Origin of the sequence: Neorhizobium sp. DAR64860/K0K1, from assembly GCF_050500205.1 — a bacterium.
GTDB classification, from domain to species: domain Bacteria; phylum Pseudomonadota; class Alphaproteobacteria; order Rhizobiales; family Rhizobiaceae; genus Neorhizobium; species Neorhizobium soli.
On record NZ_CP191458.1, the window covers coordinates 665001 to 721341 of the forward strand.

The following is a 56341-nucleotide window of genomic DNA, read 5'->3' on the forward strand; positions in this document are numbered from 1 at the left end:
TATAGATCCCAGGCCCAGAACAAGTCAACAGGCCTAGTCGCAAAAACTTCAAGAAAAATGCAAGCCGTTGGATTAACATGATAATTCGCAGTTTTACGCGCAAGGAGGCTGTCATGACCCCTTCACGCTCATGATTCACGCGCGGCGGTGAATCGATTGACCGGCATAGAGAGACCAAGGTTCTCGCGCAGCGTCTTTCCTTCGTACTCGTCACGGAAGAGACCGCGGCGGCGCAGTTCCGGGAGCACCAGTTTGACGAAATCATCGAGGCTGGACGGCAGGGTCGGGAACATCAGGATAAAGCCGTCGGCTGCCCGGGTCTCGAACCATTCCTCCATGAAGTCGGCAATCTGGGTGGGCGTCCCGGTGATACCATTGCCGGTGTGCTTTTCCGCATAGTGACGGATCAGCTCGCCGACCGTCCGGCCGCTTTTGACGAAATCCACAAGCTCGTCGAACAGCGCCCGCGAACCGCGTGGCGCCTCGGGCAGACGGTCCATGGGGAACGGCTGGTCGAGAGGAACGCCTGCGAGATCCGCCTCAAGAAATTCCGACAGCATCAGCCGACCGACATCGGGATGCAGCTTGTCGATCATGAAATCGACCTTGGCCTGCGCTTCGGCTTCGGTCTCTCCGACGTTGATGACAATGCCCGGCATGATCTTGAGATCGTCAGGATCCCGACCGTAGGCGGGCATGCGATCCTTGACGTTCGTATAGAAGGCCCGGTTGCGATCGATGTTGGAGGCGAGACTGAAGACGATCTCCGAGGTGCGCGCGGCAAGATCCATGCCGGGCTCCGACCCACCGGCCTGAGCAATCACCGGGCGGCCCTGGGGCGACCGGGCGATATTGAGGGGACCCCGGACCTGAAAATGCTTGCCCACATGGTTGAGCGTATGCAGCTTATCCTTGTCGTAATAGATCCCGGTCTCGCGATCGAGCTTGAGCGCGTCCGCCTCGAAACTGTCCCACAGACCGAAAACGACATCGACGAATTCCGCACCCCGCTCGTAGCGCAGGGCGTGGGGATCGAGTCCGTCGCGGTTGAAGTTATAGCCCGTCTCGTTGTGATCTGATGTCACGACATTCCAGCAGGCGCGGCCGCCGCTCAAATGATCGATCGAGGCAAAGATGCGCGCGACGTTGTAGGGTTCGTAATAACTGGTCGAAACGGTCGCGACCAGACCGAGCTTTTCGGTGGAAACCGCGAGCGCCGAGAGAAGCGAAAGCGGCTCGAAACGGTTCATCTTGGTCGGCTGTCGCGCCAGCGCTGCCGGATCGCCGACAGCGGCCGCGGGAGAGTCCGCCATGAACATGAAATCGAACTTGGCCGCCTCGGACTGTTTCGCGACGTTCAGGAGATGAGCGAAATCATTGGCGCCGTTCACATCGCTATCAGGATGCAGCCATGAAGCGGGATGAAAGCCGAAGGTATAGACGAATGTGCCAAGCTTGAGTTTGTCGCGACGCGCCATGCTGTTATTTCGAACTCCCGATTGATGCCGATCGGTGCGCGGTATCGATCCGCTCTACGCACACTTGCCCGAAGCTTAGCAGCAGCCTCCCGGTCGGCAAGAACCGACCGGTTGTTTTCGCGCAAATACCGCACGCAATCTGAGGGCAAGGGGATCAGCCCGCTCGATATCCCGGCCGACAACGGTAAAACATCGGCAAGGGTCCTGCCCGTCAGGACGGTGCGAAGGGTTGAACCGCCTGACCGCCGAACAAAGTTTCCCGTGGGATTTGGAAGATGAAATACGGATTGAGGAGCGGCAGCATCGTTGCCTGTTCCAGCCGTTGCAAATGATCATCACTCAGTGTGATTGCGAGCGACGCGACGTTCTCCGCGAGTTGGGCGACGCGGCTCGCACCGATCAGAACCGAGGACACGCCAGGTCGGTTCACCACCCATGCAAGGGCAACTTGCGCCGGGGAACGGCCGATCTCGTCTGCGACCGTCTTCACGACATCGACCACGTCGAAGTTGCGCTCGGTGAACAGCATGCCCCCAAACGGATTGTCCCCGTTCAGCCGGCCGTCGCTGTCTCCCTCGCTCGTCGGTGCACCGCTATCGGGCATCGCTGTGGCGCGGCCTGCATCGGCAATCTTGTCGCGACCATACTTGCCGGACAGCAAGCCGGCAGCGAGCGGGCTCCAGGGAACGAGCCCCAAGCCGAACTCTGCTCCTGCCGGGATAAGATCGAGCTCGACGCCTCTGTCGATGAGCGAATAACTGTACTGCAGGCCGATCGGCTTCGGAAGGCCGTGCGCTTCCGCAAGTGTTGCAATCTTGGCGACGTACCAGGCCGGCGTGTTGGAAAAGCCGTAATGCAGGATCTTTCCGGCGTGCACCGCGTCCGCCAGGGTCTGCAGCACCTCCCCGGCGGGTGTCGTGCGATCCCAGACATGGATCCAGTACATGTCGATATAATCGGTTTTCATCCGCCGCAGCGAACCCTCCATCCCGAGCCGGATGTTTTTCGCGCCATTTCCACCCCAGAGCGGCGTGCCCCGCGCGCGGGAAAAACCGGACTTGGTGGCGATCACCAGACGATCCCGGTTGCCTTTGTCCTTCATGAAAGTGCCGAGCATGGTTTCGCTTTCGCCGCCCGAATAGATGTCGGCGGTATCGACGAAGTTGCCGCCGGCGTCGGTATAGGTATCGAACAAATCACGCGACGTCTTTTCACCGGCGCCCCACCGACCGGCGCCGAACGTCATCGTTCCGAGCGCGAGCGGGCTGACGATCAGTCCGGATTTGCCGAGTGTGCGGTAATGCGTGAGATCCATGCGTCTTCTCCATGCTGGTGATGACGAAGAACCTAGCAACACCTGCTCCTGCCGATTAGAGGTTGCGGGCGGCATGAACTTGTGAGCAGCTTGCAGCAATGGAGCGCAACCACCTCAATGATCTCGTGGCGTTCGCGACGGTCGCACGAGAGTGCAGCTTTACCCGTGCGGCCGCGATCCTCGCCATGTCGCCATCGGCACTCAGCCATGCGATGCGCGGGTTGGAAGAGAGGCTGGGCGTTCGGCTTCTGGCGCGCACGACACGCAGCGTGTCTCCGACGGAAGCGGGCGAGCGGCTGCTTCGATCACTGAACCCGGCGCTGGCGGAGATAGAAGACGGCCTGCAGGCAATGGCTGAATGGCGCGACAACCCGTCTGGCACAGTGCGGATCACCACCTTTGCCTATGCGGCCAGGATCGTGCTTCTCCCGAAACTGCCGGGTTTCCTGCTTGCAAACCCGGATGTGCGCGTGGAGGTCAACATTGACGACGGTTTGACCGACATCGTCGCGGCTGGTTTCGATGCGGGCATCCGGCTGGGAGAAACGGTCGACAAGGACATGATCGCAGTCAAGATCGGCCCGGACCTGAGGACGGTGGTCGTCGGCACGCCCTCCTATTTCGAGAGATACCCGCCTCCCCTGACACCCTATGATCTCGACCGTCATGCCTGCATCGGTTATCGGCTGAAGACATCGGGCGGACTTCTTCCCTGGGAATTCCAGAGGGGTGACAAGGACATCAAGATCCGCACCCGCGGGCCTCTGGTCGCCAACGACGGCGATCTTCCGGCTGCAGCCGTACGAGCGGGCGCCGGACTCGGTTACATTATGGAGCATGACGTGGCGGAGGATATTGCGTCGGGCAAGCTCGTCCAGGTCCTCGCCGACTGGTGCCCAAGATTCCCAGGTTTTCATCTTTATCACCCGAGCCGGCGACAATCCCCGCCGGCGTTGCGGGCGCTGATCGCTGCCTTGAAAACCAGTTGAGCAAGGGCTCCGCAATTTGCTACTGGCGCGGTCAGCAACGTGTTTTTGTGCGTACGCTTGATGACATCTCCTTTCGATCTATCTGGACCTCATGAAAATTGTCGAAAAAAGAAGCGACCGGATCAAGTTCAGGGACTGCGTGCGGTTGCTTGAGCGGCCTACGGGTCGGAACGCCATCGCCATGCAGGCAGCATTTGCGGTCGTCGATCTGGCGATCTTGGCATTCTTCCTGCTCGGCCCGTATCTTCGGTCCAGCCCGTCCTATCTGATCGTCGATTACATCATCGCAGCCTGGATCGGCTTGGAGCTCATGGTCCGCGCCGTCGCAGCGCCGTCACTGCGACATTGGCTCGCAAGGCCGTTGACCTGGATCGATCTCGTTCTCCTGGTGACGCTGCTTTTCCCCGACGCGCTGTTCAACTTTGCTTTTCTTCGCGTCATGCGGCTTTGGGCCATCGGACAAAGCCCGTTGCTGAAGGAGGTTCTGCGGCGTGCGGGCTGCGTTTCCTATCTGGACGTCGTGCGCGCCGTGCTGAACTTCCTCGTGTTCCTGTTTCTGATGACCGGGTTCGTTTACACCACGTTCTTCTACAATCGTGACGGAAGCGAAGGTTTCATCGACGCGCTCTACTTCACGGTGGCAACGGTCACCACGACCGGTTTCGGCGATATCACGCTTCCGGGAACGGTCGGCAAGCTGACATCCGTCTTCACCATGATCATCGGCATCTCGCTGTTCGTCCGGCTGGCGCAGGCGATCGTCAGGCCGCACAAGGTCACGTTTCCCTGCCCGCGCTGCGCTCTGCAACGCCATGACGCAGACGCGGTGCATTGCAAGGCCTGTGGAGAGGTGTTGAACATTCCGGATGAGGGCAGCTGAACGAATGACCGGCGAGGTCTCTAACCGCCGTCGACCCTGAGGGGCAGGCGTAGCACCCAACAGTCCACGTCCCACCCTCCTCCTCCGTTACATAACCTTCTCAAAACTGTCGCAACACCGTCATGTCGCGGCTGCATAGCCCCTTCGAAAAGGAGCTCAGAATGCAGCCTCAATCGCTTAACATTGCCAGCATCGGGAAAGGCTTCGGGGCCGACGACGTCCTGAAGGGCATCGACCTATCCATCCGTCCTGGCGAGTTTCTATCGCTCGTGGGCATGTCCGGCTGCGGCAAATCCACGTTGCTCCGGATCATCGCAGGCCTTGAGACCGCGGATCGCGGAACGGTGTCGATCGGCAGCCGCGATGTCACCGATGTGGATCCGTCCGACCGCAATCTGGCAATGGTGTTCCAGTCCTACGCGCTCTATCCTCATATGACCGTGCGCGACAATATCGCGACGCCGCTGCGCATGCGCCGCCTTTCGGTCTGGTCGAGGTTGCCGCTGATCGGGCGCATGATCGCGAATGCCGAAACGCTCCGCGAGATCGACGCTTCGGTGAAAGAAGCAGCCGACGTGCTGCAGATCGGCCACCTGCTCGATCGCAGGCCGGCGCAGCTTTCCGGTGGTCAGCGTCAGCGCGTGGCGCTTGCCCGCGCCCTGGTCCGTTCGCCCTCTGCCTTCCTGATGGATGAGCCGCTGTCCAACCTCGACGCAAAATTGCGGGCTCATATGCGGGGCGAACTCACCAACCTGCACAGCCGCCTTGGCGCCACCTTCATCTATGTCACCCATGACCAGATCGAAGCGATGACCATGTCGGACCGCATCGCCCTGATGTCGGAAGGTCGCATCGAGCAGCTCGGCACGCCGGATGAACTTTACCGGCGCCCATCGACCTTGACCGTGGCGCGTTTCATCGGATCGCCATCGATCAATCTCCTGCCCGTCGAGCTGGACGCATCCGGAGAGATCGTTCTGTTTGGACAAAAGCTTGGCATCACCGCACGAAATGCATGGCCGGGACCTGCGACACTCGGCATCCGCGCCGAAGACGTTTTTCCCGCAGCTGATGGCATCGAGGCAAGCCTCGTGCGGACTGAAACGCAGGGTGCCGACCGTTTCGTCACCTTCAATCTCATCTGCGACCCATCCATTTCTATCGTCATGCGGCAGCGGGTCGGTGACGATCTTGGCGCGGATGCGGATGGAAATGTTCGGTTGGCGTTTTCAAAGGAAGGCGTCCATCTTTTCGGGTCCGACGAGAAGCGCCGCGAGATCACCGTTCACGAACAGGTGCCGGCGTGAGTATGGCGGCTTCAACGGTAGAGGCAATTTCAGAGGCCCGGCCACGCAAATCGTCGACTGCACGCCGCATGGCGCGGCGGGGGCTTTTCTTCGTTGCTCCGGCTGTGCTGCTGATGCTCGCCATCTACATCATTCCGATGCTTGTTCTCGCCGTCTTCTCGGTCACGGACTATCAGCTCGGCGCCATGTCCACCAGCTTCGTTGGCCTCGACAACTTTCGCAAGGCGTTCAGCGATCCGGTATTCTTGCGGGCATTGTGGAACACGGTGCTTTACGCGGTCATCGTCATTCCGGCGGGTGTCATCCTGGCGCTCGGGGTGGCACTTCTCGTCTATAACCGCAAGCGCAGCCGCGGCTTCTGGGAGATCGCCTATTTCCTGCCGGTGACGGCGACGCTCGTTGCGATGGCAACCGTGTTCCAGTTCCTGCTGCACCCCTCGCTCGGCCCGGTCAATGCCGCGATCAAGTGGTTCGGCTTCGAGCCGGTCGGCTTTCTGTCCAACCCGTCGCTGCTGATCCCGACCATGGCGATCATTGGCATCTGGCAGGTGCTGGGCTTCAACATGGTGCTCTTCCTGGCCGGTCTGACCGCGATCCCGAAGGATCTGCACGAAGCTGTCCGGCTCGACGGCGCGAAGAACCCGATCGACCGCTTCCTGACGGTCACATTGCCGATGCTCGGACCGACGATGATGTTCGTCATCGTCACCACGTCGATATCCGCATTCAAGGTTTTCGAAACCGTCGCGGTTCTGACCAAGGGTCGCTCGGGCTCGGAAGTGCTTCTGTTCGCGCTCTACCTTGAAGGCTTCGAATATTCCAACACCGGCTATGCGGCCGCCCTCACCCTGATTTTCCTTGCCATCGTCCTGGTGCTCTCGATCGGCCAGACGGTGCATATGGACCGGAAGGTACATTACTGATGGCCGCGCTCCGCAGATATTTGCCGCATGTCGTTCTGGCCGCCGGGGCCTTCGTGATGCTGCTGCCGTTCTACTGGATGTTTCTGACCTCCATCCGTTCGCCCGCCGAGATCTTCAGCGTCTCGCTTTGGCCGATCCCGGAGAAATTTGCAGCCGTCGACAACTATTCACGCGCGGCCAGTCAGGTACCGATGCTCCGCTTCATGCTGAACGGTGTGATCGTCTGCTTCGGCATCCTGTTCGTGCAGGTGCTGACAGCCGTGCCTGCAGCCTACGCGCTCGCAAAGCTTCGCTTTCCGGGCCGCAAACTGCTGCTGACGCTGGTCATTGCCGCACTCACCGTGCCGATCCAGGCGCTGGCATTGCCCCTCTTCGTGGGGCTCGCAAAAGCGCAGCTGCTGAACACCTATTTCGCGATGATGATGCCGTTTCTTCTCTCGGTCTTTGCGATTTTCCTCTTCAATCAGTCGTTCCGCAGCTATCCCGACGAGATCATCGAAGCCGCACGCATGGACGGTTTTTCGGAACTGGAAATCTGCTTCCGGCTGGTGCTGCGCGGCTCGCTGCCTTCGCTTGCGGCCTTCTCGGTGTTCTCGCTGGTTGCCCACTGGAACGACCTCTACTGGCCGATGATCGTTGTCACCGACACCAATCTGGCGCCGCCGCCGCTCGGCATGCTGTTCTTCGCGGACGTCGAATCCGGAGCGAACTACGGCGCACTCATGGCGGGCGCGACGATCATCACCGCCCCCATGGTTGTCTGCTTTCTTCTTGCCAGAAAACATTTCATCGCCGGCATCACCATGACCGGCGTGAAGTAACTGCTCTAGCCTTAGCCTTCCTCCCTCAACCGAACCCTTCGGAGACGACAATGAACATCAAACGACGGACCGCTCTCGGCGGCCTGGCCCTTGGCCTTGCTCTGACGGGATTCTCCGCGCAGAGCTTTGCAGCGGATGTCACCCTCAACATTCTCTACAACCTGCCGGGCTTCACCAAATTTCATCAGCCGCTGGCCGATGAGTTCATGAAGAACAATCCGGACATCAAGATCAACTTCCTGGCGCCGGCGCCTGGCTATAACGATGGCCAGCAGCAGGTGCTTCGCGCAGCCGTCACCGGCAACCTGCCGGACGTCTATTTCTCCGGCTACAATCTGACGGCGGAACTGGTCCACACACTGGCACCGCGCAAGCAGATCACCGATCTCGCGCCGTTCATCGAAAAGGACGGCGGCCAGGCCTTCCTCGACAAGAACTATTCGCCGAAGATGTCAGCGCTCGGCATGGTTGACGGCAAGCAGTACGGCCTGCCCGTCAACGCCTCTTCGCCGATCATCTATGTCAACGCCGAACTGGTGCGCAAAGCCGGCGGCGACCCGGACAACATGCCGAAGACATTCGACGGCCTGATCCAGCTTGCGAACAAGATCCATGCGCAGGACGCCAAGGTGTCCGGCATGGGCTACGATATCAACCTGTGGCCGGATGACTGGTTGTGGCAGGCGCTCATCACCAATCAGGGCGGCAAACTGGTTGATGAGACCACCAAGACCGTCGGCTTCGACAACGAGATCGGCCTCAACGCTCTAAAGCTCGCCCGACGTTTCGTCACCGAAGGCGGCCAGAACCTGCTTGACTGGGACCAGTCTCGTCAGCAGTTCGGTGCAGGCCTGACCGGCTTCATCTTCTCGACGCCTGCCCATGTGCAGACGATCGAAGCCTTGGTCGGTGACCGCTTCAAGCTGGTGACCTCGACCTTCCCGCTGGATAACCCTGAAAAGGGCGGCGTGCCGACCGGCGGAAACTCGGCCGTGATGCTGACCCAGGACAAGGAAAAGCAGGACGCAGCCTGGAAGTATATGAAGTGGGTGACAGGCCCGGAAGCGCAGAACGTCATCGTTCGCATCACCGGTTACCTGCCGACCAACAAGCTCGCCACCGGTCCGGAATTCCTGGCGCCCTACTATGCCGAGCATCCGAACGTCAAAACCGCTTCGCTCCAGGCTGAGCGCTCGCTGCCATGGGCCGGTTATCCGGGTGGTGATTCCGTACGCATCTGGCGCACCCAGCGCGACATCATCGGCACCGTCATGCGCGGCGAAGTCACACCCGAGGCCGGTCTGAAACAGATCGTCGAGCAGACCAACGCCCTGATGAAGTAATCGCGGACACCATGCCCAAGGTCGCGGGGAGCCTCTCCGCGACCAACTCCTATTTTAAGAGACCGACGATGAAAATTCTGCAGATCACCGATACGCACCTGATGCTGTCAGGCCAGTCCGTGAACGGTGTCGACCCGGAGAAACAGCTGCGCGCTGCCGTGGCTGATGTCCTCGAGAAGCATGCCGATGCGGACCTGTTGGTGATGACCGGCGACCTTTGCAATCACGGTGATCCCGAAGCCTACGACATCCTCAAGGATATCCTGGCGCCCGTGCCGTTCGAAGTGCGCCTGATGCTCGGCAATCATGACGACCGGCCCAATTTCAGGGCGGCCTTCCCTGCCCATCCGGTCGATGCAAACGGATACGTACAGTCCTTCCTCGACACCGAGTTCGGGCGGCTTGTCTTTCTCGACAGCCATGAGGCGAGCGTCATCGGCGGTATCTACGGCGAAGACCGCATGGCGTTTCTGGACGAGGCGCTCGATAGCGCCGGCCAGCACCCGGTAACAGTCTTTATCCACCACCCGCCATTCGACTGCGGCATTGCCCATTTCGATCACATCGGCATGCATGATGACGGGCGTATCATGCGCCGGCTTTCCAGCCACAAAGCAGGCATCCGTCATATCGTGTTCGGCCATATCCACGTTCCAATGTCGGGAACGAGCGCCGAGGGCATCTCCTACAGCTCCGGTCAGGCCTGCGCCCATCGATTCGTGACAGACCTTGCCAATCCGATGCCGTTCTGGACGGGCGGCAATCCCTGCTACCGGATCATCAACCTCGATGGACATGGCCTGCGCGCCTACGCCGTGGAAGTGGGTGAGACGATCACCGGCCAGGCGCCGATCTGCGAAGGGCCTTGATTTCGGACGGTCGAGGCGAAGTCGTGCGCCTCGACCAAAGCCTGCGTCTTGCAGAGCCTGAAAGCAGGCGATGCGTCTTTTCCACCACAGACATCAGCCGTCGATCAGACTGCAACCGAAATACCCCCGGCGAGGCTCTTCTATCGGCCTTGGATGAACTTGACGTCTATCAGGTTTTCGCGGATGGAGGTCGTCCACATGCGCGGATGAGGACGACGCGCTCTACGGGAGGAAAACACGTGTTTCATGCGTTGAACAGACGGACGTTCGCTGGCGCCTTTGCGGCTGCCACCCTTGCAGCGACCTGGGCAACCGGTGCCTTTGCACAGGCCACCGAGGTCAAGATCGCCTACGCGCTGGCGCGCGATTCCCATTACGGCGCCGCCGCCGATGGCTGGGACAAATACGTTACCGAAACCAGCCAGGGCAAATTCAAGTTCACGCATTTCCCGTCCTCCGCACAGGGTGGCGAGCGCGAAGTCATCGAAGGCCTGCAGCTTGGAACCGGCGTCCAGGCCGTCGTCGTCTCCTCCGGGGCACTTTCCAACTTCGTACCCGAGATTGGCGTCACTGATATTCCGTTCCTGTTTCGCGACCTGACGCATGCGCGCGCCGTGCTGGACGGACCGATCGGTGAAGGCATCCTTGAAAAGTTCCGCGATCGCGAGCTGATCGCCCTTGCCTGGGGCGAGCAGGGCTTTCGCCACATCACCAACAACCGCCAGCCGATCGAAAAGCCGGAGGATCTGGCCGGGCTGAAGATCCGCACCATGGAAAATCCGGTCCATATCGCGGCCTTCAAGACGGCTGGTGCCGCACCGACGCCAATGTCCTGGCCGGAAGTCATTCCAGCCCTGCAGCAGGGCGCGATCGACGGACAGGAAAACCCGCTTTCGGTCATCGTCTCCGCCAAGCTCTGGGAAGTTCAGAAGTATCTGACGGTGTCCGGACACGTCTATTCGCCGGCAATGCTGATCGTGGCGCCATCGTTCTGGGAAAGCCTTTCCGAGGACGAACAGAAGATCTTTGCCGACGGCGCTTTGAAGGGCAAGGAAGCCATGCGCGCCTTTGTCGACGCCTCCGAGAAGAACGGCGTGGAAAAGGCGAAGGCTTCAGGCATGCAGGTCAACGTGCTCAGCGACGAGCAGAAGGCCGCGTTCCAGAAGTCGATCCAGTCCGCCTATGACGGTTACTACAAGACCTATACCAAGGAACTTGTCGACCAGATCATCGCCACGAAATAAGCGCGTCAACACTTCGACGGGCGCCCTCTTCAGGTGGACGCCCGTCAGCGGATCGATCCGAGGGGCGGTGCTTCGAGCGCCGGGGATGCAATGCAGAAATTCGAACGTATTTTCGTCGATCTCAATCGCTGGCTGCTGATCGCTATACTGTCTGCGATGGCGATCCTGGTGTTTCTCAACGTCTGCCTTCGGTTTCTCACCAATCAGTCGATCACCTGGTCGGACGAAGTTGCCCGCCACCTGATGATCTGGCTGACATTCATCGGAGCCGGCATTACGCTCAGGCACGGTTCGTTGACGGCGATCGACAACGTCCAGATCGCGGTCGGAGATCGCAAAGCCCGCATCCTTCGCATCATCTCGGCGATCATCATGTTCGCGTTCTTCGCGGTGATGATCTGGGCCGGCAAAACCTACGTTGGCCGCACGATGCTGCAGACGACGCCGTCCACGCAGATCCCCTTCGGCTATATCTATCTCGCGATCCCGATCGGCTTCACCCTTTTGACCATCCATCTTCTCCTGGTTCTGCGCACCTACGTCATCGGCGGCATGAGCGCGCTGCAGGGCGAAGACGACCTCCCGCCGGTTGCTGCCTGACCATGATGATTTCCATTCTCTTCGTTTCGTTTTTCATCCTGATGGCCGTCGGCGTGCCGATAGCCTTCACGCTGGCGATTTCGACCTGGCTCGCCGTCATTCTCGGCAGCCGCTATCCGCAGATCGTCGTGATCAAGGAAATGTTCTCAGGGGTGGACAGCTTCCCTCTGCTCGCCGTCCCGTTCTTTATCCTGGCGGCCGAACTGATGACGGGCGGTGCGCTTACCCATCACCTTCTGCGCCTTGCGGCGCAATTCGTCGGCCGTGCCCGCGGCGGGCTCGGTTATGCCAGCATCATCTCGACAACGCTGTTTGCCGGCATTTCCGGCTCGGCACTTGCAGCAGCGGCCGGACCGGGCGCGATGACGATCCGGATGATGGAGAAAAGCGGTTACGAGAAGCGCTACGCATCCGCTTTGGCTGCGGCTGTGGCGATCGTCGATCCGATCATCCCGCCGTCGATCACCATGATCATCTATGCCCTGCAGGACAATCGCGTTTCGGTCGGCGGCCTGTTCGTTGCGGGCGTCATTCCTGGTCTCCTGATCTCCGCCGCGATGTGCCTGGTGAACTTCTACATTTCCCGCAAGCGCAACTACCGCTCGATGGATCTGCGGCCGACGCTTGCCGAGATGGTAAGGACGACGGTCTACGCGATGCCGGCGGTTGCCCTGATCGTCATCGTCGTCGGCGGCATTCGCGCCGGGTACTTCACCCCGACCGAGGCATCCGTCATCGCGGTGTTCTATTCGCTGTTTTGCGGCATGTTCATCTACCGCTCCCTGCACATGCGGGATCTGCCTGATATCATCTTCCGTTCGGCGATGATCACCGTCGGCATTCTGCTCATCCTTGCTGCCGCACGCGCATTCGCCTGGGTGCTGATCATTGAAGGCGTGCCGCAATATATGGCGGACCTGATCATATCGTGGAACCTCAGCCCGATCATGTTCCTTCTCGCCGTCAACGTGCTGTTGCTGCTTTTCGGCACATTCATGGATCCCCTTCCCGGCGTCATGATCCTGGTGCCGATCCTGGCGCCCATCGCCTTCAGCCTGGGGATCGATCCGATCCACTTTGCGATGATCGTTATTCTCAACCTGACGATCGGGCTGATTACTCCGCCCGTCGGCCAGCTTCTCTATGTCGTGTCGGCCGCGGTCAGGATCAGGGTCAGCGAGATCTCGCGGGAAATGACACCGTTCCTCATCGCCTATGTCGTGATCCTGCTTGTGATCACCTTCATTCCGGCGCTGTCGACCTGGCTGCCCCGTCTCACCGGTTTTTGATTTGAAGCGCCCGGACATGACTGCGGCGACACTCGGTAACCAAGGCCGGATATCGCCACTAAAAGCACAGTTGTTTTCTGAAAAACACGGATAAATGTGGAACGCAGGTTCCCCGCTTGCTGTCATCGCATGTTGCCGCCATATAGACACCCATGACAGTCGATTCGAAGATATTTGTGGGCCTGAAGTCCATCCGCAAAAAGCCTGCGCCGCAGAGCGACACATCCGGGCCGAGATGCCAGTGGGATGGCTGCGAGAAGAAGGGTTCTCACCGCGCGCCGGTCGGCCAGGGCGGCGAAGGCCTGTATCTTCTATTCTGTCTCGAGCACATCAAGGACTACAACAAGGGCTACAACTTTTCCCCGGCCCAGTCGGATCCTGTGGTCGCCCGCTACCAGAAGGAAGCGGTCGCTGGCCAGCGCTCGACATTGGGCACCGGCGTCAAGCAGCCGACCGAGATCCCGATGCCGCTGACGACCCGCTCCGGGTCGGCAAAGGCGCTCAACGCGCGAAAGAGCGCGGAGCAGCGCAAGGCGCAAAAGGCGGAACAGCAGGCAAGAAAGCTCAAGGTTCTCGAAGCAAAGGCGTTCGAGACACTCGGACTTCCGCAAGACGCAACGCCCGCGCAGATCAGGCTCCGCTATAAAGAACGCCTCAAGATGCACCATCCCGATGCAAACCAGGGCAGCCGGACATCGGAAGACGAGCTTCGCGCATCGATCGAGGCGCACAAGATCCTCAAGCTGAACGGCTTCTGCTGAGGCTCGTTCATCGCTTCAGCTGCGCGTATGGAAGTTCGCCGCGATAGCTTTGTTCTATCGCGTAACCGATCTGTACTATTGACCAAAAATTTTCAGATGAGACACTTTCCTGCAGCGTGAAGCTGGGTCCGCCCATCTTGCACGTGTTTTGACCCCGTTGGCTGTCGTGGAGGGCGGCTTGCGGGATCAGCGGGGAGGCCGCTCATATGAACATGCATATTTCCGCCGGTGAATTCACCGCGCGGTCGCTGAGCATTATCGCAAGCCTGAAGCATTTCGAAGGGCCGATGCTGCCCATCCTGCATGCCATTCAGGCGGAGTTCGGTTACGTGCCGGATGAGGTCAAGCAGGTGATCGCGACCGAACTCAACCTGTCTCGCGCCGAGGTGCACGGCGTCGTCACCTTCTATCACGAATTCCGCGATCATCCGGCGGGCCGTCATGTGCTGAAGCTCTGTCGGGCCGAGGCCTGCCAGTCGATGGGCGGCGACCATATCGCGGATCGCGCCCGGCAGGTTCTCGGGATCGACTTTCACCAGACGACGCTCGATGGCGCGGTGACGCTGGAACCGGTCTACTGTCTCGGCCTCTGCGCCTGCGCACCGGCCGCAATGATGGACGGCGAACTCTATGGTCGGGTCGACGAGCAGTGTCTCGGCGACATGGTACGGGAGGCAAGGCGATGACGGTTACGATCTTCGTTCCGCGCGATGCCGCAGCTCTGGCGCTTGGCGCAGACAGGGTGGCAAAGGCCATCGCGCAGGAAATCGAAAGCCGCGGGTTGGATGCAAGACTGGTGCGCAACGGCTCGCGCGGCATGGTCTGGCTGGAGCCGCTGGTCGAGGTCGAGACGGACAGAGGGCGCGTTGCCTACGGTCCGGTCAAGACCGGCGACGTGGCGGGTCTGTTCGATGCCGGGTTGATGGATGGCGGAGGCCACGACCTCTGTCTCGGGCTGACGGAGGAAATTCCTTTCCTTCGTCAGCAGACCCGGCTGACCTTTGCCCGCTGCGGCATCACCGATCCCCTGTCGCTCGAGGATTACCAGCGGCACAACGGACTTGTGGGTCTTCGGAACGCCATCGCGATGTCGCAGGCCGAGATCGTCGCTCAGGTGACCGACAGCGGACTTCGCGGCCGCGGCGGTGCCGGTTTTCCGACCGGCATCAAGTGGAAGACGGTGATGGACGCGCCGGGCGCCCAGAAATACATCGTCTGCAATGCCGACGAGGGCGACAGTGGCACGTTTGCCGACCGGATGATCATGGAGGGCGACCCCTTCGTGCTGATAGAGGGCATGGCGATATCAGGCATCGCAACCGGTGCCACGAAGGGTTACGTCTACACCCGCTCGGAATATCCACACGCCATCGCCACGATGAGCGAAGCCGTCGAGATCGCCCGCGCGGCTGGCATCCTCGGGCCTTCGGTGATGGGCTCGGCCTACGCCTTCGACATCGAGATCCGCTCCGGCGCCGGCGCCTATGTCTGCGGCGAAGAAACGTCGCTCTTGAACTCTCTGGAAGGAAAGCGCGGCGTCGTCCGGGCAAAACCGCCGCTGCCGGCTTTGCAGGGCTTTCTCGGCCGGCCGACGGTGGTCAACAACGTCATCTCGCTTGCCTCCGTGCCTGTGATAATGGAGCGCGGCGCCGAATTTTACAGGGACTTCGGCATGGGCCGCTCACGCGGCACGATCCCGATCCAGATCGCCGGCAACGTCAAGCATGGCGGCCTGTTCGAGACGGCTTTCGGGCTGACCCTCGGCCAGATCATCGATGATATCGGTGGCGGCACGGCGACCGGGCGGCCGGTCAAGGCGGTGCAGGTGGGCGGCCCGCTCGGCGCTTACTTCCCACGCGAGCTGTTCGATACGCCCTTCGACTACGAGGCATTTGCCGAAAGAGGCGGGCTGATCGGCCATGCCGGCATCAGCGTTTTCGATGACAGTGCCGACATGCTGAAACAGGCCCGTTTCGCGATGGAGTTCTGCGCCATCGAAAGCTGCGGCAAGTGCACCCCCTGCCGGATCGGCTCCACCCGCGGCGTCGAGACGGTCGACAAGATCCGCGCCGGCATCGAGCCTGACAAGAACAAGGTGCTGCTGGAGGATCTCTGCAACACGATGAAGTTCGGCTCGCTCTGCGCGCTCGGCGGCTTCACGCCCTATCCTGTGATGAGCGCGATGAACCATTTTCCGGAGGATTTTGCGCCGGCACCGATGGTGGAGGCCGCGGAATGATGAGGAGTGCTCTGCATAGCAGACGAAAAGCCAACGATTTGGCTTTTCGAATGACGAATGCCCGCAGCTATAGCGAAGGGCGGGCAGCAAGACCCCTCCCGCTCGCTGTGCTCGCCGCCCTCCCCACAGGTGGGAGGGCTCAGATCGCTGCACTCGCTCGTTTCCGATTGGGTGAAGTCGGTGCGGCATCTGTTCGCCCCCCTTTTGGGGGAGATGGCCGGCAGGCCAGAGCGGGTCTTTCTCCCCGCCGCCCAATCCGCACCAACATGTTCAAACAGGAGACGCATCATGTCCCTCGTTCATGAAATCGACTACGGCACACCCGTTTCGAAATCCACCGAGACGGTGACGCTGACCATCGATGGTCGCCAGATCACCGTTCCCGCAGGCACCTCGATCATGCGGGCCTCGATGGAGGCCGGGATCCAGGTGCCCAAGCTCTGCGCCACCGACATGGTGGATGCGTTCGGGTCCTGCCGGCTCTGTCTCATCGAGGTCGAGGGCCGCAACGGAACTCCGGCCTCCTGCACCACGCCGGTCGCGCCCGGGATCGTCGTCCACACGCAGACGGAGCGGCTGAAACAGATCCGCAAGGGCGTGATGGAGCTCTATATCTCCGACCACCCGCTCGATTGCCTCACCTGCGCCGCTAACGGAGACTGCGAGCTGCAGGACATGGCGGGTGCCGTCGGGCTTCGCGACGTTCGCTATGGCTACGAGGGCGACAACCATGTGAGGGCCCGGACCGACGGCGCCATCAATGCCAAGTGGATGCCGAAGGACGAGTCGAACCCTTACTTCACCTACGACCCTTCCAAATGCATCGTCTGTTCGCGCTGCGTGCGCGCCTGCGAGGAAGTGCAGGGAACGTTTGCGCTGACGATCGAGGGCCGCGGTTTCGAAAGCCGTGTCTCGCCCGGTGCGCACGAACATTTCCTCGATTCCGAATGCGTCTCCTGCGGTGCCTGCGTGCAGGCCTGTCCGACGGCGACGCTAACCGAGAAATCGGTAATCGCCATCGGCCAGCCCGAGCATTCGACGGTCACGACCTGCGCCTATTGCGGTGTCGGCTGTTCGTTCAAGGCTGAAATGCGCGGCGAAGAACTGGTACGGATGGTACCGTGGAAGGACGGCCAGGCCAATCGCGGCCATTCCTGCGTCAAGGGACGGTTTGCCTATGGCTATGCGAGCCACAAGGACCGCATCCTCAATCCGATGATCCGCGAGAAAATTTCCGATCCGTGGCGGGAAGTCAGCTGGGAAGAAGCGTTCAGCCATGTCGCCTCGGAGTTCCGGCGCATCCAGTATCAGTATGGCCGCGAATCGATCGGCGGCATCACCTCGTCGCGTTGCACCAACGAAGAGACATTCCTCGTCCAGAAGCTGATCCGGGCCGGTTTCGGCAACAACAATGTCGATACCTGTGCCCGCGTCTGCCATTCGCCGACCGGTTATGGGCTCGGCCAGGCTTTCGGAACCTCGGCCGGAACGCAGAATTTCGACAGCGTCGAGCACACCGACGTGGTCATGATCATCGGCGCCAATCCGACCGACGGGCATCCGGTGTTCGGTTCGCGGCTGAAGAAGCGGTTGCGGCAGGGTGCAAAACTCATCGTCATCGATCCGCGCCGCACCGATATCGTCCGCTCGGCCCATGTCGAGGCGGCGTTCCACCTCCCCCTGAAGCCAGGCACCAATGTGGCTGTCATGACGGCGCTGGCGCATGTCATCGTCACCGAGGGGCTGTTTGCCGAAGCGTTCATCCGCGAGCGCTGCGACTGGTCGGAATTCGAGGATTGGGCAGCGTTTGTTTCGGAAGACGCGCACAGCCCGGAAGCGACGGAGGCCTATACCGGCGTGCCGGCAGATCTGCTGCGCGGTGCGGCCCGGCTGTTTGCGACCGGCGGCAATGGTTCGATCTATTACGGTCTCGGCGTCACCGAGCACAGCCAGGGCTCGACGACGGTGATGGCGATCGCGAACCTTGCCATGGTTACCGGCAATCTCGGCCGGCCCGGCGTCGGCGTCAATCCGCTGCGGGGACAGAACAACGTCCAGGGCGCCTGCGACATGGGCTCCTTCCCGCACGAACTGCCGGGCTATCGCCACATCTCCGACGATGCCACCCGCGAGACGTTCGAGAAACTGTGGGGTGTAACGCTCAACAACGAGCCGGGCCTGCGCATCCCTAACATGCTGGATGCCGCGGTCGAGGGCACGTTCAGGGGCATCTACATCCAGGGCGAGGATATCCTGCAGTCCGACCCCGACACGAAACACGTGTCAGCCGGGCTCGAGGCGATGGAATGCGTCGTCGTGCACGACCTGTTCCTCAACGAAACCGCCAATTACGCGCATGTCTTTCTGCCCGGCTCGACCTTCCTCGAAAAGGACGGCACGTTCACCAACGCGGAGCGCCGTATCAACCGGGTTCGCAAGGTGATGAGCCCGAAGAATGGCCTTGCCGACTGGGAAGTGACGCAGAAACTGGCGCAGGCGATGGGGCTGCCGTGGAACTACACCCATCCGTCGCAGGTGATGGACGAGATCGCCGCTACGACCCCGAGCTTTGCCAAGGTCTCCTACGACTATCTGGAAGAGATGGGCTCGGTGCAGTGGCCCTGCAACGAAGCGCATCCGCTGGGTTCTCCGATCATGCATGTCGACGGCTTCGTGCGCGGCAAGGGCAAGTTCATCCGCACGGAATATGTCGCGACCGACGAACGCACCGGGCCGCGTTTCCCGCTTCTGCTCACCACCGGCCGTATTCTGTCGCAGTACAACGTCGGGGCGCAGACGCGGCGGACCGACAACGTCGTCTGGCATGCGGAAGACCGTCTGGAAATCCATCCGCACGACGCCGAGCAGCGTGGCATCAAGGACGGCGACTGGATCAAGCTTGCCAGCCGGGCCGGCGATACGACACTGCGGACTCTCATCACCGACCGCGTGGCGCCGGGTGTCGTCTACACCACCTTCCACCATCCCGATACGCAGGCGAATGTGATCACCACCGACTATTCCGACTGGGCTACCAACTGTCCGGAATACAAGGTTACGGCAGTGCAGGTGTCTCCTTCCAATGGCCCGACGGAGTGGCAGCAGGACTACGGCGACCTGTCGCGCAGATCGCGACGCATCGCAGGTAAAATGGAGGCTGCCGAGTAATCGGAATTACCAATTGAAAATAGGCAATCGGTGAGGCCGCAGGGCTCTTGCAAACAGGTCAAGAACCAGATTAAGGGGGAGTGCCAATTTGTCGCAGAGTCCTATGACGCCACTGTTCGTCGCAAGTGCAGTTCTTGAAACTAGCCGTCGTAACGGAAACAGTGCAACTCGCTCAACCTCGGTACCAGCCAATCATACGATAGGTTTCAGCTATCACTGCAGCCGCGCTTCAACTGCGCGGATCTCCGGACCGTATCCGGCTGCTGCAATGACGGGTCGCCTGATCGCCATCGGAGCTTTTTCCGATGGTGCATGATCAGTTGGACGACACAGTGCCACATGAAACCCACGGCCACGAAAAGCTGGTCCGGATGGCAAACCAGATCGCCACGTTTTTCTTATCCCAGCCGGAGAGCGTGCGAACCAATGGCGTTGCGACGCATATCAACAAATTCTGGGAGCCGCGCATGCGCCGGCACCTATTCGAGCATCTCGATGCCGGCGGCGCAGGATTGCTGCCGCTTGTCGTCGAGGCTTCGACACTGATCCGCCGACCGGCAGAACCGAGCGGGACGGGTATGGGAACCAAAGAGGGAACGACCGGGGGTGTTTCCGGACGTTAGGGAACGGGGCCAGATGAAACCGCTTTCCGGGAGATCACACCGGAAAGCAAAGCGTAAGCTCGCCTTCAGCTGGAGGGCGGTGGTGAGCTCACGTTGAAAGCCATTACTCAGAGAGGGATCTTCTTTTATGGCAATTGCAGGAACAGCAGGAGGCCGCGCCGAAAGCGCCGGTCTCCTGGAGAAGGAACGTATTATCGCAAAACCGGGCTTCAACCGTTGGCTTGTGCCGCCGGCAGCCCTCGCTATCCACCTTTGCATCGGCATGGCCTACGGCTTCAGCGTCTTCTGGCTGCCGCTTTCGCGCGCCATTCCAGGTGCAGCCGACCCGTCATGCACCGGAATGAGCCTGCTGACGGCCCTGGTTACAACAAGCTGCAACTGGCGCGTTGCCGATCTCGGCTGGATCTACACGCTGTTCTTCGTGTTGCTGGGCTGCTCGGCTGCCATTTGGGGCGGCTGGCTTGAAAAGGTCGGTCCACGCAAGGCTGGTTTCGTCTCCGCCTGCTGCTGGTGCGGTGGCATTCTCGTCGCAGCCATGGGCGTCATGACCCATCAGCTGTGGATGATGTGGGTCGGCGCCGGCGTTATCGGCGGCATCGGTCTCGGTCTCGGCTATATCTCGCCGGTGTCAACGCTGATCAAGTGGTTCCCGGACCGTCGCGGCATGGCGACAGGCATGGCGATCATGGGCTTCGGCGGCGGCGCAATGATTGGCGCTCCGCTCGCAAACCTTCTGATGAACTTCTTCAAGACCGACGTGTCTGTCGGTGTGTGGCAGACTTTCATCGCCATGGCTGCGATCTATTTCTGCTTCATGATGGGCGGCGCCTTCGGCTACCGCATCCCGCCTGCAGGATGGCGTCCTGAAGGCTGGACACCGCCGGCTTCCAAGTCGACGATGATCACCACGAAACACGTTCACCTGCGTGACGCCCACAAGACAAAGCAGTTCTGGCTGATCTGGGCCGTGCTTTGCCTGAACGTCTCAGCTGGTATCGGCGTTATCGGCATGGCATCGCCGATGCTGCAGGAAATCTTCGCCGGTTCGCTGATCGGTCTGCCGGACGTCGCGTTCGCGCAGCTCGACGCTGGACAGAAGGCACAGATCGCAGCAATCGCTGCAGGCTTCACCGGCCTTCTGTCGCTCTTCAACATTGGCGGACGCTTTGTCTGGGCCTCGCTCTCCGACAAGCTCGGCCGCAAGAACACCTACTATACGTTCTTCATCCTCGGCATCATCCTCTATGCCACCGCACCGACACTTGCCAACCTCGGCAACAAGGGTCTGTTCGTTCTGGCATTCGGCATCATCCTTTCCATGTATGGCGGCGGCTTCGCAACCATCCCGGCCTATCTTGCCGATATCTTCGGAACCCAGTTCGTCGGCGCGATCCATGGTCGTCTTCTGACTGCCTGGGCGACTGCCGGCATCGTCGGTCCGGTCGTGGTGAACTACATCCGTGAAGCGCAGATTGCTGCCGGCGTTGCGCCGGGACCGGCTCTCTACACCGGAACGATGTATATCCTTGCAGGCATGCTCGTTCTTGGCCTTATCGCCAACTCGCTCGTGCGGCCGCTTGCCGACAAGTGGTTCATGTCGGACGACGAGGTTGCCTCGCTGCAGGCAAAGACTGCGGCTGCAAATGCCGGCCCGACCGGCTCGTTCGGCATCGGCAAGGGCGGCTTCTCCGCTCAGGCCGCTCTCGCCTGGGCCGTCGTCGGCATCCCCATGATCTGGGGCATCTGGGTCACGCTGAAAAGCAGCCTGGTTCTGTTCGGCTAAGCCAAAAACGCATGAGGGGCCGGCCCACCCGGCCGGCCCCTCATCACCAAAGCCTCCCGCGACGCCTAAAGCCGTGGCACACCTTCCGGCCTGATCTGCTTCTTCAGGGCCGCGATACGGAAGATCGCGTTTGCTGCGCCATAACCACGATAATCGCGCCGCTCAACGATCTCGAAGAAGAAGCCCTCACCGAACGTGCCGCTATAGAGCTGGAAATACTCGCCGTTCTCGTCGCGGTCGTAGAGAATGTTCTCCGCCTTCAGCCTCTCCGTCAGGTCGGGATCGAGACCAAAGCGGGTTTCCACATCGCCATAATAGTTCGGCGAGATCGGCAAGGGCCGGAAGCCGTTCGCCTTCAAGGCTGCGGCCGTCGCAAAGATATCCGCAGTTTCGAATGCCAGATGCTGGATGCCGGACCCGAATGTCTCCGCAATAAAATGCCCAGCAAGCGTTCGCCGGTTTTCCGCACCATTGAGGGTAATGCGAAGGTAGCCTTGCGGCGCTTCGACAACCTGGCTGCGCACCACGCCCGATGGGTCGATGATATCGACCATCGGCGTCTTCTGCATCTCGAAGATCGAGGTGTAGAAAAGCACCCAGGTGAGCATCTCCTCATACGCTACCGTCTGGGCGATATGATCGACGCTCAGGAGGTGGGCATCCTGCTTCTTATGCTCATCATCGACTGGGGCGAAATCGATATCCCAAATTCTGGAAAGATCTGTCTTGTCGTCGAGCAGGTAGATCAGCCCGCCGCCGACACCACGGATAGAGGGGATTGTTACCTCGCCGGTTTCGACCGGTTGATTGAACACTTCGGCGCCCAATGCCACCGCACGATCCATCGCATCGTGTGCGTCGTCCACCTTCAACGCCATTGCGTAGGCCGACGTCCCGTGGACGGCGTAGGATGCGCTGGCAAACCCCATCTCGTCCGTATTCAGCAGCAGTTTGATATTGCCCTGCGAGAACACGCTGACTTTTTTGCTGCGGTGTTGTGCGGACTTCGAAAAACCGAGCGTGCGCAGGATGCCGGCCAGTTCTCCCGCGTCCGCCTCGCTTGCCGAAAACTCAACGAAACCGACCCCTTGCACGGCGCTGCGGTCCGGCATGACCGGGAGGGTCAGGCCCGAAGCATTCGGATTGCGTCGCACCCGATCTCCAAGCGTGATCAGTGATCGGTGACCATCTGCGGCAATCGCTTTTGCCGAGCCGCCGCGGAACTGGTCGTTGAAGATCTCCAGCGAGAAATAGCCGTCATAGCCGGTTTCAGCGACGGCGCTGGTAAACGCTTCGACCTGCAGATCCCCCTCGCCCGGCATGTTGCGGAAGTGCCGGCTCCAGTAAAGCAGATCCATATCGATCAACGGCGCATCGGCCAGCTGCACGATGAAGATCTTTTCCTTCGGGATGGAGCGGATCGAATTGATGTCGATCTGCCGCGACAGAGTGTGGAAGCTGTCGAGGATGATGCCGATATTCGGGTGGTTGGTGCGCCGCACGACCTCCCAGGCATCGCGATGATCGGAAATGTGTTTGCCCCAGGCGAGCGCCTCGTAACCGACTTTGAGACCACGCTTGGCAGCACGTTCGCCCAGTTCGTGAAAATCCGCCACCGCCCGGTCGATACCGCCGAGCGCGAGCGGCGACACGTTCGAGCAGACGAGAACCAGATCGGTGCCCAGTTCCTGCATGATGTCGAACTTGCGTTCCGCCCGGTCGAACAGGCGCGAGCGGTGCGGTTCCGGCATGCCCTCGAAATCACGGAACGGCTGGAACAGGGTAATCTCAAGGCCGTGATCGCGCACCATGCGGCCGACATCGGCAGGCGTACCGTCGAAGGCCAGGAAGTCGTTTTCGAAGATCTCGACACCACTGAACCCCGCCTGCGCGATCGCTGCAAGTTTTTCCGGGAGTTCGCCGCTGATCGATACGGTCGCTATGGACGTCTTCATGACTTGCCCTCGTTTGCTTCAGCCTCGTTTACGGTGTGCCTCGCGGGCGCCCACTTTACTCTTCACGATTAATGATGCGACAGGATCTCGCCCAGGAATGCCCGGGTACGGGGATGAGCCGGAGCGCTGAAGAAACTTTCGGGATCATTTTCCTCGACGATCTCGCCGTCGGCCATGAAGATGACGCGGTCGGCGACCTGGCGGGCGAAACCCATTTCATGCGTCACGCAGATCATCGTCATGCCGTCGCGGGCGAGCGACACCATCGTATCGAGCACTTCCTTGACCATTTCAGGGTCAAGAGCCGAGGTTGGTTCGTCAAACAGCATTGCCTTGGGTTCCATGCAGAGAGCGCGGGCAATCGCGACGCGCTGCTGCTGGCCGCCGGAAAGCTGGGCCGGGTATTTGTCCGCCTGATCGCCGATGCGGACCCGTTCCAGATATTTGCGGGCCGTCTTTTCCGCCTCGGGACGCGACAGTTTGCGCACGCGCATGGGCGCGAGAATGCAGTTTTCGAGCACCGTCTTGTGCGGAAACAGGTTGAATTGCTGGAAGACCATCCCGACTTCGCGGCGCACCGCATCGATCGCCTTCTGGTCATCCTTCACGGTATGGCCCGATACGACGATCTTGCCACCCTGGCTTGCTTCCAGCCGGTTGATACAGCGGATCAGCGTCGACTTGCCCGATCCCGACGGACCGCAGAGAACAATCTTCTCACCCTTCGCCACCGTCAGGTTGACTTTCTTGAGGGCGTAGAATGCGCCGTACCACTTCTCCACGTCGCGCATCATGATCATCGGCTCTTTGCCGGTCGGCTGGGCGTTGGTGTTGGTCACAATTGCCATGGTCATTTTCCCTATTCTATCTTGCCAAACCGGCGGACATACGCCGCTCGATGCGTCGTCCCCACAGGGACAGCGGCCAACACATTGCGAAATACATGGCGCCGACGACGCCGAACACGAGAAGCGGCTGGTAGATCTGGTTGGAGACGATCGAACCTGCACGCGTCAGCTCGATGAAGCCGACGATGGCAGCCAGCGACGTGCCTTTCAGAAGCTGGACCAGGAAGCCGACGGTTGCCGGCAGCGACAGCTTGAACGCCTGCGGCATGATGACGTCGAACATCAGGCTGCGGGTGTGCAGGCCGAGCGCATCGGCGGCTTCGGTCTGGCCCTTCGGCACGGCCTCGATCGCGCCGCGCCAAATTTCGCCGAGAAATGCCGAAGCATGCGCGGTCAGCGCGATGCCGACGGCGGCCCAACCGGGCAGATCGAAGCCCAGAAGCGGTAGGCCGAAATAGGCGACGAAGAGCTGCATCAGAAGCGGCGTGCCTTGGAAGAGCCCGATCCAGCCGATTGCGATATAACGGACCAAGGCGATCCTCGACACCCGCATCAGCGCCACGATGACGCCCGAGATGATGCCGCCGACAAAGGCCATGGCGGTCAGGACAAGTGTCCAGCCGAGGCCTTGCAGCAGGTAGGTCAGTTCTTGGTATCCCATATCCTGGTCCTCCTCAGCGCTGCGGATAGTTGAAGGCACGCCGGCCGATGGCGGCAAGCGTCCACATGGTCACCATCGAAATGACGAGGTAGATGCCGGTCAGGGTGAAATAGGTCTCGAAACTGCGGAAGGTTTCAGCCTCGATACGCTGACCCACCGATGTCAGTTCGTAGGCCGAGATCGAAGTGCAGATCGCCGTCGTCAGCGTCAGCAGGATGAACTGGCTCGACAGCGAGGGATAGATGGCCCGCAGCGCCGGCTTCAGCACGATCATCCGGAAGACTTCGTGATTGTGGAGACCCAGCGCCAGCCCGGCTTCGGTCTGTCCCTTGGGAATGCTTTCCACACCACCGCGAATAATCTCGATCGCATAGGCGCCACCGTTCAACCCCAGCGCCAGAACAGCGGTCATGGTCGGATTGAGCCGGACGCCGGCGAGAGGCAGCGCAAAGAAGATGAAGTAGATCTGCACGAGGAAAGGCGTGTTGCGGATCACCTCGACGAAAGCTGTGACGAGAAAGGACGGGATGACCATGTTCGTTCTGAGGATCGCCACGCCCAGCACGCCGATGATGGTTGCGATTATCATGCCGGCCACGGCCAGGAACAGGGTTCCCAACGTGCCGTAGACCAGCGATTGCCAAGCATCCGTGACGACGCTGAAATCAAGTGTCATGTTCTACCTCCCTCATTGCCTTCACCATCGCCGCGTCTCAGTCCCAATCGGGTTCCCACTCGAAACGGGAATAGCGCTCGCCACGCGCCAGCGCATGAATGGCAGCCATGTCTTCCGACGACAGTTCAAAATCGAAAATGTCCATGTTGGACCGGATGTTTTCGGCCTTCGCGGAGCGCGGAATGGCACCGACATGGTCTTGCTGGACATGCCAGCGCAACGCGATCTGACCCGCCGATTTGCCGTATTTCTTCCCGACCTCCGTCAGCAGCTTGGAGCTGAACACCTTGCCGCGGGCAATCGGCTGATAGGCATTGAGCAGCATGTCGGCCCGGCGCATGCGCTCGAGCAGTTTTTCCTGCGACAGGAAGGGATGGTATTCGACCTGATTGCAAAACAGCTCTGCCTTGTGGACGTCGAGCGCCTCGTCAAGCAATGCCACGGTGAAATTGCTGACACCGATCAGCCTTGTCGTACCCTCGGATTTTGCCTGCGCGAATGCGTCGAGCGTTTCGCCAAGGGGCACGTCCTTGGTTGGCCAGTGAACGAGGAGCAGATCGACATAGTCGAAACCCAGCCGTTCCAGGCTCTCATCAACGCGGGCCGCGACCGTTTCCGGATCGAGATCGTTGAACCAGATCTTGGTTGTGACGAAGAGCTCTCCCCGTGCCACGCCGCTCTCGCGGATTGCGTTGCCGACTTCGACTTCGTTTCCATAGCGTATCGCGGTATCGATCTGGCGGTAACCGAGTTCGATGGCGGTACGGATCGCCGCCTCGCCTTCCGGTCCCTTCAGTTCGAATGTACCGAAGCCGAGGCTCGGGATCTCCACGCCCTGGATGGTCTTTATTTGCAAGCCGGTCATTGGCCCTCTTCGGATTCAGGTTCGAGAATTCTGCGCGACGCGATCAGCGTTCGCTTCGCCCATTCGGCGGCGGAAAGGCCAGCGGACTGCTCGTCGTTGGGGATTTCCACGGCAACCGGCAGATCGGCCGGCATGGCAGCAACCATGCCAGCAAGGTCGAGTTCCCCCTCGCCCGGCAGAAGCCGCGCATGGCGGGCTGTGTAGTTCAGTTCTTCCCGCGTATCCGGGATTTTGGCCGGAGCATCGCAGATCTGCGCGTAATTCAGCCACTTGCGCGGCACAGCAGTGATCTCTTCAATTGTCGTGCGGGCCCGCGAGACATGCAGCGTATCGATGATCACGCCCTGGTTCGGCTGGTCGGCAGCACTCAGGACGCGGGTGGCGGCTGCGAGATCCCGCAGCTCGGATTGCGGCATGAACTCCAGGTCCATCGACAGGCCGAACGGATGTGCCGCCTCGCACAGTTTGACAAACGAAGACGTCAGACGCCCTTCATCGGCATCATCGCCGGCGACAAGAATGGCGCGGGCGCCAAGCTGTCCGGCACATTCAAGAAACGGCAGCAGCGGTTCCGGATCGAAATCCGGCGAAATCCGGATCATCTCGACATCGAACACTGCGACGCCGCTGTCGGCCATCAGGCTGATCAGGGATTTCACCCGCGCCGGGTCATCCATCAGCGGGTAGGCAAGGCCACCCGGAAAGGCCGGCATCAGGCGCAGACCGAGATAGTCGTATCCGGCCTCAGCCGCCGCACGCACCGCTTCTTCCGGTGCAACGCCGAGTCCGGTCAGGAAAGAGAGGGACCACTTACGTTTCATGCCGCCACCTTTGCCGGTGCAAGCATTTCAGCGAGCGTCACCGTGCGATCCTCGCGTCCGGCGAGATCGACCGCAAGCGTCGCGGCAAGCGTCGACATGCCGTCGCGCGCGCTGATCAGCGGCTGTGCATCGCCACGGATCACATCGACGAAGTGATCAAGCTGGTTGACATAGGTCAGCGAGCCATCGCCGGGGCGGTATTCGCGAACCAGCGGATGCTGCCAGTGGTCGTTTTCCTCCGCGTGCCGCCACAAATACATGTCGGAGACAGACAGTGCTGCCTTTCGTCCGGCGAGGAAAAGGCAGGGACCGGGCTGTGCCGGATGATAAAGCGCCTGCCCGGACGTATATTCCCAGGCCCAGGGGCTGACGGCTGCGTCCGAGATCAGGAACGTGCCGAGCACGCCGTTGACGAAGCGGATCGAAATGCTTGCCGTGTCTTCGACCTCAAAGCCGCGGCGGGCCGAGGACGTGAAGGCGCGGATGCTTTCAATCTCGCCGACCAGATAGCGCAGGACGTCGATATCGTGGATGAGGTTTATCAACAACACGCCGCCGCCGCGCTTGCGACGCCATTCGGTGTTGAAATAGTCGTCCGGCTTGTCGAACAGGGTCATGCCGCTGACGGCGACCAAGGGCCCGAGCTCTCCGGCGTCGATGGCGCGTTTGGCGGAACGGATATCGGGGCTGTGGCGGCGCTGATGACCCACAAGGACGGCTACGCCGCTTCGCTCAGACGTCTCGACGATGCGGGCAGCCGAGACAATGCTTTCGGCGATCGGCTTCTCGATCATGCAGGGAACGCCGCGCTCGATGCAGGCGAGAGCGGCCGGTGTATGAAGATTTTTCGGCAGCGCGATGATGGCGCCGTCGGGCTTGGCCTCATCGAGCATGGTGTCGTAGTCGGTGAAGTACGGGACGGAGAGGCGCGCGGCGAGTTCGGCTGCAGCAGGCGACGGATCGCAGATCGCAGCGATTTCGGCGCGGCGGTTGGACACCAGGAGGTCGGCATGTTCGCGGCCGATCAGCCCGGCACCCATCAGACCGATGCGGGTCATTGCGTCATCTCCGCCATGGCCCGCAGGGCGAGGCGATAGCCATAGGCGCCGAAGCCTGCCATGACTGCCGTCGCCGTCTTGGAGACGAGCGACTTGTGATAGATTTCCTCGCGCTGATGCACGTTGGAAATGTGCAGCTCGATCTTCGGCTTGTCGAAGGTCTTCAGCGCATCAAGGATAGCGATCGACGTGAACGTATAGGCCGCCGGATTGATGATGATGCCGGCGGCATCATGGCGCGCCGCATGAATGGATTCGATGATCTCGCCTTCGAAATTCGACTGACGGAAATCGATCGCGACGCCGAGTTCGGCAGCGTCCGTTTCCAGCCAGCCACGAATTTCGTCGAGCGTCGTGCGGCCGTAGATATCCGGCTCGCGCTGACCGAGAAGATTAAGATTGGGTCCGTTCAAGATAAAGATCGTGCGCATGTCCATGCCTTTTGCTGCAGATCGGGGCGCGCTTTTCCAATCGCGGCTGCGCGCCCCGTTTCGTCATGCGGTCGTGGAATCGACGCTAACTTTTACTGTACGGTGAAGGGGATGCCTTCGAGCTTTTCCGGGAAGTTCGGAAGAGCGTCTGCTGCCAGCCACTTCTTGTTGATCGCTTCGAGACGGCCGTCGGCCTTGATCTTGTCGATGAACTTGTTCAGCCAGTCGTTGATTTCCTTGTCGCCCAGCTTGGTGGTGACGCCCATCCACTGTTCGTTGAAGACCAGCTTCTGTTCGTAGTCGTTGCCTGGCGATGCTCGGTCGAGATTGATCTTGTAGGTCGTGTTGCCACCGATCGCATCGACCTGGCCGGAGACGAGAGCCTGGATGTTGGAGCTGTCGTCGTCGAAGCGGCGGATGTTGGGAACGTCACCCAGAAGGGTGGTGATCGCCTTGTCCTGTGCCGCGCCGCGTGGCACGCCGATGCGCAGGCTCTTGGCGTCCTCGATCGCGGTGATCTTGTTCTTGGCGCTCGACAGAAGAATGATCTTCAGTCCTGCATAAGGCTTGCTGAACTGCACGGCCTTGGCGCGATCCGGATACATGCCCATCACGGCCATCTGCAGATCGACCTTGCCGGTCAGAAGGTTCGGGATGCGGGCCGAGACGGCGTTCGGTACGAACTCGACCTTGACGCCCATTTCCTCGCCGATCAGCTTGGCCACATCGACGTCATAGCCGATGTTCTGGCCGCTGGCGTCGATCGAGCCCCATGGTGCCTGTTCGCCCATGACGCCGACCCGGATGACGCCGGCGCTTTTGATCTTCTCAAGAGCCTGCGCATGGGCGGCTGACGCGCCGAGCGCCATGCTGACGCCCGCAACCAGCGTCAATGCGAGTGTGCGGAATGAAAATTTGCCTGGCATGAAATGTCCTCCTCAGGGTTGATGCCTTTTGATGCCTGGGCGGCGACTCCTCTTCGCAACCCAAACGGAAATACCCGTAATTCAATTAACCAACCAGTTGGTTGATGTCAATCGACGTGCTATTCCTGCTCGCGGATTGATTGCTTACACTTAAGCCGCTGCTCCCTGTTGCCTGCTGTGGTAACGGGGCCGAGAGGCCGAGGAATTGAGATGACGACCACCGAAAACATGTCCACTGATACGAGTCTTGACCCGGGCCAAAGATCGCCGGAAAGGCGCAGACGCTTTTTGCTGGAATCGGCAATCACGGAATTTTCGACCTACGGTATCGGTGGCGCACGGGTCGATCGCATCGCTCAGCGCGCGAATTCCAACAAGGCCATGGTCTACCACTACTTCGGCAGCAAGGAGGATCTCTACCTTGCCGCGATGGAGCATCTTTACACCGGCATCCGCAGTGCCGAAGACGCGCTCGTGCTCGATCCGGAAGATCCCGTCGGTGCGATGAAGTCGCTGATCGGCTTTACCTTCCGGTATTATATCGACAACCCCGCCTTCGTCCGAATGATCAACACCGAAAACCTGCACGGCGCAGCGCATCTGCAGTCGGCCGGCGACATGAAGGGGCTTAACAGCTCGGTCGTGACGAAGGTCTCGACGATCCTCGATATCGGTGCCGCAAAGGGCCTTTTCCGACGCGTGGACCCTCTCGATCTCTACATCTCGATTTCCGCCCTCGGCTTTACCTATGTTTCCAATCGCCACACGCTGAAGGTCCTGTTCGGACGCGACCTCATGGCTGCAGACGCGGTCGAGGCACGCCTGGAAACCATGACCGACATGATCCTGCGATATGTCGCTGCGGACGGTCATCAGCCCCTCCCCGCGATCGATCGGTAATGGGCGACAGTCTGTGATATTCCCTGCCGGAGGGGAGTAACCGGGATCGGGCCCAGCAGAGCCTGATTGTCGGTAGCTTTGATATCCGGCGCCATCGGCACAGCTGGGCCGCCAAAATCAATGTTTGCGCCGGGGATCTCGGCTCTGATAGCTGCGATCACATCAGGCACGTCCTCGCAGGCACCGCCGACCGAAAACGCGTGCGCTCCCTCGAACGGTCGTGTTGCCGCAGCCGCGAAGGCTGCTGCAACATCGGCGACGAAAACGAGATCCTGCGGACCGGAATATCCGATCGTGTAGGCATTGCCGAGAACCGCTTCGCGGCAGGCAAGCGTTGGGCCCGCCGTAAGTCCGCTTTCGCGCCCTGGCCCGTAGACCACCGTCGGTCGGAGGCCAATGCTGGCAATGCCCGCATCGGCCCAGTACGCGCGGGCGCTTCCTTCGCAGGCAAGCTTGAAGGCACCGTAATGCGTGACCGGATGCGGCGTCGTTCCGTCATCGGGGCCAAAAACGGCAGCGCTGCTGGCATAGGCGATCCGCGCAATGCCGTTAGCCTTGGCTGCTTCGAACACGTTCAGCGTGCCGATCAGGTTCACCGTCGCGCCTAAAACAGGATCGCTCTTGCAGGGCGGCGTCAACAGAGCCGCGAGATGAATAATGGATGCGCAATCTTTTGCAGCGGCCTTCACCGCAGCGCCATCGGTTATATCGCCCTGAACCCACTCGACGTGATCCGCTTCGTCGCCAGCGATTTCCCGCAATATGCGGCGGTCGGTCGAACGGTCGAAGATCCGTACGTCATGCCCTTCGGCCTTCAACGCCTTGAGGATCCAGCCGCCCAAAAAGCCGGCGCCTCCCGTCACAAGTATCCGGGTCATGCGGCGCCCCGCATATCTTCCGAGGTGAGCGAGAAGGCGGTCTCATAGATATCAGTGACCGGCGCTTGAAGGATGCCGCTTTCGATCGCCAGCCGCTCCACCTCGGGCAAGGCCGCCCGCAGTCCTGCGCTCGACGACCCCTCGACCAGAACGACGACGTCGAAGACAGTCTCGTTCATTTCAGACCGCAATTCCGTTTCCTTGGTGCGAACGCTCGAAACCTCGTTGCGGGAAACACCGATATGGACGCAGGAGACACCACGCACCGCGAGCATCGTGTCCGCGAGTGCCTGAGCATTTGCCCGCAGCCGGGTCTCGCCATCGTCGCCCGAGAGATCGAAGCGGATCGTCGCCATGCTGCCACCGTCACCATGGCCGGCTTCAGCGATGCGTTCGCAGGCGACGCGCAGAAAATTACGGAAACTCGGCGCAACAGCCGTCGTCCAGGGTGTCGGGTTGTTCAAACGCTCGAGGTAGTCGGGGGAACGGAATGTCTCCAGTGTCTCGCCGGAATAGACGGTGCCGAAAACATAGCGTGAGGCAGAAGGAGCATGCAGCCGCTTGCCGGTCCTGAAACCCGGGATCGAAAGGCGCTCCGGCATATGTTCACGGGTATGCCATTCGATATATTCGGCATGCCCGCCCTCTTCGATGTCGTGCCAGATCGCCAGAAAGGCGTTGCCGTTCATTCCCATCGTCTTCTCCTCCCATTCACTCGCCCTGCATCCTCAGCGCTTGACAAGCCGGTCATTTGCGACCCATGTAGGCCACTAGAATGTTAGTATGCTACAAATGTCAAGCGCTAGGTTCCAACCAAACGGATGCGTGATGACAACGAACGAAAAGAAAGCGGCTCTTGGGAAACGGGTCGTAATGCCAGGGAGGAGATACACATGGCGAACCAGGAAACACCTCGCGTTGCGATCGTCACAGGGGGGGCCGGCGGGCTCGGATTTCCGATCGCAGCAAGACTTGCGGCCAAGGGCCACAAGGTCGCGCTATGGGACATCAACAAGGAACGGGTCGAAGAGGCTGCTGCCAAACTTCCGGGCGCCAAGGGTTATGTGGTCAACGTCATGGACCCCGCAGCCGTCGAGGAAGCTACGGTGCAAGCGGTCGCGGACCTGGGGCCGCTCGGCATTCTCGTGACCTGCGCCGGTCACAACGGCCCGCTCGAAAAATTCGTCGATTACCCGCATGACGGCTGGCGTTTTGTGATGTCGCTCAATCTCGATGCGGTATTCTACTGCTGCCAATCGGCGGTTCGGCAAATGCTGAAGACCGGCTATGGCCGCATCGTCAATATCGCCTCGATCGCCGGCAAGGAAGGCAATCCCAACGCGGTCGCCTACTCCGCTTCGAAGGCGGGTGTTATCGGCCTGACGAAATCGATCGGCAAGGAACTCGCAACGACGCAGATCCGCGTCAACTGCGTCACTCCGGCCGCGATCGAGACGGAAATGATGAACCAGCTGACACCCGAATTCAAAGCCTATGTGACAGCGAAGATCCCTGTCGGTCGCCTCGGCGAAGCGGAGGAAGTCGCATCGCTCGTCAACTGGCTGGCGTCTGAGGAATGCTCGTTCTCGACCGGCGCCGTGTTCGACGTCTCCGGCGGCCGCGCGACGTATTGAGGTCGCACAATGTATAAGCAACATCCCCTTTCGCTCGCCTATCTGACCGTGTTCGGTTGTCCTCCGGTCGAGAACGTCAGGATCGCAGCCGCCTGCGGTTACGATCTCGTCAGCCTGCGGCTGATTGCTCCACACGGGCTGGAGCTTGCCCATCCGATCGTTGGAAACCAGAAGCTGATCCGCGAAATCAACGCCGCGGCGTCGGACACGGGCATCTCGTTCTACGACGGCGAGGTGTTCACCCTCCTGCCGGAGACGGACATCAAAACCTGGCTTCCGGTGATCGAGACTGCCGGTGAATTCGCAATGCCGGTCATGCAGATCACCTGCGAGGACCCGGATCTTTCCCGTGCAGTGGACAATCTTGGCCGCATTGCCGACGCGGCTTCGCAATACGGCATCAAGATGGCGATCGAGTTCATGCGCTGGCGTTCCACTGCCAACATCCATGATGCAAGCCGCCTGGCGAGTGCGACGGGCCGGAACAATGTCGGCCTTCTGATAGACGCGCTGCACCTGTCACGCTCCGGCGGAAGCCCCGCTGATGTCGTGCGCCTGCCGAAGGGCCAGGCGCTGTATCTCCAGCTTTGCGACGCGCCAGCCGAGCAACCGGCAGACAACGCCGGTTGCATTGCCGAGGCACGCACTGCCCGGATGTTTCCAGGCGACGGCGGCCTGTGGTTGAAGGATCTGATGGCCGCCCTGCCCGCAGATGTCGTAATCAGCGTCGAGACCCCGCATAAAGGAGACGCGGCGCTCAGCTTCATGCAGCGCGCCGAAATAGGAATGGCTGCCACGCGGCGCTTCCTCGACGAGATCTCCACCTGACAAGCGCCCTCAGGGAATGTTGCCTCACTCCCTGAGGGCGCGTACAGAATTCGGTTATGCCGCGTCGGAGCGTATGATCCGCTCCGGGAAGGAAGGGACCGTAGGAATGGATGCAAAACCACGATCCTCGCTGGGCGCAAGGGTGACCGAGAGGCTGAGACGAGCCATCATCGATGGCGAGCTCGAGCTGGGTGACGCACTGTCGGAAGACAAGCTGGCGACCACGCTTGGCGTCAGTCGGAGCCCCGTGAAAGAAGCCTTCGCTACCCTTGAACAGCAGGGCCTCATCGATGTGCGTCCGCAAAGGGGAAGCTTCGTCTTCCTGCCGACCCGCGAAGACACGGAAAACCTGTGCGAATTCCGCAAGACGATCGAGATCGAGGCAGTTCGCCTCGCCATGTCGCGTCGTCGCGATGAAACGTTAAAGGCGATGCGGGCAGCTGCCGAAGACATGATGGCGGCGTGCGAGGCGGGCGACAACCATCGATCCGCCCGCGCTGATGATCATTTCCACGATGCATCGCTGGAGAATTGCGGCAACCCGTATCTGTTCAACGCCTACCAGCTCGTGTCGAGCAAGGTCGCAGCACTTCGATCGCACCGTTCCACGCTGCCCACGCGCAAAAATGCGAGTGCTGAACATATCGCCATCGTGGAGCTTCTGGAAAGCAATCGGATCACCGAAGGACTGGACATGCTTGGGACCCATGTCCTGATGATGGCGGTTCGGTACGGTATTGAGGAAGAGCCGCTACGACTTCCCGGTGGACGAGCCGCACGCAGCGCGAAACTCGACCATATCGGCCTTCTGCCGGACTAGTCCCGCAACCGGAACGGACGACAGGACAGATCCGTCTCAATCGTTGTTTACGATATCGGCGCGGTGTTTCTCCGGCACGCCTTTCGTCTTCTCAACTCTGTCTCGATGCAGCGCGGCGCGTGCGAGGAGAAGGAAGGTGGCCGGCGTCGTAACCGTGACGAAGATCCCGATGAGGATCTCGTGCATCATTGGTCGACCTGATGTCACGGAGAAAAAGATCATCGACGCGACCATGACGCCGCCCACACCCCAGCTGGTGCCGAGGGTTGGCGCATGGATGCGCTCGTAAAACGTCGGCAGCCGGAGAAAGCCGATGGCGCCGATCAGCGCCAGCGCCGCACCGACAAGCAGGAATACCGCGACCGCGATCGCGGCCCAGAGCGGCAGATCAGTGGCTTCACTCATTCGATCACCTCACCCCGCATCAGAAATTTGGCGAGCGCCACGGTTGCCACGAAACCCAGCATGCCGATCACCAGCGCCGCTTCGAAATAGATGACCCGACCCGTGCCGATCCCGAACGTGACGAGCATCAGCATCGCGTTGATGTAGAGCGTGTCCAAGGCAATGATCCTGTCCTGCGCCCTCGGGCCGCCGAACATGCGCACAGAGGCGATAGCCATGGCCGCAGCCAGCATCAATTGTGCGACAGCCACAGCTGTGAAGACGATGATGGCACTCATACGAAGATCTCCATCAAGAGCTTTTCATAGCGGTTCTTGACCATATCGCGCCACTTCGCCTCGTCGTCGAGATCGAGGACATGCAACAGCACGGTATTGTCATTGGAATCGTATTCCAGCCAGGCTGAGCCGGGCGTGCTCGTCAGAACGATCGCGAGCACCGCCAGCGAGAAATGGTTGTGCGTCTGCAGCTGGATCGTCAGGAAGGCCGGGTTATGCCGCCGCGAACCGCTCCTCAGGATGACTGCGGCAACCTGCGCGTTCGACTTTGCAACGTCGTAGAGCACCATCCCCAAAAGCTTCGGCAGAAGGTACCATTTGCCGAGTCTCGGCTTTTCCGGTCTCAGCGAAGCCATAGCCCAGCATGCAAAGACTGCGACCATCGTGCCGATAATCAGGTGGCCGAGCGTGAACCCGTTCAGCAGCAGCCACATGAGGACCAGGAAGACGGCAAGGATCGGGAAGGGAAACATCAATCGCCTCCCTGTCCGTTGCTGTCGGCGACGCCCTTCAGGACTGTCGCGTTTCTGACGGCGTTGATGTAATTTTCCGGGCTGGCAAGCGTCCGTATCGTCGTGTCCATGTACTGCATCGCGGGTCCAGCCTGAACCGTCAGCACCAGGGTAAGGCTCAGAAGGAACATGACCGGCACGATCTCGATGACCAGCACCCGCGGCACTGTTCCCTCGATCGAGCTCCAGAACGTCCTGATTCCAACACGCGTCATCGCGATAAGCGCTGCGACGCCTGACAGGATGACGAGAACGATGAGCGTCCAGACCGCAGCAGTCGGCGGCACGCCAATGGCGCCGGTGCCCATCATCGCGGACAACATCGCGAATTTGGCGATAAAGCCAGACAGCGGCGGCAGACCGGACAGAAGGATTGCACAAGCTGCAAAGCATATGCCGAGGATCGCCATCGTCCCGGGCATCGTGACCCCGTCGCCCTCTTGCGGCTCATCGTCGTCGGCGTCGCCGTAAGCTTCCATCGTCACGGTGAGGACGCTAGCGCCCGCATCCTGACCACGCTCGACAAGTTCGATCAGCATGAAGAAGGCGCTGATCGTCAGGGTCGAGCTCACGAGATAGAGGAGTGCGCCGGACGAGACCGCACCATCGTTGATGCCGAGCACCATCAGAAGCGTGCCGGACGACACCAGAACCGAATATCCGGCCAACCGGCCCAAGGCCTGCGACGCGAGCACGCCGATCGTTCCAAACACCACTGTCGCGATACCGCCGATGAGCAGGAATGTCGATCCGAACCCGGCCGATGGCCCGGTTTCAAACAGCAGCATGATCAGCCGCAAGATGACATAGATGCCGAGCTTGCTGAGGATCGCGAAAACGCCCGCGACGGGTGCCGAAGCGGCGCTGTAGGCGGTCGGAAGCCAGAAGCAGAGCGGCCACATGCCGGCCTTGATGAGAAATGCGATCCCGAGCACGCCGGCGCCGGCTTCCATCAGCATGCGTCGGTCCGGCTCGATCTGCGGAATGCGCGCTGCAAGGTCGGCCATATTCAGCGTGCCGGCTGTTCCGTAAATCAGGCTGACACCGATCAGGAAGAGAAGTGCGGCCGCAAGATTGACGGCGATGTAATGGAGGCCGGCCTTCACCCGCAGCGGACCCGAGCCGTGGAGAAGCAGACCATAGGATGCAGCCAGCATCACCTCGAAGAAAACAAAGAGGTTGAAGAGATCGCCGGTGAGGAATGCACCATCCACCCCCATCAGCAGCAGCTGGAACATGGTGTGGAAATGGGCGCCGACCGTATGCCAGCGGGCCATCGAATAGACGAGCGACGCAAGCGCCACCAGCGCCGTCAGAAGCAGCATCATCGCCGACAGCCCGTCGAGCACCAGCACGATCCCGAACGGGGCTGCCCAGTTGCCGAGCAGGTAGACGCCTTCGAAATCGCTCGGACCGCTCTCGATACGAAACAGCACGAACGAAACGCAGACGAGGATCACCACCGACGTCAGGCTGACCATCGCCTTGGCAACGCGCTGTCGTTCGTCGATGAACAACAGCACTGCCGCCGCAAGCAGCGGGACCAGGATCGGTGCTATGATGAGGTGATGCGCCCAGCCGTTCATGACGGGTCGCTCCTGCCGTCAACATGGTCGGAGCCGGTCAGGCCGCGGGAGGCGAGCAGCACGACCAGAAACAGTGCCGTCGTGGCAAAGCCGATAACGATTGCCGTCAGCACAAGTGCCTGGGGCACCGGATCCGCAAGGCTTGCGGTGGCCGTGCCGTCCACGAGAACCGGCGGCACATTCGTCTTCACCCCGCCGACGCTGAAGATGAACAGGTTGACGGCATAGGCCAAAAGGGAAAGCCCGACGATGACCTGATAGGTCCGTGGGCGCAGGATGAGCCACACGCCGCAAAAGGTCATGACGCCGATGGCGATGGAGAGAATGATTTCCATCAGGTTTCCTTCGTCTTTGCTGCATCGATTGCCCGCAGGCGATTGATGCGGATCGACTGGTGCGCCAACGCCACCATGATCAGAACCGTCGAGCCAACGACGAGCGAGAAGACGCCGAGATCAAACAGCAATGCCGTTGCCGCCGGCATTTTTCCGACAAGCGGGAGCTCGATATACTGGAAGTGCGAGGTGAGGAACGGGTAGCCGAAAGCCCAGGCTCCAATACCCGTCAAGGCGGCAGTCAGAAGGCCAGCACCCATCCAGCGCAGCGGCAGAATTCGGATCCGATCTTCTGCCCAGCGTGTTCCGCCGGCCAGATACTGCAGCAGGAAGGCGAGCGACAGCGTCAGTCCTGCCGAGAACCCGCCGCCCGGCATGTCGTGGCCACGCAGGAACAGATAGACAGCGAACATGATGATGACAGGGAAGAGCCACTGCATGATGACCGACGGGATCAGCATGTAGTCCCGAGCCGTATCGCCCGCAGACCGATCCGGCCGCTCTTCGTCGAAGCGGTTCTGTGCCCGCTGCTGCTCCGGCATCGCCATCGTATCGTCGGCCGGCCGGAAACGGCGAAGCAGCGCATAGACGGTGAGCGCCACCACGCCGAGAACTGCGATTTCGCCGAACGTATCGAAGCCGCGGAAGTCCACGAGGATCACGTTGACGACGTTCCGGCCTCCGCCCTGCGAATAGGCATTTTCGAGGAAGTAGTTGGCGATTGCATCCGGGACCGGCATCGTCATGACAGCATAGGACACGAAGGTCATGCCGACCCCGCAGAAGACGGCCAGCGCAAGATCCCGGAAGCGTCTCAGCCGCGCACGCACGGTAATCGGCGCATCGTTGATTTCGTTCCGCTTCGGCAACCAGCGCAGGCCGAGAAGGATCAGTACCGTCGTGATGATCTCGACCAGAAGCTGCGTGATCGCGAGATCAGGCGCCGACAGCCAAACAAACGTGACGCAGACGATCAGCCCGACGCCGCCAAGCATGACGAGCGCCGCGAGACGATGATATTTCGCGAGGAACGCGGTGCCGAGCGCCAGACAAATCCCGATCAACCAAATGGCCGCGAAGGCCTTGTCGACCCCGGAGAAGACGAAGGGCCGCGGCTCGAACCCGGAGAGCCAGAGCGGCAGGAGACCTGCGACAAAGCCGGTGAACACGACCCAGCGCAACTGCGGCTGCAGCTTGCGGGTACCGATCCGCCGCTCCGCGAGCCTTGCCCAGCGCCATGAGACTTCGACGAGGATACGCTCGAAAATGCGCTGTCCGCGGAAGCGTCTGAACACGGGCGCACCGTCTTTGCACTGCGCAAGATAGTTTCGAAGGAGGATGTAGATCAGCGCGCCAGCGACAAGAGCAACGATGCTCATGACGAGCGGAAGGTTGAAGCCGTGCCAGATCGAAAGGCTGTATTCAGGCGTATCCGGCCCGAGCACGCCCATCGCGGCCGCCTGCAGGATCGGTCCAACGGCGATCGCCGGAATGACGCCGACGACCAGGCACGCGACGACCAGAAGTTCGATCGGGAACAGCATCCAGTGCGGCGGCTCGTGCGGCTTTTCCTTGGGAAGACCAACTGGCTTCGGCCCGAAAAAGACGGTGTGAATGAAACGGAGCGAATAGGCGACGCTGAACGCACCGGCGAGAGTGGCGACGTAAGGAAGGATGCGGTCCAGGAACGAGTCCGCGTGGGTCTCGACCGCTTCTGCGAAGAACATCTCCTTCGACAGGAAGCCGTTCAGCAGCGGGACGCCCGCCATCGCCGCACTGGCGACCATGGCAAGTGTGCCGGTAATCGGCATGAACCGGAACAGTCCGCTCAATTTTCGCATATCACGCGTACCGGTCTCGTGGTCGATGATACCGGCTGCCATGAACAGCGACGCCTTGAAGGTCGCGTGGTTCAGCATGTGAAAGATCGCAGCGACCGTTGCCAGCGGGCTCCCGAGGCTGAGCAGCGTGGTGATCAGGCCGAGATGGCTGATCGTGGAATAGGCGAGCAGACCCTTCAGATCCTGCTGGAACATCGCGAAGTATGCGCCGAGCAGAAGCGTGATCATGCCGGCTGCACCGACGAGAATGAACCATTCGTAACTGCCGGACAGCGCCGGAGACATGCGCGCCAGGAGAAAGACCCCGGCCTTTACCATGGTCGCAGAATGGAGATAGGCCGATACCGGCGTCGGCGCCGCCATCGCGTTCGGCAGCCAGAAATGGAACGGAAACTGCGCGCTCTTTGTCAGAGCGCCGAGCAGGACGAAGACGAGTGCCGGGACATAGAGGGAATGCGCACGAATGACGTCGCCTGCCTCCAGGATCTTGTCGAGGTCGTAGCTTCCGACGATATTGCCGAGAAGCAGGAGGCCGACGAGAAGGCAGAACCCACCGATGCCGGTCACTGTCAGGGCCATACGCGCACCATCGCGGGCAGCGGAACTGTTGTGCCAGTAACTGATCAACAGGAACGAGAAGATGCTCGTCAGTTCCCAGAAGATCGAGAGGAGGATGACGTTGCCGGAAAGCACGATCCCCATCATGGCCCCCATGAAGGCCAGAAGGAACGAGAAAAAGCGCGGAACCGAGTCCTCTTCGGACATGTAGTATCGCGCGTAGATGACGACCAGCAAACCGATGCCGGCGATCAGTAGCGCGAACATCCACGCGAACCCATCAAGTCGCAACTTGAACTCGAGCCCGAGCTGCGGGATCCACTCGAACGTCAGACGGACAACCTGGCCCTCCGTGATCGAAGGGTAGGAGGCAATGACGATCAGAAGGCACGCAAGCGAAACCCCACCCGCGGTCCAGGAGGGCAGCACACGCGACGAAGTCTTCAGAAAAAATGCCGAAGCAAGACTGCCGACAAACGGCAGAACCAGAAGAACAAGCAGGAAATATGGCCCCAGCGTTATCCCAATGTGTCTGTTCCTCGTGTGTTTCGATGACCTGAGGGCGCACAATACGCGCCACTAGCAATCTCTCGAAAATTGACCTATATGATTTGTATTGACCAATATGGGCAGAATAGAGCGATGGGTCAAGCCGCGCAAACTTGTATATTGTCTCCAGCGCTTTGCCGGGCGGCCCGAGGGTTCCTCGACTGGACCCAGTCGGACCTTGCCGATCGCTCAGGCGTGTCGCGCAGCACCGTACGCGACTACGAGGGCCAGCGACACGATATTCACAGATCAACCGAGGCTCAGCTGCGCCAGGCGTTCGAAGGCGCGGGCCTTGCATTCGTCGTGACCGAGAATGGAATTGGGATCTGTCCCGGCGAACAGAAGCAAGAGTGCTGAGGCCGCCGATCGGCACCGCAAACCATTTCTGACCCCGGGAACCAAATTCGCGCCAAGAGCTTTCTCCCTACATGTGAGGGAGGGATTATCACATGAAAATTGCTCTGCTTTCCGCATCGTTCGCCGTCGTGAGCCTAGCCGTCGCGGCTTCCTACGTCCTGCCGTCGGGCAGCACCCTGGAACGCGGCCAACCCTACAAATACGCGATGGCACGCTAACGCATCTCTCAGGCGTTTGAGAAACTAGCGGCTCGCGCTGGCGTCTGACGCCGGGTCAGGTCGCTTTCAACGTTTCGCACATCTGGCTGGCGGCCTTGTGCCGCTCATGCAGCCCAGCTTCGGCCCAGCACGTCGATCCAGTTTTCGAATGCGATCTTCGCAATGTCTTCGCTAGAGAAGCCGTGTTTACGCAGGGCTTCGATCAGGCGCGGAAGGCCGCTTGCATCTTTCAATTCCGAAGGCACGGTCGTACCGTCGAAATCCGAGCCTAGCGCGACGTGATTGATTCCGATCCGCTCTGCGATATAGGCAATGTGCCGCACAAGCACATCGAGGCTCGTGCTTTCGTCTCTGCGCCCGTCGTCGCGCAAGAACAGGACACCGAAATTGATGCCGACGAGCCCGCCTGTATCGCGGATCGCGTCGAGCTGGCGGTCCGTGAGGTTTCGGCTGTGCGCAGAGAGCGCGTGCGCATTGGAATGGGATGCGACAAGCGGCGCCTTCGAGATTTTTGCGACGTCCCAGAAACCGGCCTCGTTCAAATGCGACAGATCGACCATAATCCTGAGGTCGTTGCACGCACGAATCAGGTCTCGTCCGGCGTCACTCAGGCCCGGGCCGATATCCGGCGTCGACGGGAACTTGAACGGAACGCCATAGGCAAAGATGTTCGGACGGCTCCAGACGGGACCAAGAGTTCGCAAGCCCGCTTGGTGAAGCACGTAAAGCGCATCGAGATCCCCGGCAATTGCTTCGGCGCCCTCGATATGCATCACAGCGGCAAAGCTGCCCGTTGCAATCGAGCGGCGGAGATCGTCCGCAGTCCGACAGACCTTGACCCCGCCGTTGGAACGGCGCTCGATATCCAACAGGATCCGAGCCATGGCGATGGTCTGGTTCAGCGCCTCGGGTTGAGCCGGGGTCGGAAAATCGCCGTTCTGGTCCTTTGCCATGGACGGCGACGGTACATAGATGGCGCAGAGACCGCCGGCCAATCCACCCTCGCGGGCGCGCGGCAGATCGATATGACCATCCTTCCGCCCGTCCAGAAAGTCACCGACAGGATCCTTCGCGTCACTGAGGCGCAGACGCAAGAGCACGTCGTTATGACCGTCGAAAACCGGAACGGGAGAGTTCGTCATCTGTGGAAAAGTCCTGGGGAATCATGATGCGGAAGACTTCTAGATAGGATCTCCGGCTCCGAAATACACCCGCGAGACACAGCGGAAAGAATTCGTTGCAGCCCTTTTATCATGCCCGCCTCAAGAGAAGCCGGAACATCGACGAGTCGAACCCGGTCAGGGCTTTGTCCGCAATGCGCAAGACGATCGACTGAAGTGCGAAAGCGGCAGCGGTCGTCGCAACGGCGCCCATCACCCCGAAATGCGGGACGAACAGGAAGAAGCCGGCAATCCGCACCACGACGCACACGGCCATGATCTGTAGATAGCGGCCTTCGTGGCCTGCCAGAAGCAGCATGATCACAGAGGGCCTCGTCGTTCCGAGCGCCGCAGTGCCGAGGCAGAGGACCAGCAGTTCCGGGAAATACGCAGCATAGGGCTCGTTTATCAGCAGAAGGGCGAAATAGCCGCCTACCAGAATGCCGATCAGGCCGATCGCGCTGAAGGCAAGGGTTATCCAGGCAAGGCTATCGAGCATCTTGTTGAGGGCCCGCTGTTCTCCGCGATAGTAGAGCCCCGGGAGATGGCGCGTTCCGAAAAGATTGACCGAGTCCGCAGCGGCCGCGAACAAATTGGCGAGGCGAACCGTCACGAAATAGGCCCCTGCGATTACCGGGTCCATCAGATAGCCGATGATGATCACGTCTATGTACTGATTAGTAGCTTCGAGAGACGTCGCAAGCCAGAAGCGGACCGATCGCGGAAGCCATAGCCGGTAGTCCGCAACCGCACGGATACGGTTAAAGTCCGGAAAACGATGCAGGATTCGTCCGCGGATCAGGTAGAGCTGCAGAAGGAGAGCAAGACCTGCTCCGACCGCCAAAGCCAGGAAGAGATGGGCCGTATCCGGGCGTGTCCCGCTGAAGAGACAGGCGAGCAGATAGAGGACGGGCACGCTCCCGACAATGGCGTTGCCCGCGCCGTCTCCCGAGGCAACGCCGATCTCGGTTCGCACAAGATGCATGCAGATCTGCAGCACGGAGACGATCATCATATAGATGACGCAGGTTATCGCTGTCTGGCCATCGACCAATGCGGAAGCCCAGAAATACTGACCGATCGCGACGATAACGGTGCCGCTGAGCGACAGAAGCAGCGTGAAGTAGAGCGCGCCTTTCAGCTTGGCGGCATTGCCTGCCGCCGTCATCTCGTTCCACATCCGCAGCACGAACGGCTCCTGTCCGGCGGCTGCCACGATGCAAAGCAGCCCCGCTGCGGAGTAGAGGATCGAGTAATGTCCGAACGCTTCGGGATCGAGAAGCCGAGCAGCAAGCGTGATCAGCGTGAAGTTGAGCAACACCATGCCGATCTTGACGCCGACGACGACAGCCATCCCGCCGATATCCGGCCGGCGGATAAGCGCGCCGATCCGACCGGCAAAGGTGCGGTGGGCAGCGGGCGCCACGTGGTCGGATGCATCACCGGACATTGGCGACCCCTTTTCTCAGGAAGTTCTTAAGCGGTTTCGCATGGTGATAAATGGCAGCGACCGCAGCTCCCTTGAGAGACAGGGCTACGGTGATATTGCGCATCGTCGTTTCCGTCGGGCGAAAATGCGTTTTGTACCCGGGATCGCCGAGGCAGAGATCCATTACTCTGTGGCCGTCCTGGTGGCGCAGCTGTGCGACGCGGTAAAGGATCTGCATTCCGGCCGAGATTTTCTGATGCTTCTTGATGTCGGATGCAAGCAGCGTTGCGTGAAACTCGCCGTCGCCTGCCAGCCCGAACAGGGCAGCGACAGGTTCTCCAGCGAGATAGCTGACGTAGAGCACAGCTTCTCCTGAAGCCGCCGCTGCGACGGCATAATCACGATAGAGATCGAAATATTCATGGCGATCCAGCAGGTTCTCCGAATAACGGTCCTGTCGCGCCTCCCGAAGGAAGTCGAAGACCGCGCGGATTTCCTGCTCGTGCGTAATGGCTTTGTGCAGGTAGGGGCCGTAGGCTGCTTCCGTCTGTCGGTGCAACCTGCCAAGGTTCTTGGTGAAGTTGCGGTTCATCACCTTTAGGCGCCAATGGTCGAAATCGTCGCCGATATCGAACGCGTAGGCAGAGTTCTCTCCCCGGCTTTCGCGAGCCCCCTTGAACAGACGCTGGATGTCGAAGCCATCGGCACGAACCTTGCGGAACATCAGCAGGTCGGCACCGCGAAGCGTTTCGCGCAACGCCTTTAGAACGGCCGGTGATGCGGCGATCTGCTCGAAACGCTCCGCGTCGCAGACGATCGTGTTGTAGTCGCTGATACCGAAATCCGCAGGCTGGATTATCATCACCCCGGATGAGCGCTGCATCACGAGGGGAAGCACGGCAAGGAGACTGTCGTCGGCTTCGTTGCGGAACGTCACCGTCCGCTGCTTCGCGCCCAGGGAAGGACCGAGGCGCCTGTGCAGCATGTCGAGCCACATCGGCGCCTGAAAGGCAGTGCCCTTCCCTTCCGAATAGAGGCGGCGATATTCCGGCCCTGAAAAATCGAACGTCTCTTCTACGGTGACTTTCATGGATTCAGGGCTTTTCTCGATCGTATTCTGTCGGGGAGTTGGTCTTCGGTAGTTTGTCCTGTTCTCAGGTCAATGCGACCCGACCGCCTTCGGCCGATGCATCAAGCTTGAAATCGCGCTTGACGACGACATCACCCTTTTTCTGCTTCCCAGCCTTCTTCCAGGCAAAAGCAGCCACCGCCTTCGGATAGACATGCAGGCCCGAATTTTCGGTCGACAGGCCCTTCACGCCGAGCGTGCGGCGAAACACGCCGTTGCCATAATGGACCGCGTAGGAATTCCAGATCTGCTTCGTCCAATGCTCCATCGTCACGGAGATGTTCATGCAATCATGGTTCTGTACGCGATGCGGTGCATAGAGCGGCCATGTCACCATTTCTCCCGGATGCAGATCGACAGCCGTTGCGTATTCGTCGAACCACGTCTCGTAGGGCATTTTTTCATCGGTCTCGCGCAGCAGGATCTTCTCCACCTGCATCGGGCGCAGAAACACCTCCGAGCGCGGGTAAAGATAGACCCGCTTGCTGCCCTCGATCTGCCAAAGCGACTGGCCCTGGATATCGGCGTGGTAGAAGACGTTGGCGTTGGGAGACGAGACGAGCACTCCGAGATTGCGTTTGAAGGTCTCGAACCCGGGCATGCGGCCGGCGAATTCGGAAAAGATCGTGTCGAGCAAACGGTCATATTCCGGCGCCCAGTCCATCACGCGGCGAATGTTCATCCACATGCGGCCCTTTTCGACTGCAGCGAGTGCCTCAGCGCCCGAAATGCCGTTGCGGACGCCATAAAGTCGCGATGCGTTGGTGATGTCGTCGGACATGGATTCCAGCCCGAACTCGCTATCCGGGCAGCGTTCGATCAACTTGCCAACAGCCTCCCTCGAGAACAGACCCGTTTCAAGGAGGCGATGATTGAGCTTGACGATCTCATTGCCGAACAAACGCGCGTGGCGGTCTTCCCAGTTGGCAATGATGTCCTTGTTCATGAGCATAGAATTCATTGAAATCCACTCCCTAACATCCGTTCGTCACCAAGGGTCGACAATCGGTCTTGATACTTTCAGGATATCTTCGCTGGAACAGATAAAGCGAAGGGCTGACCTTGCTCTCAGATACAGCACTCCGGCCAGCGATGGGTGAACGCGGGCTTTGTTCTTTCCAAATCGGTTAACATGGAGTGAGGCCGACCATTAAAATCCGCCCTATTCTCTCGGGCAGAACTGCGACCCATCAGGCGTCCGGGTTCCACCGATACGAGCGCGGCGCAGGCGATGGCTCGTCCGGGAGCATCGACAACAACGAACCGGTGCGTGGTGCAGGCTTGCGCTCGATCTCTTTCGGATAGTCTTCGTCCAGCGTCTCGGTGCGGGCGTGTTCCGGCCCCCGTTGCGGATGATTGACATCCATCGCGATGCCGAAAGCGAGCACGCCGAGTGCACCCAATGTCAGTCCGACTCCGGCGCCGAAAACGGCCGCCTGCGCGATGCTCGGCGGCCAGCTCCGCTCTCTCGGAGCGATGGGAGCAGAGATTACACGGAGATTGGTCGTATCGAGCTGTTGCCGTTCGGCTGCCATCCGCGCTCGTCCGAGGAATGCTTCGTAGACTGCGGCTCTCGCAGATGCCTCTCGCGACAATTCCCTCAGACGCACCTGCGCATCGTTATCCGAGAACACACTGGTAGAAACGGTCTCCGATTCACCTTCGAGCTTTTCGACAACCGCCTTTGCCTGATCGTATTCGTTGCGGGCAGCAAGCGTCAGCCGGGACATTTCCCGGGCGATTTCCTGGTCAAGCGACTGCAGCCGCGACTGAACCGCGGCCCTTCTCGGATGCCTTGTACCGAAAGTCAGCAACTGTTCGTCGGCTTCCTGCTTAAGGGTCGAATACTGGGCCCGCAGCGCGGCAAGCGTTGCGGACTGCATCGCCAAGGAATCGTTGCCACCGGCAAGCATCTGCTTGTAGCGCGAGTCAGCGGCGATCAGACGTTCGCGAGCCTCGCGCAACTGGGTGTCCACCTGGACCATGGAACGGCTGCTGGAAAGCTCGCCCTGCGAAGAGCGAAGGCCGCTTTCGCGCCGAAATGTTTCGACGGCCTCTTCGGCCTCGATGACACCCTTCTTCAGCTCGGTGAGCCGTGCAAGAAGCGAATCTGTCGTTCTCTTGGCGCCGTCAACATCGCCGGCATTGAGTTCGGCCTTGAATTCCTCGATCAGCGCTTGCGAGATCCGGATGGATTTTTCGGCATCCCATGTCCAGACCGACATGAACAGCACGAAGGATTTCTCATCCCGCTGGGCTGCAAGTCTCTTGTTGAGAGATTCCAGCGCGATGATTCTCGGGTCGACCGGCGTCGCGGGTCCACCGAAGCTGAACAGGCTAAAACCGCCGGCTGGAACGAATTCGATATCGTTGGTGAGATCGAGCTTTTCGATCACCCGGAGAAGCACGTTGCGCGACAGCAGGGTTTGAAGCTTGCTGTCGGCATTGAGGAGCAGCGTTTCGCGCATCTCGTTGCGCGAACCCGTCTCTTCGCCCACGATCTGCAGACCGGCGGGATCGATGACGAGTTCACTCGTCACCGTATAACGCGGCTTGGAAATGACCGTGTAGGAAACTGCAAGCACCAATCCGATGAGGGCAGCTGCGACGATCCAGCGGAATTTTTGGCGCAGCCAATAGGCCAGCCGCCCCAGATCGATCTGAAGGTAGTTTGTCAGCCCTTCAGGTGCGGAGCTGTTCGACCGAGCTGGATATGGAGGCTGCATTCGGTTCACGTCTCACGGCTAATGGCAGAGCACCGGCTCTCTCATTCCACCGCATTTATCACAGCCTGTGCTTAAGATTGTTTTAAGACAAGCCTGACCGATCGAACGGATAACCTTGCCGACGACCCGCCGCTTAATGCCGGTTTAAGGGTTTCAGGAGTAGGGACTTTGAGGCATTTGGATTAACGGATACGAGGCGGATTTTGAAATGGCGCATCGCTATATCGCACCGGCCATGTTCCTGCTTCTGCTTCTTTCCATGTGGGTGCCGGCCGAAGAGCTGAAGCTGCCCTCCTGGACGGAGCAGGCCCGTTATCTCGTCTTCCTGATGCTCTCCGGCTGGATCGTCGTGGTGGCGTTTATCAAGGTGGGGCTCAGGATCCCCTCCGGCATAGAATGCACCCTGCTTGCAGCGTTCCTTCTCTATGTCAGTTTTTCCGCGGTGTGGGGCGTGCAGAGTGCCGACAGCTACATCAAGGCAATCCTGATCTTCAACGCGCTGGTGACGTCGCTTGCGATCGCCAACACGCTTACGCTCGAACAGTCGCTGCGGGTCATGTTCGCGGCGCTCTCCACCTTCGTTGTCGTCTGCGTTCTGGTCGCGCTGCTGGTCCCTTCGATCGGTGTCGACAGCAGCTGGGAGCATGCGGGAAAGTGGCGCGGCATTGCCGGGCAAAAGAACGGGCTCGCAGCATATGCGGCCTACGCGCTGATCGCGGGCGTTGGTCTTCCCCTGCGCCAACGCGTCACGCCGCTCGCGCAATGGGGCGCGCTTGTCGGTCGTATAGCAATGGTCGGGATCGCCTTGCTCGCGGTCTATATGGCAGGATCGCGCGGCGGCCAGCTTATATCAGTTCTGGGCGTCGCATCGATTGTGATTTCCAGACTGCCAAAGCTCCTCCAGAGACTAGCACTGCTCACCGGTCTCCTGTTCGCGATACCGATCATCAATCTCGTCTCGACGACGTTCGTGGTCGATGCCGACAAGATCGGCGTTGCAGGCATCACTGTCGATACCAACAGCCGCATGAAGATCTGGAGCTACGGCTTTCGTGAATTGCAGGGACGCGAGATCTTCGGCTTCGGCCTTGACAGCTTCTGGACTCCGGAACGCCTGACGAGCTTCAAAAGCGTCTATGGCTGGGTGCTCGACAACTTCCACAACGGCTATATCACGCTCATCATCGAAGGCGGCATCGCCGGCTTCCTGCTGTTTCTCGCAGCACTGTCAGCGACCTATCTTCTGCTCGTCGTATCGGTCGGAAATGTCAGAGACAAGTTCATCGGCCTGTCGTTTGCCTACGTCAACATGTACACCGTCAACAACCTCGTCGAGAACGAAATCGGTCGGTCGACGTCTCTCCTGATCTTCATCTTTCTCATCCTTGTCTTCTCGATCAGGCGACAAGTGTACCAGCACTATCCAGGACTTCAAAAAGCAGACGCAGCCTATCTGCATGGCGGCGTCCGAGTTCATCGCGGTCGTTTGCCGGCATCAACGTGAGAAGTGAAATAGTACGTTTACGATACCCGCACAAATCATCGTTACTGTTGGAAACGATGCTGTTAGCCTATTGTTTAGACGAACAATCTACTATTGCCCCACCAATTAGGAGTTGAAATTGTCCAACCGAGCCAGGCAGCCGAGGCGTGTGCTTTTTCTGCAAACTCAGGCGGAATTGGCGGGCGCGCAGGAGATCTCGCGGCTTCTCGGCCAGGAGCTTTCGCGTGGGCAACTGACGGGTGTGCCGGAATACGAAACGCACCATCTTTTCCTGTACCGGAAGACCGATGGCTGCGATCACTTCCCCAATGTCCATTTTGCAGCACCCCGCAGGCCTCAAAGCCTCGGCGAATGTCTCACCTTCGCGCGGAATTTTTTCTCCATCGTGCGCAAGATCAAGCCGGATACGATGTTGACCTTTCAGCACTACGGCAATGTGCTCGGTGCACTTGTCGGGCGGGTAATGGGCATTCCCTATATCGTCGCAAATCAGGTGTCCTCGCCCGCAACCGTGAACCGCTTTGTTGGCCTGGCCGATCGCATCCTCGGCACACTTGGTTTCTATGACGTGATAACCGTCAACTCCCATGCGACCTGGAATTACTTCCAGTCCTATGCACGAAGCTACCGCAAACGGCTGGTCCATATTCCGCATGGCTTTGCGCAGAAAACCACGTCGTTATCGAAAGAGAAGGCAAGGGACTGTTTCGATTTGCCCAAGGATGTGACGATCATGGGAACGGTCGCCCGGTTGCATCCTCTGAAGCGCATTGATCTGGCAATCTCAACACTGCCGCATGTGCCAAATCTGCACCTGGCCATTGCCGGCCAAGGCCCACACAGAGAATGCCTCGAGGCTCTCGCCCATACGCTTGGCGTTGCAGACCGTGTCCATTTCGCAGGAGAGGTCAACCCGGAGCAGATCGGGACTTTCCTTGCGTGTCTCGACGTCTTCGCGTTTCCGACGGCCGCAGAGACATTCGGGCTTGCAGCCGTTGAGGCCGCGCAGGCAGGCGTGCCTGTCATTGCGAACGACATGCCGGTGCTGCGCGAAGTCCTGCAGGTGGAAAGATCTGCCTGTGCCGTGTTCGTCGATGCCGAAAACACTGATAAGTTCGTCAGCTGCATCGAGTTGCTGCTCGCAGACAAGGCGCTGTATGACCGGCTCTCCGCATCGGGACGCGAACTCGCCGAACGTTACTCTCTCAATTTGATGGTCAGCGAGTACACAAAGATCATCATCAAGAGCAACGCTGAAAAAGGGGCTCCCCGCCGCTCTTCTGCGTTCAAGACGTCGAGTTGAGGTCATGCGCCGCGCAAAACGTCCGCGCCTCACGACTTGCAAGAAAATCCCAGTAATACGCAGTATCGTTCGAATGCTAAGTATCGTGTTTAGCCTCTCTTGAGCTTTCGCTGTCTTTATCGTCACTATACGAGTGAACCGGAAAACCTATGGCCGAGAGCGCGCAGCGACGTCCGACACGTCTTCTCTTTATCCAGACGCAAGCTGAAGCAGCGGGCGCTCAGGAGATCACGCGCCTTCTCGCCGAACAGCTGTCGAAACCAGCGATTTCCGGACAGCCCGAATTCGAGGCGCATCACCTGTTCCTCTATCGCAAGACCAGCGGCTGCGACCACTTCGAAAATGCGCATTTTGCGGCCGATCCGAGACCGCAGGGGATTTCGCAGAACCTTGCCATGCTTCGTCGTCTGTCGCAGCTCGTGCGCACGATAAAGCCCGACGTGATGCTGACCTTTCAGCATTTCGGCAATGTTGTCGCAGCTCCGGTCGGTCGCTTGCTCGGCGTACCACTGATCATTGCCAACCACGTCTCACCGCAGGCGACGATTTCCCGGCCGGTCGCCCTTGTCGATAAGGTGCTTGGCATTGCCGGCTGCTACGACGAGATCACTGTAAATTCGAAGGCCACCTGGCTGGACTACCAAGGACACCCGGCATCCTACAAGCGTCGACTGACCTATGTTCCGCACGGCTTTGCCGACAGAACCGTTTCGATGACGCAGCAGGAAGCGCGGGCAAAATTCGGCCTTCCAGCCGACGTCCCGATCATCGGAAGCGTCGCCCGTCTCAACGCCATCAAAAGAATTGATCTCGCCATCAGATTGTTGCCGGTCATGCCGGATGTCCATCTGGCACTGGCAGGTCAGGGACCGGAAGCGCCACGACTGCGAGCTCTCGGCGCAGAACTCGGCGTTTGGGATCGGCTTCATTTCGTAGGCGAGATGCCGTCCAGCGAAATCGGCGCCTTCCTGAAAAGCCTCGACGTCTTCGTTTTCCCGACGTCTGGAGAGACGTTCGGCCTCGCGCCGGTGGAAGCCGCTCAGGCCGGCATTCCGGTTGTGAGTTCCGACTTGTCCGTCATGCGAGAAGTCTTGGAGGTCAGGGGAGAGCCCTGTGCCCTTTTCGTCGATACGACCGATACGGCGTCATTTGCAAAAGCAGTTCGCGCTGTACTTTCCGATCCCCTTCTGCGGCAAAGGCTATCGGAGTGCGGGCAGCGGCTGCGCGAACAACACTCGCTCGATGCAATGGTCGACGGCTACCGGCGCCTGATCCGGCGACAGCCGAAAACATCGGAAGACAGGTTGCAGGCGTCCGGACAGCTTCAGAAATAAATGACGATGGACAGCGTTTCAAACTCCGTCCCTCCGCTGACCATCGAGATTGTGGCGGAGCGCTCGTCCACATCGGCGTGGATACAGTGGCTCTGCCGTCGGCTTGAGCAGCGCGCCGCCGGTACCACGGTGCGCCTTCAATTGGTCCAAGGGGCTGATCAGGCAGCGCAGCCTGCCCTCGAAAGCCTTTTGCAGCTTGAGAAGATGGTGCTTCGACGCCATCAGCCGTGCCTCTGTGACCGTATTGAGCCGGATGCGCTGGCGGACTGGCGAACCCGGTCAGACAACACAGCTCCGGATATTGTCATCGACCTCACATCGAACCGAAGCGCATCCCCCCGATCGACACGGATCTATCGGCCGTTGTTCAACGGCCACGCCGGTGAATTCAGTCTCGCTTCGGCGCTGTTTTTCGAGGGAACACCGCATATCGAGATTGAGTGCACCCTGCCTTCCGGCGAGCGCTGGATTGTTGCCGATGGCTTTGCGTCCCTCGAAGCTGCGGCTGGTATCGGTGGCGCGATGGAAGCCGTTTGGTCACGGACAGCCATCCTTCTCATCAAGGCTTTGCCGGAAGAACCGCGCGCGCCGCGTATTGCAGACAACACGGCCCAGCCACACGCACGCGCTATCACCCGCAAAGCGGTGACTGTTCGTAGCGCCAAGATGCTGGCATCTGCCGCGGCCCGCGCTGCCTATCGGCTATGCTGCCACGCTCCCCACTGGCGGATCGGATGGCGTCGGGTCGCCTCTGACAATGACGTTTGGCAACGACGCGACCTCGGCGGGACACCCTGGGAGGTTCTCGCGGACCCAATCGACCATTTTTACGCAGACCCGTTTCCGTTTCGTTGGCAGGGCAAGGACTATCTCTTCTTCGAGGATCTTGATCAGAAGACCCAGAAGGGCATCATCAGCGTCGTCGAGTTTGACGAACAAGGACGGCCGGGCCCAGCCATCCCTGTTCTGGAAGAGTCCTGGCATCTGTCTTATCCGTTCCTCATCGAAGCGGATGGTGAGATCTGGATGGTTCCGGAGGCGTCTCTCAGCGGCGAGATTTCCATCTACAGGGCAACGCGCTTTCCGTTCGGCTGGGAAAAACACGCGACACTTGTTTCCGGCATCGAGGCCGCCGATGCGACGATCATCCAGCACGCGGGAAAGTTCTGGATGTTCGCTGTGACAAGGGATGGTATCGGCGGCTATTCCGATACGCTCTGCTTATGGTCGGCGGAAACGCTTCTCGGCCCCTGGCGACCGCACGCCGCGAACCCGCTTGTCATCAACGACCGATCCGCGAGACCCGCGGGCAACATGATATGGCGCGACGGCAAACTGCTGCGTCCCGTGCAGGATTGCCGCAACGGCTATGGGGCAGCTTTGAGCCTTGCCGAAGTGACGCGCCTGGATGACGAACGGTTCGATCAGGTGATCGTAAAGCACTTGAGCCCCGGCAAGCACTGGCCCGGCCGAAAGCTGCATACGCTGAATGGCAATGGTTACATGGAAGCGATCGACGGAAGCATTATCCGCCCGAAATGGTCGTTCGCGGCCGGCATCGTCGACAGCTTCTACATACCTGGCGCGTGACGCGCGGCTCGTGATGAGCGCATCAATGACCTGCCTTTATCGGAAGTCAGCACCCGATCAATTCGAGTGGGTGAACAGCGCTCGAATGGCAGCCGGGTTTGACAGCAGATACCGCATCGTCAGCCGGCGCGGCTCATTATACATCCGGTAGGCCCATTCCAAACCGTACCGCTGCATCCACAACGGCGCGCGGGCGTTTTTCCCCGAGACGAAGTCGAATAGACCGCCTGATGTCTTGATCACACCGACAGATCGCAACCGGTCGATGTTCCGGCTGACAAAGGCCTGCTCAAGCGGAAAGCCCAACCCGATCCATAGAATATCGGGCTTGCTTGCCTGGATGTCGGCGATCACCGCATCCTCTTCGCCACGCTTGAAGTAGCCGTTTCTGCGCCCAGCGAATGTGAGGTTTGGATACCTGGTCCGCATTGCGGCGACTGCCTTGGCGTTGACCTCTTCGGTTCCGCCGAGAAAATAGAAACTGACACCTGCCCGCTCTGCCTTGACTGCCACGGAATGCACGAGATCGGTCGTCGCGATCCGTTCGGATACAGGATGCGACGAAAACATTCTGGAATACATGATCATGGGCATGCCATCGGCGTGGATCTGGTCGGCTTCCAGCATCAAATCCTGAAAGTCGGCCTTCTTCGCGCACATCGCGATCACCTGTCCGTTTGCCGAGGTGGAATAGAACGGCTTGGCACTGCTGCCCCGGTGAAGGAGCGCTTCATCGATGAAACCCTGCGCCGCCTCATCCATGCTGCAGCGGACAACGGGAAGACCGCCAAGCAGCGTCGTGGGCCAGTGGCCCATCGTGCTTTCCTGTGCGTAAACGTCGCCAGGATGTAGTGATGGCTTACCCATATCTGCCTCGTTTGGAAGGTCAGACCACGGCTTGCGGGGACCTTTCTACGATGAGATATAGCCCTCGCCGTCCATCACTCAATTGATATGTAGTGCGATAGTTAATTCTGAAACAATGTCAGAACTTGTTGAAAAACAACGCGAATGAGGTGGTTGATATTCACTCAGATGCTTACCAAAAAGGACCATGCACGTGGGTGTGCGTTCCAATTCGGGACAACCTCGCCGTTCACCTGAAGAGCGTCGATCCATGAGAATCAGAGTGCTTGAACGCTGACCATACGGGGCCCCGAGACATATTCGCGCGGCATTCTCGGGAACCCGGTCGGTCGCAGGAGATCTCGATGACCGGATCGGTTTAAAGTCTGCCGGTGAACATCGATTTTCTACCGCAGAAGAAACGTCTTAACGGTTGCCGTTTCTGTACGCGTTCCGGCGGCTTTTCCGCTGCTGCTTCCGACGATCACGCGCGGTATAGACGACCGCCGCGACGACAATCGCGATTTCCGCGACAGCTGCTAGGCACCACATTGTGCTTCCCATGAACTCCTGCCCTTACGTTCAGACCATGCGCTTTGACCTTGGGCGATCATCCGAGCATTGCTCGTCTGAACAAACCCCAATGTCACTCCCCACTAAAGCGCGTGATACTTTCGATCGAGATAGATAAGCGACTGACCAGCCTTTGGCTGCACCGTGGTGAGCACTTCGCAGATCAGGATGTCATGCGTGTGACCGTCGGCAACGGACACAACGCGGCAATCGAAGCAGACGAGAGCGTCCTCGAGGGCCGGGCTGCCCGTTGTTAGCGGCGCCCAGGTTGCTCCGGCAAACCGTTCATCGACGGGCGTCTTGCCCCCGAAAAGCTGGCTGAGGTCTGCATGGTCGGCCGAGAGGACGTTGACGCAGAGGACGCCGTTTTCCTTAAGCGGCAAATAGGCGCTCGAGGTTCGGTTGAGGCAAACGAGAAGCGTCGGGGGACTGTCGGAAACGCTGCAGACTGCGGTGGCGGCAAATCCGGCACGGCCACCCGGTCCATCCGTGGTGACGATATGAACGGCGGCGCCGAGGCGCGACATCGCGTTTCGAAAGTTCATCCGTGCGTCAACGACTTCTGGATTAACGTCGAGCGCAGGGGCAGATGCATTCACGGACATGGCTATCTCAAAACTTTCAGCTCGAGCGTACAGATGAAATCAAACCCGGCTTAGAAAATCTACCACGAGTTTGTTGAATTTCGGTGCATCAACGATATTCACCGCATGTGCGCCGAAATCCAGCAAAGCGAGTTCGGCATGGGGCATCATGTTCGAAAGCCGTACCGAGCGGGTGTAGGGCACAAGGAGATCATCCTTCGTGGCGACCAGCAAGGTCTGATGAGTGATTTCGGCAAGCCGGTCGCCGATGTCGAAGCTTCTCAGAGCTGCAATGCGCCTCATGATATTCTGCTCGCCCTGAAAATGGGCCGCTGCATGCGCCTCCTCGGCATTCATGCGTTCGGCGTTTTCAGACATCCAGACGGCCGGATAGAGAAACAGCGGTTGCGCCTTCACGAAGGCCGGGACGCCGGAGTTTTTGAGAAGCGCAATCCGCACGTCGAAACAGCGGCCGGAATGCGGATCGGCCTTGTCCCATGCATTGATCAGCACAAGCCTGTCGATCACCTCCGGCTGGCGTGCGGCGATCTCGAGCCCGATTAGACCACCAAGCGCATGGCCCATGAAGCT

The 56341-nt window shown here is 60.0% G+C and carries 53 protein-coding genes (1 of these 53 running past the window's edge); 26 read left to right on the forward strand and 27 right to left on the reverse strand.

Translation table 11 applies throughout. The features are described 5' to 3' along the window. Positions 1–128: 128 nt before the first annotated feature. Positions 129–1478, reverse strand: a complete 1350-nt coding sequence (locus ACQY1J_RS02960; RefSeq protein WP_430249311.1) for an LLM class flavin-dependent oxidoreductase — start codon at positions 1476–1478, stop codon at positions 129–131. Positions 1479–1689: 211 nt separating this feature from the next. Next, complete coding sequence (locus ACQY1J_RS02965; RefSeq protein WP_430249313.1) at positions 1690–2793, reverse strand: aldo/keto reductase; 1104 nt, start codon at positions 2791–2793, stop codon at positions 1690–1692. Between the two features lie 98 nt (positions 2794–2891). Between ACQY1J_RS02965 and ACQY1J_RS02970 the strand changes: the two genes are divergently transcribed. The 16 genes from ACQY1J_RS02970 to ACQY1J_RS03045 all read left to right on the forward strand — a co-directional run bounded on the left by ACQY1J_RS02970 (position 2892) and on the right by ACQY1J_RS03045 (position 21632). After that, a complete protein-coding gene (locus ACQY1J_RS02970; protein WP_430249315.1) occupies positions 2892–3782 on the forward strand; it encodes a LysR family transcriptional regulator in 891 nt (296 codons plus the stop codon). Positions 3783–3963: 181 nt separating this feature from the next. Then, positions 3964–4662 carry a potassium channel family protein gene (locus ACQY1J_RS02975; RefSeq protein WP_430249318.1) on the forward strand — a complete coding sequence of 233 codons (699 nt, stop codon included), beginning with the start codon at positions 3964–3966 and terminating at the stop codon, positions 4660–4662. Between the two features lie 161 nt (positions 4663–4823). Then, complete coding sequence (locus ACQY1J_RS02980; protein ID WP_430249319.1) at positions 4824–5969, forward strand: ABC transporter ATP-binding protein; 1146 nt, start codon at positions 4824–4826, stop codon at positions 5967–5969. A gap of 2 nt (positions 5970–5971) precedes the next feature. Then, positions 5972–6892 carry a carbohydrate ABC transporter permease gene (locus ACQY1J_RS02985; protein WP_062459086.1) on the forward strand — a complete coding sequence of 307 codons (921 nt, stop codon included), beginning with the start codon at positions 5972–5974 and terminating at the stop codon, positions 6890–6892. Beyond that, positions 6892–7713 carry a carbohydrate ABC transporter permease gene (locus tag ACQY1J_RS02990; RefSeq protein WP_062576395.1) on the forward strand — a complete coding sequence of 274 codons (822 nt, stop codon included), beginning with the start codon at positions 6892–6894 and terminating at the stop codon, positions 7711–7713. The genes ACQY1J_RS02985 and ACQY1J_RS02990 overlap by 1 nt, the downstream gene beginning before the upstream one ends. Before the next feature lie 50 nt (positions 7714–7763). Continuing rightward, the gene (locus ACQY1J_RS02995; protein ID WP_209898227.1) at positions 7764–9056 is read left to right on the forward strand and encodes an ABC transporter substrate-binding protein; all 1293 of its coding nucleotides are present in this window, start codon (positions 7764–7766) and stop codon (positions 9054–9056) included. A gap of 68 nt (positions 9057–9124) precedes the next feature. Beyond that, positions 9125–9925 carry a phosphodiesterase gene (locus ACQY1J_RS03000; protein ID WP_430249321.1) on the forward strand — a complete coding sequence of 267 codons (801 nt, stop codon included), beginning with the start codon at positions 9125–9127 and terminating at the stop codon, positions 9923–9925. 239 nt (positions 9926–10164) lie between these two features. After that, on the forward strand, positions 10165–11169 hold the full coding sequence (locus ACQY1J_RS03005; protein ID WP_430249322.1) for a TRAP transporter substrate-binding protein: 1005 nt from the start codon (positions 10165–10167) through the stop codon (positions 11167–11169). Positions 11170–11259: 90 nt separating this feature from the next. Then, a complete protein-coding gene (locus ACQY1J_RS03010) occupies positions 11260–11769 on the forward strand; it encodes a TRAP transporter small permease (RefSeq protein ID WP_062459070.1) in 510 nt (169 codons plus the stop codon). Between the two features lie 2 nt (positions 11770–11771). Further along, positions 11772–13058 (forward strand): TRAP transporter large permease, encoded by a 1287-nt coding sequence (locus ACQY1J_RS03015; protein ID WP_244476187.1) that lies wholly within the window; start codon positions 11772–11774, stop codon positions 13056–13058. Between the two features lie 152 nt (positions 13059–13210). Beyond that, positions 13211–13819, forward strand: a complete 609-nt coding sequence (locus tag ACQY1J_RS03020; RefSeq protein WP_062459068.1) for a J domain-containing protein — start codon at positions 13211–13213, stop codon at positions 13817–13819. Between the two features lie 206 nt (positions 13820–14025). Then, complete coding sequence (locus ACQY1J_RS03025) at positions 14026–14505, forward strand: formate dehydrogenase subunit gamma (RefSeq protein ID WP_192078594.1); 480 nt, start codon at positions 14026–14028, stop codon at positions 14503–14505. Continuing rightward, on the forward strand, positions 14502–16058 hold the full coding sequence (locus ACQY1J_RS03030) for a formate dehydrogenase beta subunit (protein ID WP_430249324.1): 1557 nt from the start codon (positions 14502–14504) through the stop codon (positions 16056–16058). Before ACQY1J_RS03025 ends, ACQY1J_RS03030 begins: the two co-directional genes overlap by 4 nt. A gap of 288 nt (positions 16059–16346) precedes the next feature. Then, entirely contained in the window at positions 16347–19226 is a 2880-nt protein-coding gene (fdhF, locus tag ACQY1J_RS03035) for a formate dehydrogenase subunit alpha (protein ID WP_430249326.1), read from the forward strand. Between the two features lie 305 nt (positions 19227–19531). After that, positions 19532–19849: a formate dehydrogenase subunit delta gene (locus ACQY1J_RS03040; RefSeq protein ID WP_062459053.1), complete on the forward strand. Its 318-nt coding sequence runs from the start codon at positions 19532–19534 to the stop codon at positions 19847–19849. Positions 19850–19976: 127 nt separating this feature from the next. Next, on the forward strand, positions 19977–21632 hold the full coding sequence (locus tag ACQY1J_RS03045; RefSeq protein ID WP_113110030.1) for an OFA family MFS transporter: 1656 nt from the start codon (positions 19977–19979) through the stop codon (positions 21630–21632). A 65-nt stretch (positions 21633–21697) separates the two neighbouring features. Here ACQY1J_RS03045 and ACQY1J_RS03050 read toward each other — a convergent pair whose 3' ends face one another. From ACQY1J_RS03050 to ACQY1J_RS03090, 9 genes are all read right to left on the reverse strand, one after another. Further along, positions 21698–23587 (reverse strand): bifunctional sugar phosphate isomerase/epimerase/4-hydroxyphenylpyruvate dioxygenase family protein, encoded by a 1890-nt coding sequence (locus tag ACQY1J_RS03050; RefSeq protein WP_430249328.1) that lies wholly within the window; start codon positions 23585–23587, stop codon positions 21698–21700. Between the two features lie 68 nt (positions 23588–23655). Next, positions 23656–24378 carry an amino acid ABC transporter ATP-binding protein gene (locus tag ACQY1J_RS03055; protein ID WP_430250009.1) on the reverse strand — a complete coding sequence of 241 codons (723 nt, stop codon included), beginning with the start codon at positions 24376–24378 and terminating at the stop codon, positions 23656–23658. Between the two features lie 73 nt (positions 24379–24451). Next, positions 24452–25096 carry an amino acid ABC transporter permease gene (locus ACQY1J_RS03060; RefSeq protein WP_062459043.1) on the reverse strand — a complete coding sequence of 215 codons (645 nt, stop codon included), beginning with the start codon at positions 25094–25096 and terminating at the stop codon, positions 24452–24454. A gap of 13 nt (positions 25097–25109) precedes the next feature. Further along, complete coding sequence (locus ACQY1J_RS03065; RefSeq protein ID WP_113165135.1) at positions 25110–25772, reverse strand: amino acid ABC transporter permease; 663 nt, start codon at positions 25770–25772, stop codon at positions 25110–25112. Between the two features lie 37 nt (positions 25773–25809). Then, the gene (locus ACQY1J_RS03070; RefSeq protein ID WP_430249329.1) at positions 25810–26637 is read right to left on the reverse strand and encodes an aldo/keto reductase; all 828 of its coding nucleotides are present in this window, start codon (positions 26635–26637) and stop codon (positions 25810–25812) included. Next, positions 26634–27458 (reverse strand): sugar phosphate isomerase/epimerase family protein, encoded by an 825-nt coding sequence (locus ACQY1J_RS03075; protein WP_430249330.1) that lies wholly within the window; start codon positions 27456–27458, stop codon positions 26634–26636. Before ACQY1J_RS03075 ends, ACQY1J_RS03070 begins: the two co-directional genes overlap by 4 nt. Then, positions 27455–28516 (reverse strand): Gfo/Idh/MocA family protein, encoded by a 1062-nt coding sequence (locus tag ACQY1J_RS03080; protein WP_430249331.1) that lies wholly within the window; start codon positions 28514–28516, stop codon positions 27455–27457. The genes ACQY1J_RS03075 and ACQY1J_RS03080 overlap by 4 nt, the downstream gene beginning before the upstream one ends. Beyond that, positions 28513–28953, reverse strand: a complete 441-nt coding sequence (gene aroQ / locus ACQY1J_RS03085) for a type II 3-dehydroquinate dehydratase (RefSeq protein WP_244508889.1) — start codon at positions 28951–28953, stop codon at positions 28513–28515. Before aroQ ends, ACQY1J_RS03080 begins: the two co-directional genes overlap by 4 nt. An 86-nt stretch (positions 28954–29039) precedes the next feature. After that, a complete protein-coding gene (locus ACQY1J_RS03090) occupies positions 29040–29873 on the reverse strand; it encodes a transporter substrate-binding domain-containing protein (RefSeq protein WP_082471667.1) in 834 nt (277 codons plus the stop codon). Between the two features lie 288 nt (positions 29874–30161). Between ACQY1J_RS03090 and ACQY1J_RS03095 the strand changes: the two genes are divergently transcribed. Further along, entirely contained in the window at positions 30162–30773 is a 612-nt protein-coding gene (locus ACQY1J_RS03095) for a TetR family transcriptional regulator (protein ID WP_430249333.1), read from the forward strand. Here the strand turns inward: ACQY1J_RS03095 and ACQY1J_RS03100 are convergent. After that, positions 30746–31651 (reverse strand): NAD-dependent epimerase/dehydratase family protein, encoded by a 906-nt coding sequence (locus tag ACQY1J_RS03100; protein WP_092664186.1) that lies wholly within the window; start codon positions 31649–31651, stop codon positions 30746–30748. The two genes, ACQY1J_RS03095 and ACQY1J_RS03100, sit on opposite strands and share 28 nt — an antisense overlap. Beyond that, positions 31648–32346 (reverse strand): hypothetical protein, encoded by a 699-nt coding sequence (locus tag ACQY1J_RS03105; RefSeq protein ID WP_430249334.1) that lies wholly within the window; start codon positions 32344–32346, stop codon positions 31648–31650. Before ACQY1J_RS03105 ends, ACQY1J_RS03100 begins: the two co-directional genes overlap by 4 nt. A gap of 198 nt (positions 32347–32544) precedes the next feature. On the opposite strand from ACQY1J_RS03105, the gene ACQY1J_RS03110 reads away from it, so the two are divergent. The 3 genes from ACQY1J_RS03110 to ACQY1J_RS03120 all read left to right on the forward strand — a co-directional run bounded on the left by ACQY1J_RS03110 (position 32545) and on the right by ACQY1J_RS03120 (position 34933). Continuing rightward, a complete protein-coding gene (locus ACQY1J_RS03110) occupies positions 32545–33285 on the forward strand; it encodes an SDR family NAD(P)-dependent oxidoreductase (RefSeq protein ID WP_062459017.1) in 741 nt (246 codons plus the stop codon). Between the two features lie 9 nt (positions 33286–33294). Next, positions 33295–34113: a sugar phosphate isomerase/epimerase family protein gene (locus ACQY1J_RS03115; protein WP_062576425.1), complete on the forward strand. Its 819-nt coding sequence runs from the start codon at positions 33295–33297 to the stop codon at positions 34111–34113. A 106-nt stretch (positions 34114–34219) separates the two neighbouring features. Continuing rightward, on the forward strand, positions 34220–34933 hold the full coding sequence (locus tag ACQY1J_RS03120) for a GntR family transcriptional regulator (RefSeq protein WP_062576427.1): 714 nt from the start codon (positions 34220–34222) through the stop codon (positions 34931–34933). Between the two features lie 36 nt (positions 34934–34969). Here the strand turns inward: ACQY1J_RS03120 and mnhG are convergent, their stop codons facing one another. From mnhG to ACQY1J_RS03150, 6 genes are read right to left on the reverse strand one after another with little or no spacing between them, the layout of a single operon-like run. Next, positions 34970–35338, reverse strand: coding sequence for a monovalent cation/H(+) antiporter subunit G (gene mnhG / locus ACQY1J_RS03125; RefSeq protein ID WP_062459008.1), 369 nt, complete (start codon positions 35336–35338; stop codon positions 34970–34972). Then, on the reverse strand, positions 35335–35616 hold the full coding sequence (locus ACQY1J_RS03130; protein WP_062459005.1) for a K+/H+ antiporter subunit F: 282 nt from the start codon (positions 35614–35616) through the stop codon (positions 35335–35337). The genes mnhG and ACQY1J_RS03130 overlap by 4 nt, the downstream gene beginning before the upstream one ends. After that, entirely contained in the window at positions 35613–36089 is a 477-nt protein-coding gene (locus ACQY1J_RS03135) for a Na+/H+ antiporter subunit E (RefSeq protein ID WP_062459002.1), read from the reverse strand. Before ACQY1J_RS03135 ends, ACQY1J_RS03130 begins: the two co-directional genes overlap by 4 nt. Further along, entirely contained in the window at positions 36089–37714 is a 1626-nt protein-coding gene (locus ACQY1J_RS03140) for a monovalent cation/H+ antiporter subunit D (protein WP_062576429.1), read from the reverse strand. The genes ACQY1J_RS03135 and ACQY1J_RS03140 overlap by 1 nt, the downstream gene beginning before the upstream one ends. Next, positions 37711–38049: a Na+/H+ antiporter subunit C gene (locus ACQY1J_RS03145; protein ID WP_062458996.1), complete on the reverse strand. Its 339-nt coding sequence runs from the start codon at positions 38047–38049 to the stop codon at positions 37711–37713. The genes ACQY1J_RS03140 and ACQY1J_RS03145 overlap by 4 nt, the downstream gene beginning before the upstream one ends. Further along, the gene (locus tag ACQY1J_RS03150; RefSeq protein WP_430250011.1) at positions 38049–40970 is read right to left on the reverse strand and encodes a monovalent cation/H+ antiporter subunit A; all 2922 of its coding nucleotides are present in this window, start codon (positions 40968–40970) and stop codon (positions 38049–38051) included. The genes ACQY1J_RS03145 and ACQY1J_RS03150 overlap by 1 nt, the downstream gene beginning before the upstream one ends. Before the next feature lie 75 nt (positions 40971–41045). Here ACQY1J_RS03150 and ACQY1J_RS03155 point away from each other — a divergent pair, with 75 nt between their 5' ends. Continuing rightward, on the forward strand, positions 41046–41354 hold the full coding sequence (locus ACQY1J_RS03155) for a helix-turn-helix domain-containing protein (protein ID WP_062458994.1): 309 nt from the start codon (positions 41046–41048) through the stop codon (positions 41352–41354). A 92-nt stretch (positions 41355–41446) separates the two neighbouring features. Continuing rightward, positions 41447–41572, forward strand: coding sequence for a hypothetical protein (locus ACQY1J_RS03160; protein ID WP_256413830.1), 126 nt, complete (start codon positions 41447–41449; stop codon positions 41570–41572). 104 nt (positions 41573–41676) lie between these two features. Here the strand turns inward: ACQY1J_RS03160 and ACQY1J_RS03165 are convergent, their stop codons facing one another. The 5 genes from ACQY1J_RS03165 to ACQY1J_RS03185 form a co-directional block, all read right to left on the reverse strand. Then, positions 41677–42714 (reverse strand): dipeptidase, encoded by a 1038-nt coding sequence (locus ACQY1J_RS03165; protein WP_430249337.1) that lies wholly within the window; start codon positions 42712–42714, stop codon positions 41677–41679. A 109-nt stretch (positions 42715–42823) separates the two neighbouring features. Further along, the gene (locus tag ACQY1J_RS03170) at positions 42824–44182 is read right to left on the reverse strand and encodes a lipopolysaccharide biosynthesis protein (RefSeq protein WP_430249338.1); all 1359 of its coding nucleotides are present in this window, start codon (positions 44180–44182) and stop codon (positions 42824–42826) included. Next, positions 44172–45251 (reverse strand): GNAT family N-acetyltransferase, encoded by a 1080-nt coding sequence (locus tag ACQY1J_RS03175; protein ID WP_113110044.1) that lies wholly within the window; start codon positions 45249–45251, stop codon positions 44172–44174. The genes ACQY1J_RS03170 and ACQY1J_RS03175 overlap by 11 nt, the downstream gene beginning before the upstream one ends. Before the next feature lie 64 nt (positions 45252–45315). Next, positions 45316–46251, reverse strand: a complete 936-nt coding sequence (locus ACQY1J_RS03180; protein ID WP_430249339.1) for a hypothetical protein — start codon at positions 46249–46251, stop codon at positions 45316–45318. A 229-nt stretch (positions 46252–46480) separates the two neighbouring features. Further along, complete coding sequence (locus ACQY1J_RS03185; protein WP_430249340.1) at positions 46481–48016, reverse strand: GumC family protein; 1536 nt, start codon at positions 48014–48016, stop codon at positions 46481–46483. 208 nt (positions 48017–48224) lie between these two features. Between ACQY1J_RS03185 and ACQY1J_RS03190 the strand changes: the two genes are divergently transcribed. From ACQY1J_RS03190 to ACQY1J_RS03205, 4 genes are all read left to right on the forward strand, one after another. Next, positions 48225–49520 carry an O-antigen ligase family protein gene (locus tag ACQY1J_RS03190; protein ID WP_092664206.1) on the forward strand — a complete coding sequence of 432 codons (1296 nt, stop codon included), beginning with the start codon at positions 48225–48227 and terminating at the stop codon, positions 49518–49520. A gap of 148 nt (positions 49521–49668) precedes the next feature. Further along, positions 49669–50823: a glycosyltransferase family 4 protein gene (locus ACQY1J_RS03195; protein WP_430249342.1), complete on the forward strand. Its 1155-nt coding sequence runs from the start codon at positions 49669–49671 to the stop codon at positions 50821–50823. A gap of 149 nt (positions 50824–50972) precedes the next feature. Further along, the gene (locus tag ACQY1J_RS03200; RefSeq protein WP_430249343.1) at positions 50973–52157 is read left to right on the forward strand and encodes a glycosyltransferase family 4 protein; all 1185 of its coding nucleotides are present in this window, start codon (positions 50973–50975) and stop codon (positions 52155–52157) included. Positions 52158–52163: 6 nt separating this feature from the next. After that, complete coding sequence (locus tag ACQY1J_RS03205) at positions 52164–53747, forward strand: glucosamine inositolphosphorylceramide transferase family protein (protein WP_430249345.1); 1584 nt, start codon at positions 52164–52166, stop codon at positions 53745–53747. A gap of 57 nt (positions 53748–53804) precedes the next feature. Here the strand turns inward: ACQY1J_RS03205 and ACQY1J_RS03210 are convergent, their stop codons facing one another. The 3 genes from ACQY1J_RS03210 to rutD form a co-directional block, all read right to left on the reverse strand. Beyond that, positions 53805–54563: a WecB/TagA/CpsF family glycosyltransferase gene (locus tag ACQY1J_RS03210; RefSeq protein ID WP_062458967.1), complete on the reverse strand. Its 759-nt coding sequence runs from the start codon at positions 54561–54563 to the stop codon at positions 53805–53807. A gap of 686 nt (positions 54564–55249) precedes the next feature. Then, a complete protein-coding gene (locus tag ACQY1J_RS03215) occupies positions 55250–55771 on the reverse strand; it encodes a flavin reductase (RefSeq protein WP_092664216.1) in 522 nt (173 codons plus the stop codon). Between the two features lie 39 nt (positions 55772–55810). Further along, a protein-coding gene (gene rutD, locus ACQY1J_RS03220) for a pyrimidine utilization protein D (protein ID WP_430249347.1) crosses the window boundary here: on the reverse strand, positions 55811–56341 show its 3' portion. 249 nt of this gene lie beyond the right edge of the window; the window shows 531 of its 780 coding nt (coding positions 250–780); its start codon lies beyond the right edge, outside the window; its stop codon occupies positions 55811–55813.

Excerpts from the sequence above, each read along its gene's own strand:
- ACQY1J_RS02960 (WP_430249311.1), bottom strand. The coding sequence starts at position 1,478 with ATGGCGCGTCGCGACAAACTCAAGCTTGGCACATTCGTCTATACCTTC.
- ACQY1J_RS02965 (WP_430249313.1), bottom strand. The coding sequence starts at position 2,793 with ATGGATCTCACGCATTACCGCACACTCGGCAAATCCGGACTGATCGTC.
- ACQY1J_RS02970 (WP_430249315.1), top strand. The coding sequence starts at position 2,892 with ATGGAGCGCAACCACCTCAATGATCTCGTGGCGTTCGCGACGGTCGCA.
- ACQY1J_RS02975 (WP_430249318.1), top strand. The coding sequence starts at position 3,964 with ATGCAGGCAGCATTTGCGGTCGTCGATCTGGCGATCTTGGCATTCTTC.
- ACQY1J_RS02980 (WP_430249319.1), top strand. The coding sequence starts at position 4,824 with ATGCAGCCTCAATCGCTTAACATTGCCAGCATCGGGAAAGGCTTCGGG.
- ACQY1J_RS02985 (WP_062459086.1), top strand. The coding sequence starts at position 5,972 with ATGGCGGCTTCAACGGTAGAGGCAATTTCAGAGGCCCGGCCACGCAAA.
- ACQY1J_RS02990 (WP_062576395.1), top strand. The coding sequence starts at position 6,892 with ATGGCCGCGCTCCGCAGATATTTGCCGCATGTCGTTCTGGCCGCCGGG.
- ACQY1J_RS02995 (WP_209898227.1), top strand. The coding sequence starts at position 7,764 with ATGAACATCAAACGACGGACCGCTCTCGGCGGCCTGGCCCTTGGCCTT.
- ACQY1J_RS03000 (WP_430249321.1), top strand. The coding sequence starts at position 9,125 with ATGAAAATTCTGCAGATCACCGATACGCACCTGATGCTGTCAGGCCAG.
- ACQY1J_RS03010 (WP_062459070.1), top strand. The coding sequence starts at position 11,260 with ATGCAGAAATTCGAACGTATTTTCGTCGATCTCAATCGCTGGCTGCTG.
- ACQY1J_RS03015 (WP_244476187.1), top strand. The coding sequence starts at position 11,772 with ATGATGATTTCCATTCTCTTCGTTTCGTTTTTCATCCTGATGGCCGTC.
- ACQY1J_RS03020 (WP_062459068.1), top strand. The coding sequence starts at position 13,211 with ATGACAGTCGATTCGAAGATATTTGTGGGCCTGAAGTCCATCCGCAAA.
- ACQY1J_RS03025 (WP_192078594.1), top strand. The coding sequence starts at position 14,026 with ATGAACATGCATATTTCCGCCGGTGAATTCACCGCGCGGTCGCTGAGC.
- ACQY1J_RS03030 (WP_430249324.1), top strand. The coding sequence starts at position 14,502 with ATGACGGTTACGATCTTCGTTCCGCGCGATGCCGCAGCTCTGGCGCTT.
- fdhF (WP_430249326.1), top strand. The coding sequence starts at position 16,347 with ATGTCCCTCGTTCATGAAATCGACTACGGCACACCCGTTTCGAAATCC.
- ACQY1J_RS03040 (WP_062459053.1), top strand. The coding sequence starts at position 19,532 with ATGGTGCATGATCAGTTGGACGACACAGTGCCACATGAAACCCACGGC.
- ACQY1J_RS03045 (WP_113110030.1), top strand. The coding sequence starts at position 19,977 with ATGGCAATTGCAGGAACAGCAGGAGGCCGCGCCGAAAGCGCCGGTCTC.
- ACQY1J_RS03050 (WP_430249328.1), bottom strand. The coding sequence starts at position 23,587 with ATGAAGACGTCCATAGCGACCGTATCGATCAGCGGCGAACTCCCGGAA.
- ACQY1J_RS03055 (WP_430250009.1), bottom strand. The coding sequence starts at position 24,378 with ATGCGCGACGTGGAGAAGTGGTACGGCGCATTCTACGCCCTCAAGAAA.
- ACQY1J_RS03060 (WP_062459043.1), bottom strand. The coding sequence starts at position 25,096 with ATGGGATACCAAGAACTGACCTACCTGCTGCAAGGCCTCGGCTGGACA.
- ACQY1J_RS03065 (WP_113165135.1), bottom strand. The coding sequence starts at position 25,772 with ATGACACTTGATTTCAGCGTCGTCACGGATGCTTGGCAATCGCTGGTC.
- ACQY1J_RS03070 (WP_430249329.1), bottom strand. The coding sequence starts at position 26,637 with ATGACCGGCTTGCAAATAAAGACCATCCAGGGCGTGGAGATCCCGAGC.
- ACQY1J_RS03075 (WP_430249330.1), bottom strand. The coding sequence starts at position 27,458 with ATGAAACGTAAGTGGTCCCTCTCTTTCCTGACCGGACTCGGCGTTGCA.
- ACQY1J_RS03080 (WP_430249331.1), bottom strand. The coding sequence starts at position 28,516 with ATGACCCGCATCGGTCTGATGGGTGCCGGGCTGATCGGCCGCGAACAT.
- aroQ (WP_244508889.1), bottom strand. The coding sequence starts at position 28,953 with ATGGACATGCGCACGATCTTTATCTTGAACGGACCCAATCTTAATCTT.
- ACQY1J_RS03090 (WP_082471667.1), bottom strand. The coding sequence starts at position 29,873 with ATGCCAGGCAAATTTTCATTCCGCACACTCGCATTGACGCTGGTTGCG.
- ACQY1J_RS03100 (WP_092664186.1), bottom strand. The coding sequence starts at position 31,651 with ATGACCCGGATACTTGTGACGGGAGGCGCCGGCTTTTTGGGCGGCTGG.
- ACQY1J_RS03105 (WP_430249334.1), bottom strand. The coding sequence starts at position 32,346 with ATGGGAATGAACGGCAACGCCTTTCTGGCGATCTGGCACGACATCGAA.
- ACQY1J_RS03110 (WP_062459017.1), top strand. The coding sequence starts at position 32,545 with ATGGCGAACCAGGAAACACCTCGCGTTGCGATCGTCACAGGGGGGGCC.
- ACQY1J_RS03115 (WP_062576425.1), top strand. The coding sequence starts at position 33,295 with ATGTATAAGCAACATCCCCTTTCGCTCGCCTATCTGACCGTGTTCGGT.
- ACQY1J_RS03120 (WP_062576427.1), top strand. The coding sequence starts at position 34,220 with ATGGATGCAAAACCACGATCCTCGCTGGGCGCAAGGGTGACCGAGAGG.
- mnhG (WP_062459008.1), bottom strand. The coding sequence starts at position 35,338 with ATGAGTGAAGCCACTGATCTGCCGCTCTGGGCCGCGATCGCGGTCGCG.
- ACQY1J_RS03130 (WP_062459005.1), bottom strand. The coding sequence starts at position 35,616 with ATGAGTGCCATCATCGTCTTCACAGCTGTGGCTGTCGCACAATTGATG.
- ACQY1J_RS03135 (WP_062459002.1), bottom strand. The coding sequence starts at position 36,089 with ATGTTTCCCTTCCCGATCCTTGCCGTCTTCCTGGTCCTCATGTGGCTG.
- ACQY1J_RS03140 (WP_062576429.1), bottom strand. The coding sequence starts at position 37,714 with ATGAACGGCTGGGCGCATCACCTCATCATAGCACCGATCCTGGTCCCG.
- ACQY1J_RS03145 (WP_062458996.1), bottom strand. The coding sequence starts at position 38,049 with ATGGAAATCATTCTCTCCATCGCCATCGGCGTCATGACCTTTTGCGGC.
- ACQY1J_RS03160 (WP_256413830.1), top strand. The coding sequence starts at position 41,447 with ATGAAAATTGCTCTGCTTTCCGCATCGTTCGCCGTCGTGAGCCTAGCC.
- ACQY1J_RS03165 (WP_430249337.1), bottom strand. The coding sequence starts at position 42,714 with ATGACGAACTCTCCCGTTCCGGTTTTCGACGGTCATAACGACGTGCTC.
- ACQY1J_RS03170 (WP_430249338.1), bottom strand. The coding sequence starts at position 44,182 with ATGTCCGGTGATGCATCCGACCACGTGGCGCCCGCTGCCCACCGCACC.
- ACQY1J_RS03175 (WP_113110044.1), bottom strand. The coding sequence starts at position 45,251 with ATGAAAGTCACCGTAGAAGAGACGTTCGATTTTTCAGGGCCGGAATAT.
- ACQY1J_RS03180 (WP_430249339.1), bottom strand. The coding sequence starts at position 46,251 with ATGAATTCTATGCTCATGAACAAGGACATCATTGCCAACTGGGAAGAC.
- ACQY1J_RS03185 (WP_430249340.1), bottom strand. The coding sequence starts at position 48,016 with ATGCAGCCTCCATATCCAGCTCGGTCGAACAGCTCCGCACCTGAAGGG.
- ACQY1J_RS03190 (WP_092664206.1), top strand. The coding sequence starts at position 48,225 with ATGGCGCATCGCTATATCGCACCGGCCATGTTCCTGCTTCTGCTTCTT.
- ACQY1J_RS03200 (WP_430249343.1), top strand. The coding sequence starts at position 50,973 with ATGGCCGAGAGCGCGCAGCGACGTCCGACACGTCTTCTCTTTATCCAG.
- ACQY1J_RS03205 (WP_430249345.1), top strand. The coding sequence starts at position 52,164 with ATGGACAGCGTTTCAAACTCCGTCCCTCCGCTGACCATCGAGATTGTG.
- ACQY1J_RS03210 (WP_062458967.1), bottom strand. The coding sequence starts at position 54,563 with ATGGGCCACTGGCCCACGACGCTGCTTGGCGGTCTTCCCGTTGTCCGC.
- ACQY1J_RS03215 (WP_092664216.1), bottom strand. The coding sequence starts at position 55,771 with ATGTCCGTGAATGCATCTGCCCCTGCGCTCGACGTTAATCCAGAAGTC.